This window comes from Pseudidiomarina donghaiensis, assembly GCF_900116895.1.
Lineage (GTDB): Bacteria > Pseudomonadota > Gammaproteobacteria > Enterobacterales > Alteromonadaceae > Pseudidiomarina > Pseudidiomarina donghaiensis.
This window is the reverse complement of sequence record NZ_FPCF01000005.1, coordinates 1-57,671: the sequence shown is the minus strand read 5'-3', so window position 1 is coordinate 57,671 and position 57,671 is coordinate 1. Positions and strand designations below refer to the sequence as shown.

General features: G+C 48.9%; 49 protein-coding genes and 1 pseudogene (1 of these 50 running past the window's edge). 14 read left to right on the top strand and 36 right to left on the bottom strand.

Going from position 1 to position 57,671, the window contains the following annotated elements; genetic code table 11:
• The 3 genes in view from ubiE to trmH are tightly spaced (at most 43 nt apart) and all read right to left on the bottom strand, a layout consistent with a single transcriptional unit that may run on beyond the window.
• On the bottom strand, window positions 1–360 hold the start of the coding sequence (gene ubiE / locus BM334_RS09310) for a bifunctional demethylmenaquinone methyltransferase/2-methoxy-6-polyprenyl-1,4-benzoquinol methylase UbiE (RefSeq protein WP_092841070.1). Its footprint begins 396 nt before the window's first position; the window shows 360 of its 756 coding nt (coding positions 1–360); it begins with the start codon at window positions 358–360; the stop codon falls past the left edge of the window.
• Between the two features lie 43 nt (window positions 361–403).
• Window positions 404–2,488, bottom strand: a complete 2,085-nt coding sequence (gene recG / locus BM334_RS09305; protein WP_092841067.1) for an ATP-dependent DNA helicase RecG — start codon at window positions 2,486–2,488, stop codon at window positions 404–406.
• Window positions 2,485–3,171 carry a tRNA (guanosine(18)-2'-O)-methyltransferase TrmH gene (gene trmH / locus BM334_RS09300; RefSeq protein ID WP_092841065.1) on the bottom strand — a complete coding sequence of 229 codons (687 nt, stop codon included), beginning with the start codon at window positions 3,169–3,171 and terminating at the stop codon, window positions 2,485–2,487. The genes recG and trmH overlap by 4 nt, the downstream gene beginning before the upstream one ends.
• Window positions 3,172–3,217: 46 nt before the next feature.
• Between trmH and BM334_RS09295 the strand changes: the two genes are divergently transcribed.
• Window positions 3,218–3,865: a TIGR01621 family pseudouridine synthase gene (locus BM334_RS09295; RefSeq protein ID WP_092841063.1), complete on the top strand. Its 648-nt coding sequence runs from the start codon at window positions 3,218–3,220 to the stop codon at window positions 3,863–3,865.
• A gap of 108 nt (window positions 3,866–3,973) precedes the next feature.
• Entirely contained in the window at window positions 3,974–5,266 is a 1,293-nt protein-coding gene (locus tag BM334_RS09290; RefSeq protein ID WP_092841061.1) for a M20 family metallopeptidase, read from the top strand.
• Between the two features lie 27 nt (window positions 5,267–5,293).
• On the opposite strand, the gene BM334_RS09285 is transcribed toward BM334_RS09290, so the two are convergent.
• The 4 genes from BM334_RS09285 to BM334_RS09270 form a co-directional block, all read right to left on the bottom strand.
• On the bottom strand, window positions 5,294–5,581 hold the full coding sequence (locus BM334_RS09285) for a type II toxin-antitoxin system RelE/ParE family toxin (RefSeq protein ID WP_241970929.1): 288 nt from the start codon (window positions 5,579–5,581) through the stop codon (window positions 5,294–5,296).
• Window positions 5,578–5,850, bottom strand: coding sequence for a CopG family ribbon-helix-helix protein (locus BM334_RS09280; RefSeq protein ID WP_092841059.1), 273 nt, complete (start codon window positions 5,848–5,850; stop codon window positions 5,578–5,580). The genes BM334_RS09285 and BM334_RS09280 overlap by 4 nt, the downstream gene beginning before the upstream one ends.
• An 86-nt stretch (window positions 5,851–5,936) precedes the next feature.
• Window positions 5,937–7,589 (bottom strand): fatty acid--CoA ligase, encoded by a 1,653-nt coding sequence (locus tag BM334_RS09275; RefSeq protein ID WP_241970928.1) that lies wholly within the window; start codon window positions 7,587–7,589, stop codon window positions 5,937–5,939.
• Window positions 7,590–7,625: 36 nt separating this feature from the next.
• A complete protein-coding gene (locus BM334_RS09270) occupies window positions 7,626–9,149 on the bottom strand; it encodes a carbon-nitrogen hydrolase family protein (protein ID WP_092841056.1) in 1,524 nt (507 codons plus the stop codon).
• A 134-nt stretch (window positions 9,150–9,283) separates the two neighbouring features.
• Between BM334_RS09270 and BM334_RS09265 the strand changes: the two genes are divergently transcribed.
• A complete protein-coding gene (locus tag BM334_RS09265; protein WP_092841054.1) occupies window positions 9,284–10,609 on the top strand; it encodes a Na+/H+ antiporter NhaC family protein in 1,326 nt (441 codons plus the stop codon).
• Here BM334_RS09265 and ridA read toward each other — a convergent pair.
• Genes ridA through gmk form a run of 4 tightly spaced genes read right to left on the bottom strand, consistent with a single transcriptional unit; the run spans window position 10,606 to window position 14,096 of the window.
• Entirely contained in the window at window positions 10,606–10,998 is a 393-nt protein-coding gene (gene ridA / locus BM334_RS09260; protein WP_055438960.1) for a RidA family protein, read from the bottom strand. The genes BM334_RS09265 and ridA overlap by 4 nt on opposite strands.
• Window positions 10,999–11,014: 16 nt before the next feature.
• Window positions 11,015–13,129, bottom strand: a complete 2,115-nt coding sequence (gene spoT, locus BM334_RS09255) for a bifunctional GTP diphosphokinase/guanosine-3',5'-bis pyrophosphate 3'-pyrophosphohydrolase (RefSeq protein WP_092841052.1) — start codon at window positions 13,127–13,129, stop codon at window positions 11,015–11,017.
• A gap of 5 nt (window positions 13,130–13,134) precedes the next feature.
• Window positions 13,135–13,410 carry a DNA-directed RNA polymerase subunit omega gene (rpoZ, locus tag BM334_RS09250; RefSeq protein WP_055438962.1) on the bottom strand — a complete coding sequence of 92 codons (276 nt, stop codon included), beginning with the start codon at window positions 13,408–13,410 and terminating at the stop codon, window positions 13,135–13,137.
• A 44-nt stretch (window positions 13,411–13,454) separates the two neighbouring features.
• Window positions 13,455–14,096: a guanylate kinase gene (gene gmk / locus BM334_RS09245; RefSeq protein ID WP_092841050.1), complete on the bottom strand. Its 642-nt coding sequence runs from the start codon at window positions 14,094–14,096 to the stop codon at window positions 13,455–13,457.
• 127 nt (window positions 14,097–14,223) lie between these two features.
• Here gmk and BM334_RS09240 point away from each other — a divergent pair, with 127 nt between their 5' ends.
• From BM334_RS09240 to BM334_RS09225, 4 genes are read left to right on the top strand one after another with little or no spacing between them, the layout of a single operon-like run.
• Window positions 14,224–14,817 (top strand): LemA family protein, encoded by a 594-nt coding sequence (locus BM334_RS09240; protein WP_055438964.1) that lies wholly within the window; start codon window positions 14,224–14,226, stop codon window positions 14,815–14,817.
• Between the two features lie 15 nt (window positions 14,818–14,832).
• Window positions 14,833–16,479: a M48 family metallopeptidase gene (locus BM334_RS09235; protein WP_092841048.1), complete on the top strand. Its 1,647-nt coding sequence runs from the start codon at window positions 14,833–14,835 to the stop codon at window positions 16,477–16,479.
• Between the two features lie 9 nt (window positions 16,480–16,488).
• The gene (locus BM334_RS09230) at window positions 16,489–17,595 is read left to right on the top strand and encodes an NADH:flavin oxidoreductase (RefSeq protein WP_092841046.1); all 1,107 of its coding nucleotides are present in this window, start codon (window positions 16,489–16,491) and stop codon (window positions 17,593–17,595) included.
• Between the two features lie 3 nt (window positions 17,596–17,598).
• A complete protein-coding gene (locus tag BM334_RS09225; RefSeq protein WP_092841044.1) occupies window positions 17,599–18,930 on the top strand; it encodes a DASH family cryptochrome in 1,332 nt (443 codons plus the stop codon).
• A gap of 1 nt (window position 18,931) precedes the next feature.
• Here the strand turns inward: BM334_RS09225 and BM334_RS09220 are convergent, their stop codons facing one another.
• The 6 genes from BM334_RS09220 to BM334_RS09195 form a co-directional block, all read right to left on the bottom strand.
• Complete coding sequence (locus tag BM334_RS09220; RefSeq protein WP_157981872.1) at window positions 18,932–19,900, bottom strand: alpha/beta hydrolase; 969 nt, start codon at window positions 19,898–19,900, stop codon at window positions 18,932–18,934.
• A gap of 123 nt (window positions 19,901–20,023) precedes the next feature.
• Window positions 20,024–21,313 (bottom strand): O-acetylhomoserine aminocarboxypropyltransferase/cysteine synthase family protein, encoded by a 1,290-nt coding sequence (locus BM334_RS09215; RefSeq protein WP_092841040.1) that lies wholly within the window; start codon window positions 21,311–21,313, stop codon window positions 20,024–20,026.
• 102 nt (window positions 21,314–21,415) lie between these two features.
• Window positions 21,416–22,459 (bottom strand): hypothetical protein, encoded by a 1,044-nt coding sequence (locus BM334_RS09210; protein ID WP_092841038.1) that lies wholly within the window; start codon window positions 22,457–22,459, stop codon window positions 21,416–21,418.
• The gene (locus BM334_RS09205; protein WP_157981871.1) at window positions 22,450–23,361 is read right to left on the bottom strand and encodes an alpha/beta fold hydrolase; all 912 of its coding nucleotides are present in this window, start codon (window positions 23,359–23,361) and stop codon (window positions 22,450–22,452) included. The genes BM334_RS09210 and BM334_RS09205 overlap by 10 nt, the downstream gene beginning before the upstream one ends.
• Before the next feature lie 88 nt (window positions 23,362–23,449).
• Window positions 23,450–24,898: a GAF domain-containing protein gene (locus BM334_RS09200; protein WP_092841034.1), complete on the bottom strand. Its 1,449-nt coding sequence runs from the start codon at window positions 24,896–24,898 to the stop codon at window positions 23,450–23,452.
• A complete protein-coding gene (locus BM334_RS09195; RefSeq protein WP_092841032.1) occupies window positions 24,888–29,405 on the bottom strand; it encodes an EAL domain-containing protein in 4,518 nt (1,505 codons plus the stop codon). The genes BM334_RS09200 and BM334_RS09195 overlap by 11 nt, the downstream gene beginning before the upstream one ends.
• Window positions 29,406–29,515: 110 nt before the next feature.
• Between BM334_RS09195 and BM334_RS09190 the strand changes: the two genes are divergently transcribed.
• Genes BM334_RS09190 through BM334_RS09180 form a run of 3 tightly spaced genes read left to right on the top strand, consistent with a single transcriptional unit; the run spans window position 29,516 to window position 31,975 of the window.
• Window positions 29,516–30,001: a YajQ family cyclic di-GMP-binding protein gene (locus tag BM334_RS09190; protein WP_092841030.1), complete on the top strand. Its 486-nt coding sequence runs from the start codon at window positions 29,516–29,518 to the stop codon at window positions 29,999–30,001.
• 3 nt (window positions 30,002–30,004) lie between these two features.
• Window positions 30,005–30,670, top strand: coding sequence for a class I SAM-dependent methyltransferase (locus tag BM334_RS09185; RefSeq protein ID WP_198677354.1), 666 nt, complete (start codon window positions 30,005–30,007; stop codon window positions 30,668–30,670).
• A gap of 15 nt (window positions 30,671–30,685) precedes the next feature.
• On the top strand, window positions 30,686–31,975 hold the full coding sequence (locus BM334_RS09180) for an anti-phage deoxyguanosine triphosphatase (RefSeq protein WP_092841027.1): 1,290 nt from the start codon (window positions 30,686–30,688) through the stop codon (window positions 31,973–31,975).
• On the opposite strand, the gene BM334_RS09175 is transcribed toward BM334_RS09180, so the two are convergent.
• From BM334_RS09175 to BM334_RS09165, 3 genes are read right to left on the bottom strand one after another with little or no spacing between them, the layout of a single operon-like run.
• A complete protein-coding gene (locus BM334_RS09175; protein WP_092841024.1) occupies window positions 31,961–34,609 on the bottom strand; it encodes a sensor domain-containing phosphodiesterase in 2,649 nt (882 codons plus the stop codon). The genes BM334_RS09180 and BM334_RS09175 overlap by 15 nt on opposite strands.
• A complete protein-coding gene (locus BM334_RS09170; RefSeq protein ID WP_157981870.1) occupies window positions 34,582–35,187 on the bottom strand; it encodes a biliverdin-producing heme oxygenase in 606 nt (201 codons plus the stop codon). Before BM334_RS09170 ends, BM334_RS09175 begins: the two co-directional genes overlap by 28 nt.
• Window positions 35,177–36,184, bottom strand: coding sequence for an LLM class flavin-dependent oxidoreductase (locus tag BM334_RS09165; RefSeq protein WP_369678468.1), 1,008 nt, complete (start codon window positions 36,182–36,184; stop codon window positions 35,177–35,179). The genes BM334_RS09170 and BM334_RS09165 overlap by 11 nt, the downstream gene beginning before the upstream one ends.
• Before the next feature lie 128 nt (window positions 36,185–36,312).
• Between BM334_RS09165 and BM334_RS09160 the strand changes: the two genes are divergently transcribed.
• Both BM334_RS09160 and BM334_RS09155 read left to right on the top strand, forming a co-directional pair.
• Window positions 36,313–36,768, top strand: a complete 456-nt coding sequence (locus BM334_RS09160; RefSeq protein WP_092841020.1) for an EVE domain-containing protein — start codon at window positions 36,313–36,315, stop codon at window positions 36,766–36,768.
• 78 nt (window positions 36,769–36,846) lie between these two features.
• Complete coding sequence (locus BM334_RS09155; RefSeq protein WP_092841018.1) at window positions 36,847–38,997, top strand: TonB-dependent receptor family protein; 2,151 nt, start codon at window positions 36,847–36,849, stop codon at window positions 38,995–38,997.
• A gap of 21 nt (window positions 38,998–39,018) precedes the next feature.
• Here the strand turns inward: BM334_RS09155 and BM334_RS09150 are convergent, their stop codons facing one another.
• The 11 genes from BM334_RS09150 to BM334_RS09100 all read right to left on the bottom strand — a co-directional run bounded on the left by BM334_RS09150 (window position 39,019) and on the right by BM334_RS09100 (window position 52,216).
• A complete protein-coding gene (locus tag BM334_RS09150) occupies window positions 39,019–40,314 on the bottom strand; it encodes an NAD(P)/FAD-dependent oxidoreductase (RefSeq protein WP_092841016.1) in 1,296 nt (431 codons plus the stop codon).
• 41 nt (window positions 40,315–40,355) lie between these two features.
• Window positions 40,356–40,913 (bottom strand): GGDEF domain-containing protein, encoded by a 558-nt coding sequence (locus BM334_RS12915; protein ID WP_126801832.1) that lies wholly within the window; start codon window positions 40,911–40,913, stop codon window positions 40,356–40,358.
• A 283-nt stretch (window positions 40,914–41,196) separates the two neighbouring features.
• Window positions 41,197–42,120, bottom strand: a complete 924-nt coding sequence (locus BM334_RS09140; RefSeq protein ID WP_092841013.1) for an alpha/beta fold hydrolase — start codon at window positions 42,118–42,120, stop codon at window positions 41,197–41,199.
• Entirely contained in the window at window positions 42,117–43,598 is a 1,482-nt protein-coding gene (locus BM334_RS09135; protein ID WP_092841010.1) for a flavin-containing monooxygenase, read from the bottom strand. Before BM334_RS09135 ends, BM334_RS09140 begins: the two co-directional genes overlap by 4 nt.
• On the bottom strand, window positions 43,599–44,216 hold the full coding sequence (locus tag BM334_RS09130) for a glutathione S-transferase family protein (protein WP_092841008.1): 618 nt from the start codon (window positions 44,214–44,216) through the stop codon (window positions 43,599–43,601).
• Between the two features lie 106 nt (window positions 44,217–44,322).
• Complete coding sequence (locus tag BM334_RS09125) at window positions 44,323–45,429, bottom strand: PepSY-associated TM helix domain-containing protein (RefSeq protein WP_092841006.1); 1,107 nt, start codon at window positions 45,427–45,429, stop codon at window positions 44,323–44,325.
• 13 nt (window positions 45,430–45,442) lie between these two features.
• Window positions 45,443–47,599 carry a TonB-dependent siderophore receptor gene (locus tag BM334_RS09120; RefSeq protein ID WP_092841003.1) on the bottom strand — a complete coding sequence of 719 codons (2,157 nt, stop codon included), beginning with the start codon at window positions 47,597–47,599 and terminating at the stop codon, window positions 45,443–45,445.
• Between the two features lie 80 nt (window positions 47,600–47,679).
• A complete protein-coding gene (locus BM334_RS09115; RefSeq protein ID WP_092841001.1) occupies window positions 47,680–48,555 on the bottom strand; it encodes a LysR family transcriptional regulator in 876 nt (291 codons plus the stop codon).
• 60 nt (window positions 48,556–48,615) lie between these two features.
• Window positions 48,616–50,778: a catalase/peroxidase HPI gene (gene katG / locus BM334_RS09110; RefSeq protein WP_420849441.1), complete on the bottom strand. Its 2,163-nt coding sequence runs from the start codon at window positions 50,776–50,778 to the stop codon at window positions 48,616–48,618.
• Between the two features lie 237 nt (window positions 50,779–51,015).
• On the bottom strand, window positions 51,016–51,489 hold the full coding sequence (locus BM334_RS09105; RefSeq protein ID WP_157981869.1) for a c-type cytochrome: 474 nt from the start codon (window positions 51,487–51,489) through the stop codon (window positions 51,016–51,018).
• Window positions 51,452–52,216: a nuclease-related domain-containing protein gene (locus BM334_RS09100; protein ID WP_092840995.1), complete on the bottom strand. Its 765-nt coding sequence runs from the start codon at window positions 52,214–52,216 to the stop codon at window positions 51,452–51,454. The genes BM334_RS09105 and BM334_RS09100 overlap by 38 nt, the downstream gene beginning before the upstream one ends.
• Before the next feature lie 179 nt (window positions 52,217–52,395).
• On the opposite strand from BM334_RS09100, the gene upp reads away from it, so the two are divergent.
• A complete protein-coding gene (gene upp / locus BM334_RS09095; protein WP_055438990.1) occupies window positions 52,396–53,025 on the top strand; it encodes a uracil phosphoribosyltransferase in 630 nt (209 codons plus the stop codon).
• Here the strand turns inward: upp and BM334_RS09090 are convergent.
• Entirely contained in the window at window positions 53,022–54,077 is a 1,056-nt protein-coding gene (locus BM334_RS09090; RefSeq protein ID WP_092840993.1) for a GGDEF domain-containing protein, read from the bottom strand. The two genes, upp and BM334_RS09090, sit on opposite strands and share 4 nt — an antisense overlap.
• Before the next feature lie 121 nt (window positions 54,078–54,198).
• Here BM334_RS09090 and mscL point away from each other — a divergent pair, with 121 nt between their 5' ends.
• Entirely contained in the window at window positions 54,199–54,645 is a 447-nt protein-coding gene (gene mscL, locus BM334_RS09085) for a large-conductance mechanosensitive channel protein MscL (protein WP_092840991.1), read from the top strand.
• Between the two features lie 24 nt (window positions 54,646–54,669).
• Here the strand turns inward: mscL and BM334_RS09080 are convergent, their stop codons facing one another.
• The 4 genes and pseudogenes from BM334_RS09080 to BM334_RS09060 form a co-directional block, all read right to left on the bottom strand.
• On the bottom strand, window positions 54,670–55,800 hold the full coding sequence (locus tag BM334_RS09080; protein ID WP_241970926.1) for an alkaline phosphatase family protein: 1,131 nt from the start codon (window positions 55,798–55,800) through the stop codon (window positions 54,670–54,672).
• A gap of 256 nt (window positions 55,801–56,056) precedes the next feature.
• Window positions 56,057–56,260 (bottom strand): annotated as a pseudogene (locus BM334_RS09070) (ISL3 family transposase); the annotation flags it as partial.
• A gap of 80 nt (window positions 56,261–56,340) precedes the next feature.
• The gene (lspA, locus tag BM334_RS09065) at window positions 56,341–56,853 is read right to left on the bottom strand and encodes a signal peptidase II (RefSeq protein ID WP_092840987.1); all 513 of its coding nucleotides are present in this window, start codon (window positions 56,851–56,853) and stop codon (window positions 56,341–56,343) included.
• A 3-nt stretch (window positions 56,854–56,856) separates the two neighbouring features.
• Window positions 56,857–57,671: cation efflux transmembrane domain-containing protein (locus tag BM334_RS09060; protein WP_177215072.1), on the bottom strand; the 815-nt coding region annotated here is incomplete at its 5' end.

The window sequence follows — 57,671 nt, the reverse complement described above, 5'->3', positions numbered from 1 at the left end:
CACATAACGCACGTTGCCCACAATGCCACGATTACGCAGCTTGTCGCGGCCAACTTCCAGCATGGCGTCGTTAATATCCGCCAAAACCACTTCGCCGGTTGGCCCCACGCGTTTTGAAAACTGCGCGGTTAAGTCACCGGTGCCGCCGGCAATATCGAGTACCTTCATGCCTGTACGCACACCACTGCAATCAATGGTGTAACGCTTCCACAAACGGTGAATGCCAAATGACATTAAGTCGTTCATGACGTCGTATTTTTGCGCCACTGAGTTAAAAACATTGGCAACGAGGTTTTGCTTTTCGTTTTTAGCAACCTGCTTGTAGCCAAAATCAATGGTGTCTTGGTTGTTATCTTTCATGGTTAAGCCTTTTTGCGCATGTGCGCGCTAGTGTACTACGAAATCATGCTTGGGCGTAGTGGTCTCGCCGCGGCAGCCAACGTTGAATGAGTGCGTCCGTGGTTTGCGGATAACGCTGCCACAATACCTGTGCCATATGCTGTACTTGGTCAACAAGGTGGGCGTGTTTGACTAAATCGGCCACTTTCATTTCTGTTAGCCCGGTTTGTTTTTGACCCAGTAATTCACCCGGCCCGCGCAGCTCCAAATCACGCTGCGCAATGACAAAGCCGTCACTGCTGTCGCGCAGCACCGCCAAGCGTTGCGTGGCCGTTTTCGACAGCGGCGAATGGTACAACAACACACAATGGCTTGCTGCAGCACCGCGACCAACCCGACCTCGCAGCTGGTGCAATTGGGCTAAGCCAAGGCGCTCGGGGTTTTCAATAATCATCAGGCTAGCATTAGGTACGTCAACACCCACCTCTATAACCGTGGTTGCCACTAATAAATCAAGTTGGTGCGCTTTGAAGGCGCTCATCACCGCTTCTTTTTCTTGGCTTTTCAAACGCCCATGCACCAAGCCAATGCGTAAATTCGGCAGAGCCTCTTGTAACTGTGTGGCGGTGTCTTCTGCCGCTTGGCACTGCAGTGCTTCTGACTCTTCAATCAAGGTACACACCCAATACGCTTGCAAACCCTGTTTGGTGCACACTTCATGAACCCGCTCAATGACTTGATCACGGCGCGTATCTGGAATCGCCACCGTGGTTACTGGCGTTCGCCCAGGGGGTAATTCGTCAATAATTGACGTAGCTAAGTCGGCATAAGCGGTCATCGCCAAGGTTCGTGGAATTGGCGTTGCAGTCATAATCAACTGATGCGGCTGAAAGCCTTGGTCAATGCCTTTCTGCCGCAATTCTAAGCGCTGATGCACACCAAAACGATGTTGTTCATCAATGATCACTAAAACTAAGTTTTTATAAGTCACTTCGGCCTGAAACAACGCGTGCGTGCCAACCACTAGCTGCACTTGCCCGGCGGCGATTGCTGCTAAATTCTCCGCCCGCTCTTTGGCTTTTTGCTTGCCTGCTAACCACCCCACCTGAATACCTAGCGGCTCGAGCCATTGACGAAAGGTTAAGGCGTGCTGTTCGGCCAAAATTTCGGTGGGGGCCATCAGCGCAACTTGGTACCCCTGCCCGATGGCTGTGAGCGCCGAAAGGGCTGCTACTAATGTCTTTCCTGAGCCCACGTCGCCTTGTACCAAGCGCATCATAGGCATAGATTGCGCAAGGTCATGCTGTATTTCAGCCACCACCCGCTGCTGTGCGCCCGTCGGCTGAAACGGCAATTGCGCTAAAAACGTTTGCTGCAATTCGCTGTTCACAGTTAAAGCGCGCGCTTGGTGGGCCTGCTTCAATGCACGTAACTTCAACAAGCTGAGTTGATGCGCCAGCAGCTCTTCTGCGGCTAAGCGCGTTTGTGCTGGGTGCGAACCTTCCATCAGCTGCTGCAAACTGACATCAAGCGGCGGCCGGTGTAAGGTACGAATAGCTTGCGCTAGGCTAATACCACCGGGCTGTAATTCAGCGGGCAGAAGCTCTGGCAACGCTTGCTCATTCAAGTAGGTAAGTGCTTGCTCACTTAGCTTTCTCAGTAGGGCTTGCTGAACCCCCTCAGTGGCAGGGTAAACTGGGGTGAGCGCCTCTTCGCCTAACACCGGCGCCTCGCCCTCAATAATTTTGTATTCGGGGTGAATCATGTCGGGGCCACTTAGCCCGCGACGTGCTTCACCGAATAGTTGCAGCCGTGTACCTTGCGCAAATTGCTTTAACTGCGCTGCAGAAAACTGAAAAAACACCAAATTAAGCACGCCACTGGCATCGCGCACGCGTACTTTGAGCATACGCCTGCGCCCATAGGCAACTTCAGCTTTCAGCACTTCGGCAATCACAGTCGCACTGGTGCCCGGTTGCAACGCGGCAATAGGGTAAATACGCGAACGGTCTTCATAACGCAGGGGCAGGTGTAGCAATACATCTTGCACATTCGCCAAACCGAGCTTTTCTTCAAGCTTGGTTTGTAGCTTTGGCCCAACGCCTTTCAGGGCGCTTAGCGGAATGCGATGAAGACCGTCCGTTGTCATCTTTTGGCGCTCCGAATTTGCTGCCACCAAGTGTCATCAGCAGCAATTTGCCCATCGCTATCTAAGCTGGGGTAAGGAATGTTGTTTAAGCGGCATAAGCGCGCAAAAATAGGGTGACCACCTTCAAATAGCACGCGTTCGCGTTCTTGCGCACTTAACGTCGGTTGTTGATACATTCCCGCCGCATCGCGCTGACGCTGGGCTTCATACAAAATGACCGCCGCCGCAACAGAAACATTCAACGACTCGGCCATACCTACCATGGGAATAATAATTTCGTGATCAGCAGCGGCAATGGCTTCAGGTGTAACCCCTCGGCGTTCTTGCCCCATGATGATTGCCGTCGGTTTGGTGTAATCAATAGCGCGAAAATCGACAGCTTGGTCAGATAAGTTGGTGACTAAAATCTGTTTACCTTCGCTACGCAATTGCTCAATGCACGGGGTTAAGCCATCGTGATGATGCACCTTAACCCATTTTTCACTACCCACGGCGGCACCTCGGGTGAGACGAAAATGGCGCTCATACCAAATGGCATGCACATCGTGAATACCCACCGCATCGGCAGTGCGTACCAAAGCAGCAAGATTATGATTTTTGTGGACACTCTCTAAACACAACGTAAGATCGCTCTGGCGCTGGTCCAGAAGTTTAGAGATACGTGCGAAGCGTTCCGGCGACATGTACTATTCCAATTTAATATCTATCACTTAAGGCAAGTATAACGGCATGCGAGAGTTATCCATAGTGTTTAGCCACCCCGATTTTTATGTGCTGAATAAACCGGCCGGCGCCCCCATGCACGCTAACGATAACGAGCTTGGTGTGGTTCAGCAACTTAGCGAACAATTGCATGAACCGCTTTGGCCAATACATCGGCTAGACACACCAACCTCGGGCGCTTTGCTTATTGGCCGCAATCAGCAAGCCGCGGCCGCCCTAAGTGGCTTGTTTGCGCACCGGACTATCCACAAAACCTACCTTGCCATTTGTGCCGGTAAGCCGAAGAAAAAACAAGGCCTTATTAGCGGCGACATGCAAAAAGTTCGACGCGGCAATTGGCGCCTACTGCACAGCCAAGAAAACCCCGCACAAACACGCTTTACCAGTTTCTCATTAAAGCCAGGCTACCGTTACTATGTGCTCAAGCCGACCACTGGGCGCACCCATCAGCTACGGGTTGCTTTAAAAAGCATTGGCGTACCGATTTGTGGCGACACCCGCTACGGCGGCGAAAGCGCTGAACATCTGCACTTGCATGCTTGGAAGCTACAGTTTGAATACGCCGGTGACGTGTTCGATATCACCGTACCTTGGCCAGCGTACGAACACTTCGCCGATTTACCCTCGGTTCCCGAAATAACGACTGACGAATAACGACCTTGGTCTAGCTTGGCAAATGGCCGAAAAAAACGGCATACTCAGGCAACAGTCATTACGTTGTTTATCTATTCACGCAAATATTCACGCAAAAAGGTAATCGCCATGAAATATTCTTTGATTAGCTTGGCTCTTCTCACCGCAACGAGTTTTACCGCTGGCGTTGCCAAGGCCGAATCAACCGTTCGAATTAACGCCGAGCTAGAACAGAAAGTTATTGAATGGCGCCGCGACTTACACCAACACCCCGAGTTAAGTAACCGTGAGTTTCGCACCGCAAAAGTTGTTGCTGAGCACCTTGAAGCGCTTGGCTTAGAAGTTCAAACTGGCGTGGCGCATACCGGTGTGGTTGGCCTACTTAAAGGCGCTAAACCGGGCCCCACCATTGCCTTGCGCGCTGATATGGATGCCCTGCCGGTCACCGAACTTACCGATGTGCCTTTTGCCTCAAAAGCCGTTTCAGAGTACCGCGGCAAAGAAGTTGGCGTCATGCACGCCTGCGGTCATGACTTGCACGTGGCGATGCTGATGGGCGCAGCCGAACAACTCACCGCCATGCGTGATCAACTAGCTGGTAACGTGGTATTTATCTTTCAACCAGCCGAAGAAGGTGCGCCTGCCGATGAAGAAGGCGGTGCTGAACTCATGCTCAAAGAAGGCATGTTCAAGCAATACCAACCTGAAGCGGTATTTGGTATTCACGTGTGGTCAGCTGGCAATACTGGACAAATTGGCTACCGCGAAGGCCCGCTCATGGCCTCGTCTGATCGCTTTGAAATAAATGTCAAAGGCCGCCAAACTCACGGCTCGCGCCCATGGGGCGGAGTTGACCCAATTGTGGCCGCAGGCCAAATTATTAGCAACACGCAAAGCATTGTCTCGCGCCAAGTAGATATTACCAAAGCGCCCGCTGTGGTTAGCTTCGGTATTGTTGAAGGCGGCGTGCGTAACAACATTATTCCCGATGAAGTGTACTTAGAAGGCACCATTCGTAACTTCGACATGGGCAACCGCGCACAAATTTTTGAGAACCTAAAAACCACCGCAGAAATGACCGCCAAAGCCAGTGGCGCCGAAGCCCACGTGCACATTGACGAAGGCTACCCAGTGACCATTAACAACCCCGAGCTAACACGCCAAATGCTACCCACCATGCAGCGCGTAGCAGGTGCCGACAACGTGAAAGTAAACGCGCTAGTAACCGGTGCCGAAGACTTCTCGTTTTATGCGCTTGAAGTACCGGGCTTGTTCGTCTTCTTAGGCATAACACCTGAAGGCCAAAACCCAGCCGAAGCACCAAGCAACCATTCGCCGTACTTTTATGCCGACGAAGATGCCTTAAAAACCGGTACTGAGCTTTATGTGAATTGGGTGTTTGATTACGCGGCAACTAAATAGCCAACACTTTTGGGCAACTGCCGTGAGTTACATGCGTTGCTCGAGGTTGTGCCATAACTTAAGAATAATAATGGTTTGGCTATGCACGGAATACCGCACAATGTAATTGTCAAAAATAATATCTCGCACCGTACCATTTTCCGGCGCTTGGGTTACAGAAACCCCAAGCGTTGGGAAACTTCTCAATAAATTTATCTTTTCAATTAATCGAGCAGCAATCTGGGCTGCGGCCTGCGGGTTATTAATTTCAATAAATGCTCGTAAGCGCTTTAAATCCTGAATGGCCACATCCGTGTAAACCAGATTCAATGTCATTCTAGCTGCCCTTTTTTGACATGCTCTTGTTCAGTTCCCCAGCTCGCTAGCCACTCATGCACCGTGTCGCCATCGACCACCTTGCCTGTCACTGCAGACTCCATAGCCTGAAGCGTTTCATGCCAACGTTGCTGCTCTAGTTTTTGCTTCTCGATGTATTCTGCTAACGCCTGCTTAATCACCCAGCCTTTAGAGCGACTAAGCTTGTCAGCAATAGCTTGAAGCTCTCGTTCAATATCGTCTTGCAAACGAACCGTGGTTACACTCATGATATTCACCCACTTTTGACTACCTTGTATTACATTGTAGCCGATTATTCTCTATTCACCAGTGTAACTTTAGGACAAGAGTCGCGTTAGCCGTTCGACTTCAGCATCTCACGAATCACTTTCTTATCTATTTTGCCAACGCTGGTGCGTGGAATTTCATCCACAACTTTTACGGTGTCTGGCAAGTACCATTTTTCGATAAGGCCTTCGTCAATGTATTGCTGCATGTGCGCGGCCACGGCATCGCGGTCTACTGACGCGCCAGCACGGGCGGTGACGATAGCATGCGGGCGCTCGCCCCACTCGTCGTCGGGCAGACCAATAACAGCGGCAAGCTCAATGTCGGGGTGTTTGCTGATTAAGTTTTCAATGTCGAGTGACGATACCCACTCGCCGCCAGTTTTAATCACGTCTTTAATACGGTCGCGAATTTGCAGCGTGTAAGTGCTATCAATGGTGCCCACGTCGCCGGTGTGCATCCAACCGTTGGCCCATAGCTCTTCGCTTTTTTCAGGTTCGTTTAAGTAACCCTGCGTTAACCATGGTGTGCGAACCACCACTTCGCCCATCGCCTCGCCGTCATGCGGTAAGAAACGGCCGTTACTGTCAATAATGCGCATGTTCACAAACGGCACTGGGCGACCGGTTTTAATGCGTTTCGCTACTTGTTGGTCGTGCGTGAATTCATCAGCGTTTAACGGCATCCAGGTCGTGCTTAGCAGCGGACAAGTTTCCGACATGCCGTAGCCGGTGTAAATTTGAATGCCACGTTCAAGCGCTGCGCTGGCAAGGCCTGCCGTTAAAGCGCTACCGCCAATAAGCACCTGCCAACCACTAAAATCAATGGCTTTGGCTTTTTCACTGCTGAGCACCATTTGCAAAATTGTGGGTACGCAGTGCGAGAAAGTCACTTTCTCGGTCATAAACAACTTAAGCAAAGTGGCGGGCTCGTAACGACCTGGGTACACCTGTTTTAAGCCCATCATGGTGGCCACATAAGGCACCCCCCATGCATGCACGTGGAACATTGGCGTAATGGGCATGTACACACTGGAGACTTGCATTAGCTGCATGTTGTCATTCATTGACGTGGTCGCGGCCAGTGTCATGGTGTGTAGCACTAATTGGCGGTGTGAGAAGTACACGCCTTTTGGGTTGCCCGTGGTGCCGGTGGTGTAGAAGGTGGTAGCAATCGCGTTTTCATCAAAATCAGGGAAATCAAACTCTGGCAGCGCGCCTTTTAACAACGATTCATATTCGCCCATAGTTTTTAACGGCGCTTCTGCTGGCGTGTCGCTATCGCTCAATTGCATGTATTTTTCGACGGTAACCAGTTCATGTTTAACTTGGGCTAATAACGGTAGAAAATCGTCATGGGCCAATACCAATTTGTCTTCGGCATGGTTCATGGTGTAGACAATTTGCTCTGGTGCTAAACGCACGTTCACGGTGTGCAGCACGGCCCCAATCATAGGTATGGCGAAAAAACATTCCAGATAACGAGGGGTGTCCCAATCCAGCACAGCCACCACGTCGCCTGCTTTCACGCCGGCCTCGGTGAGCACGTTAGCAAGCCGGCAAACTCGCTCATTAAACTCTTGGTAGCTATAACGTTTTCCGTTGTTACCTCCAACAATTTCGTTATCGCCTGCGTAGCGCTGGCTTGATAGCAATAATTGTTTAATTAACAGCGGATATTGGTACGCCTCTTCGGTTGGTTTAAGTAGTTTTACCGGCATAATAAATCCTTGTTGTTCTGTATTTTTATTTGTTGGTTACCACTTACGGGCAACTTCATAAATATCGGTACGACGGTCTTTCAAGTTCGTTACCGAGCCTTCATGATGTAAATAACGTAGCTCGTCCAAGTTTAGATCGGAGAAAATAAGTTGTTCGGTATTTGGCGTGGTTTCGGCCAAAATCGCATCATATGGGAAAGCGAAGTCCGACGGGGAAAATACCGCTGACTGCGCATATTGCACATCTAAGCTTTCCACTTGCGGTAAGTTACCCACGCTGCCACAGGTGACCACATAACATTCGTTTTCAACCGCACGGGCTTGAGCACAGTGACGCACGCGCAAATAGGCGTTGCGCGTGTCGGTCCAAAACGGTACGAACAAGATCTCGAGGCCCTCGTCAGCCATGAGTCGGCCCAGCTCTGGAAACTCGACGTCATAACAAATCAAAATACCCACTTTGCCCGCGTCGGTGTCAAACACCTGTACGTGGTCGCCGCCTTCAATAACCCAGTCGCGCTTTTCGTGCGGCGTGACATGAATTTTACGCTGTTCTTCAATGGTACCGTCGCGGCGGCACAAGTACGACACGTTATAAATCACATCGTCTTCGTTCAATGGCATAGAGCCGGTAATAATATTGATGTTGTAGCTAACCGCCATTTGTGACATTTCGCGCTTAAAGCGCTCAGTAAAACCGGCCAAAAAGCGAATCGCGTCTTTTTGTTGGCTTTGGTCGGTTAAGCCCATTAATGGCGCATTGAAAAATTCGGGAAATACCGCAAAGTCGCTTTGATAGTTCGACATAGCGTCGACAAAGTACTCCACTTGGCGCAGCATTTCTTCTACCGAGTCAATTTCGCGCATTTGCCACTGCACCGCACCAATACGTACGTTACGAATGCGCGAGCCAAGAATGTTATCTGAAGGCTCATACAAAAAGTTATCCCACTCTAACAACGTGGCAAAGCCAACCGAACGCCTGTCTTCAGGCAGGTATTTACCTAGCAAACGCTTCACGGTGAAGTCATTCGCTAACTGAAAGGTTAGAATGGGGTCGTATATTTCACGGCGGTGTACCGCTTCAATATATTGGCCGGGGGTCATTTCGTCGGCGTATTTGTGAAAGTTCACAATACGCCCACCGGCTAAAATAGCCTTCAAGTTCGACTGTCGGCATAGTTCCTTGCGGGCATCATATAAACGACGGCCTAGGCGAAAGCCTCGGTAGTCTGGGTGAATCAATACATCTAGCCCATAAATGGCATCACCCTTGCGGTCATTCAAAATATTCTCGCGGGCATCCATTAAGTCGTCATAGGTATGCGGGTTACTAAAGCGGGCGTATTTCACTTTCACCGTCAGCGCCACGCCAACCAACTGGCCATTGTCTTCTAAACAAATTTGGCCCTCTGGAAATTCTTTAATTAATTTTTGAATGGTGTGCTCGCCCCAAGCCCCGCCAATATCGGGGTAAACTTTGTCCATCAAGGCTTTTAATTGCGGGTAATCGTCGGTGCGAAGATTACGTAACTGTAAATGCAGATCATCCGGGCTCATAGACATCCTTTGTGCTTCTGTGTACAACTTGAGTTAAGGGCTTTATTTAAAGTAAGCGTTCTGCGCGGCGCTTGCAACGTCAACATAAGACATATAAACTTCTGGACGTCTAAATATAACAAGCAAGGAATTTTATGACTCAATCAGCCAGTGCCAAGGCGTTATTGCCGCTTGGTTTGTTTCTTACGCTGTTTCTAGGAACCGGGATCTACTTTCAGCTAGCCGGTGTCGATTACGCGTTTTATCAGCTTGCCAGCCCTGTGGCTATTTTGCCGGCCATTATTCTGGGCGTGTTGTTAAGCAAACAGGCCTTTGAAGAACGTATTGATACCTTTGTGGCCGGCGTTGGCGAGCGCAATATTGTCACCATGTGCATGATTTACTTGCTGGCTGGGGCGTTCTCGACAGTTGCCGCGGCAACGGGCGGCGTTGATGCCATGGTCGCATTGGGTTTGAATGTCATACCCCCGCAGTTTTTACTGCCAGGCTTGTTTATTATCGCCGCAGTGGTATCCACCGCCATGGGCACGTCAATGGGCACCTTGGCTGCATTAGCGCCGGTGGCACTAGGTTTAGGCGAAGCGGCTGAAATTGACCTCGCCCTGCTGGCTGGTGTACTGGTTAGTGGCGCCATGTTTGGTGACAACTTGTCATTTATTTCAGATACCACCATTGCCGCAACGCGCACGCAGGGCTGCGAAATGAGCGACAAATTCAAAGCCAACTTGAAAATTGCCCTGCCCGCTGCGGCGATTACATTAATTTGGCTATTTACTTACGACACCGGCGCGGTACCGCCTAAAGTTCCTGAAGCGAACCTATGGCTAAGCCTGCCGTACTTTTTCATTATTGTGTTGGCGGTTATGGGCTTAAACGTATTCGCGGTACTCACGCTGGGTATTATTTTAGCCGCAGCCTTTGGCATGTTTACCGTAGGTTATGAGTGGGTGGCGTTTAGCAAAGACATCTACGAAGGCTTTACCAGCATGCAAGAAATTTTCTTGCTGTCGTTGCTTATTGGTGGCTTGTCGGCGTTGATTCGCCAGCAAGGTGGCTTGGCGTTCTTGGCCAATACCGTTGCTGGGGCAACCAAGCGTTTATTTAAGCACAAGCAACAACGTGCGGCATTTGGTGTGGCGGCCCTAACCGGCTTAACCAACTTCGCCGTGGCTAACAACACGGTCACAATTTTGCTCTCGGGCGAAGTGAGCAAACAACTGGCTGAAGACGGTAACCTGGCGCCGCGTCAAAGCGCGAGCCTACTCGATATTTTTGCCTGTGTGGTGCAAGGGGCGCTGCCTTACGGGGCGCAAGCGCTACTCATGGGGGCTAGCTTCGGCTTATCGCCGCTAGATGTCAGTATTCACACGGGCTACTGTTTTATTTTGGCAGGGGTGGCCATTGCCATGATCATCTGGCGCAAGCCGCTAGAGGCTCGCACCAGCGAAGCAACAGCTTAGTTGGTGCTTGGCAGCTCCATCACACCATCAATTTCAATTTGCGCGCCCTTTGGCAAGGCCTTCACGCCAATAGCGGCGCGCGCTGGGTATGGCGTACGGAAAAACTCCGCCATCACTTCGTTCACCACAGGGAAGTTACCCAAATCAGTGAGGTAAATTTGCACTTTGATCATGTCTTGCAGTTCGCCGCCTGCAGCTTCACATACCGCGCTTAAGTTTTTAAATACTTGCACGGCTTGCGCACGAAACTCTTCGCTTACAAATTCCATAGTTTCTGGTACCAACGGAATTTGGCCAGACAAATAAACCGTGGTGCCAATTTTCACCGCTTGTGAATAGGTGCCAATAGCGGCTGGAGCTTTTTCTGTGCTAATGATGACTTTTGACATAATGAATTCCTAGAAATTACTTCCTTAGTCGCCAAACGCGCTGCACATTCGGCATTTTACGAATGTGACGAATAACATCGGCGAGTTGTTTCCTGTCACGCACACTCAGTGCGATATCAATGTAATAAATACTGGCGTCAATCTCTTCGGTTTTCAGGCCATGAATATTACAGCCGGTTGAAGAAATTGAAGCCGTTAATTTCGCCAAAGCGCCTTGATGGTTTTCAATTTCAACCCGCACTTCGGTGGTAAATTCTGCGTCGGTGTTGGCTTCCCATTGTACAGGGAAATAACGGCCGGGTTCGTCTTCGTAACCACGCACGTTCTTACACTCTTTGCGGTGCACCACTAAGCCTTTACCGGGGCTAACGTGGGCAATAATATCGTCGCCAGGAATTGGCCGGCAACATTTGGCAAAGCTCACCAACAAACCTTCGGCGCCACGAATAGCTAGCGTGGTTTTCGGCGCGTTTAACGCTTGTTCATCTTTAATTTGTGCAAGCTCGCCTAATAGCCGTTTGGCAATAGCTATCGACATTAAGTTACCCAGGCCAATTTCACGCAATAGCGTGGGTACGTCTTCTACTTTGACTTCTTTCAGCACGCGCTTAAAGTCAGCCGCTGGTATATCGTCGTAATTAATCGGCCCTAAAGCCGCGCGCAATAAACGCTCACCTAAATGTTCCGCTTCGCGCGTTTCTTGGCCCTTTAAGTACTGGCGTATTTTCGCGCGTGCTTTACCGGTTACCGCAAAATTCAGCCAAGCGATATTCGGGCGTGAGCCCGGTGCGGTTTTAATTTCAACGGTTTGCCCCGTTTCTAATGGCTTCGACAACGACGACACGCGGTGATTGACTCGCGCGCCAATACAGGTGTTGCCAATATCCGTATGCACGGCGTAGGCAAAATCAACCGGCGTTGCACCTTGCGGCAATTCAATAATGCGCCCTTCTGGGGTGAACACGTAAATTTCTTCTGGGAACAGTTCTGACTTCACGTTTTCAATGAATTCAAAGGCGTTACCGGTACTTTGCTGTAGTTCAAGCAAACTTTGCATCCAGCGACGGGCGCGCACCTGCGCAGTAGTGCCGGAACTGTCATCGGCTTTATACAGCCAATGCGCCGCCACCCCGCGGTCGGCCATCAAGTTCATTTCTTCGGTACGAATTTGCACTTCAACGGGTATGCCATGCGGCCCTTTCAGCGAGGTATGCAATGACTGGTAACCGTTAGATTTCGGAATTGCAACATAGTCTTTGAAGCGGGTTTCAATGGGCTTGTACAAATTGTGCAAGGCGCCAAGCACGCGGTAGCAGGTATCTAATTCATCCACGATCACCCGAAACGCATAAATATCCATCACCTGTTCGAAGCGCAATTCTTTGTGCTTCATTTTTTGGTAAATACTGTACAGGTGCTTTTCGCGCCCAAGTACACGGGCTTTAATGCCAACATCGTGCAAACGCTTTTCAATTTCTTGCTGTACCCGCTCAACCAACTCGCGACGATTGCCGCGCGCGCGCTTTACTTCAGATTCAAGTAACTTCGCACGCCACGGATGCAGAGCATGGAAACCAAGCAGTTCTAGCTCGTTCTTTATGTCGTGAATACCTAGGCGGTGCGCCAGTGGTGCATAAATTTCCAGCGTCTCGCGCGCAATGCGGCGCTTTTTGTCTGGCCGCAAATGGCTAATAGTGCGCATATTATGCGTACGGTCGGCCAATTTAATTAGAATAACGCGAATGTCCTGCACCATCGCCATGATCATTTTGCGATAGTTTTCGGTTTGCAGTTCTTCTTTGGAATTAAATTGCAGTTTGTCGAGTTTCGACACACCTTCCACCAATTCGGCTACGGTAGAGCCAAATTGTTCAGCGAGATCTTCTTGGGTGTATTCGGTGTCTTCAATCACATCATGCAGCAAGGCTGCCATGATGGTTTCATGATCAAGGCGCATGTCGGCCAGCAAGCCGGCAACAGCGACAGGGTGGGTAATATAGGGTTCGCCACTATGGCGTTTTTGGTGTTTGTGGCCATCGGCGGCCAATTTGAAGGCCGCAGCAGCTCGCTCCACCTGTTCGGGTGGCAAATACTCAGCTAGCTGTTGCCGAAGGCCTTCAAACAAATACACCCGATTTACTCAAGCCCACGAATTGCGTCAACAGCCGCCATTTCTTCAGCGTCTCTTTGCGCCATTTCAGTACGCTCTTCAGCGTCAAGACGCTTCGCATCAATGTGGCCACCTTCAATTTCGCGTAAAGCGACAACGGTTGCCTTCTCATTGTTTTTCCAAGGCACCAATGAATCTTTACCTTGCGTGGCCAATTGACGAGCACGACGTGCTGCAACAAGCACTAAATCAAAACGGTTGCCGATACGATCAACAGCATCTTCTACGGTTACGCGAGCCATGTTTACTCCAACTATGTGCAAAACGGGTCAGGAATTATACGGATTTACCCGTCATTCGCCAAGAGATCTTTGATTTTTGCGGCGTGCCGCACTTGTTGTAATCCTACCTTAAGGCGCTGGGCAAACACAATATGCTCTAATTGTGCCAAGGTTTGCTCAAATTTATCGTTCACCAGCAGGTAGTTAAATTCATGATAATGCGACATTTCGGCTTGCGCTTTAGCCATGCGGCTAGCAATAACTTCTTCGCTGTCTTGCCCGCGCGCACGCAAACGCTGCTCTAAAGCCTCAAGGCTTGGCGGTACAATAAATATCGACTGAGTTTGCGGGTTCGCTTCGCGTACTTGCCGCGCACCTTGCCAATCAATGTCTAAAAATACGTCAATACCCTGCGCCAGTGTTTGCTCAATGTATACCCGTGAGGTGCCATAATAGTTACCAAACACGTGAGCCCACTCATAAAACTCGTTGTTTTCAATTTTTGCTTTAAATTCAGCTTCACTTAAAAAGTGATAATGCACACCATCAACTTCACCTGGGCGCGGGGCACGGGTGGTACAAGAAACCGACACTTGCATGCTGTCATTACTATGGCGCTCAAGCAAAGCTCGGATTAAACTGGATTTACCGGCCCCACTGGGCGCGGCCAAAATAAATAAATTGCCACTGGCGATTGGTGCTGTCATGAATGCTTACATTGATTGGCTTGCTAATAACGGGCAAGCATAGCATGTTGAACAACTAAATAACTAGATCGAATACGCCATACCGGCCGTCAGCACACTATAAACAGAACACACATGGAGAAACGCGATGACTACCAGCTGGATTATTATCATTGTTATTGCCGTACTGTTGGTTTACTTAATCAGTATTTACAACAAACTGGTGCGTTTACGGAATCAATTTCAAAATGCTTTTGCGCAAATTGAGGTTCAGCTGAAACGCCGCTATGACCTCATTCCCAACTTAGTGGAAACTGCCAAAGCCTATTTAAAACACGAACGCGAAACCCTTGAGGCCGTTATTGCAGCGCGTAACCAAGCTGCCGCAGCGTTACCCGCAGCCGCCCAAGACCCAACCAACGCCGGCGCCATGCAACAGCTAGGCGGTGCCGAGTCTGCTTTAGGTAGCGCGCTGGGCCGCTTAAACGTGGTCATGGAAGCCTACCCAGACTTAAAAGGTAATCAGAACATGATGCAGGTAAGCGAAGAGCTCACCAGCACCGAAAACCGCGTGGCGTTTTCACGCCAAGCATTTAACGACGCGGTCATGACTTACAACACCTATAAACAGTCGTTCCCGCCGGTTATGTTTGCAAGCTTTTTTGGCCACAGCAAAGACGCATCGCTGCTGGAATTTGCCGACAGCGCTGAAATTCAGGCAGCTCCGAAAGTTAATTTTTAATGCAGGTTAACAACCATGGTTAACTTTTTTGAACACCAACAGCAGGCCAAGCGCAATACCGGCCTGTTGGTGGTGCTATTTAGCATCGCCTTTTTGCTCATTGTCGGGTTGGTTGGCGGCATCGCAGCCGCGGTGTTTGGCGGCATTTCGGTGAGTCAAAACGGCAGCTATGTGTTTAGCTGGCAGCCTATTCTATGGGTGGCTACTTGTGTTGGCGGCGGTATTCTCATCGCCATGTTGGTTAAATGGCTGAGCCTTAAGCCCGGTGGTCATGTCGTGGCCGAAAGCTTGGGTGGCGTGCGCATTGCACCCGACTCAACCGACCCATTAGAACGCCGTATTTTGAACGTGGTAGAAGAAATGGCCATTGCCGCCAATATGCCAGTACCCGCGGTTTATTTGTTACCAAACGAGGGCAACATTAACGCTTTTGCGGCTGGTTACGAAAGCAAAGACGCGGTAATCGGGCTAACGCGTGGCGCCGTAGAAGCGTTTTCACGTGAGCAATTACAAGCCGTGGTCGCCCATGAATTTAGCCATATTCTGAATGGCGACATGCGCTTAAACATTCGATTAATTGCGGCATTAGCCGGTATTTTACTGATTGCGCATGTGGGTCGCATGTTCTTGCACTCTGCACGCTTTAGCAGCTCGCGCCGCAAGGGTAATGGCAATGCGCTGCCGTTAGTGGGGCTAGGATTAATCATCGTCGGCTACATTGGGGTGTTTTTCGGCAACATCATTAAAGCTGCGGTAAGCCGCCAACGGGAATATCTTGCTGACGCCGCCGCCGTGCAGTTTACCCGCAACCCGGAAGCTTTGTCTGGCGCCCTGCAGCAAATTGGCGCGCGCCAACATGGTAGCCGCGTACAACATGCCAACGCTGACGAAACTGCTCATTTGTTTTTTGGCCAGGCGTTAAGTTCTTGGTTTACCTTATTAGCCACGCATCCGCCGTTGGAAAAACGCATTAAGCGCATTCAACCGAGTTGGAATGGTCGCTACCCACGGCCCCAAGAGGCTCGGGTGCAGTCGCAACAAGAGCAGCAAGCCAACCAGCCACAGCCTAATGCGTTAAACCGCTTGGCCATGCTAGCGCTGCCAGCCCTGCTGCTAGACAGAGTGCGTTCGCCGCAACAAGCGCCACAGTTTATTCGTGATCTTGTGGTAGGCCAATTAGTCGGTGAAAAACACCCCGAGTTAACGGCCTTATCGCCGGCTCAGCAGCTAGCATTGGTGGAGCTAGCCATTCCAGCCCTGCGCGTTGCCAAAGACTCTGCCCGCTTAGCATTGATTAACGACCTTGAGCAACTGAGCCAAAGTGACGACTTATTTCATTGGTGTTTGTATCAGTTGCTTGCACGTCAACTAACTGACAGCAAACGCTTTTTAACCAAACTCGACAATGCCGAAGCATTTGCCGTTACCGTAGTGGCTTTGAAACGCTCTGAAGCCGGCGAAAAGGTAGATTTGTTGCAGTTGGAAAAAGCGCTGAACACCTGCAAAAAATGGTCGCCGCGCGCAAAGGAACCTTTGATCCAAAAGTGGGTTGAAACCGTTACCGAAGATGACCATATATCTGATAACGAACGTAAACTGGTTGCTACTTTATGCGCTTGCATTGAAGAGCCGCTGCCAGACGACATGCTACAAAATAGTTAAGGAGTCATTTTGTCTACCGATTTAAGTCCATTATTAAAGCCTTTTGAATGTAAATCATTGAAGTTACGCAACCGCGTTGCTATGGCGCCCATGACCCGCAGCTTCTCACCAGGCAACGTGCCGAACGAAGCCGTGGTGAGGTATTATCAACGCCGTGCTGAGGGCGAGATTGGGCTGATTATTACCGAAGGTGTCGAAATTAATCATGCCGGCGCAAGTGGTTTCCCGAATGTCCCGAAAATTTTTGGTGAAACCGCTATGGCCGGCTGGAAACGTGTGGTTGACGCCGTGCATGCAGCCGGTGGACAAATTATTCCACAGCTATGGCACGTTGGTGCCGTTCGTCAACCAGAAGACGAGAATGCGGCCCCAGCTTACAGCCCCTCTGGCTTGTTTGCGCCAGGCAAAGCCAGCGGTGTAGCCATGACCAAAGCTGACATTGATGAAGTTATAGCCGCTTTTGCTGAATCTGCGCGACAGTCAAGAGAGGCTGGCTTTGATGGCGTTGAAATTCACGGTGCTCACGGCTATTTAATTGACCAGTTTTTATGGGAAGGCACCAATATTCGTGATGACGAATATGGCGGATCATTAGAAAATCGTGCGCGCTTTGCCTGCGAAGTTGTTAAAGCGGTACGCGCTGCGGTTGGCGAAGACTTTGCCATTGTGTTCCGTTTTTCACAGTGGAAGCAGCAAGCTTATGAAGCCAAGTTGGCTGAAACACCAGAGCAGCTGAAACAACTACTCGATTTATTAGTTGAAGCTGGCGTTGATATTTTCCATGCCTCAACACGTCGCTTCTGGGAACCAGAGTTTGAAGGCTCTCACTTAAACCTGGCAGGCTGGACACAGCAACTAACTGGCAAGCCGGCCATTTCAGTAGGCAGTGTCGGGTTAACCGAAGATTTTATAAGCGGCACTTTTGCTTCCGATAAACCGGCCGTAGAAAAATCAGGTATTGATGAATTGGTGCAACGCATGGCCAACAATGAATTTGACCTCATTGCCGTAGGCCGTGCTTTGTTGCAAGACCCACAATGGCTGCAAAAAATGCGCGATGGTAACGAAGCTGACATTCAAGCGTTTAGCAAGGCATCATTAAAAGAGCTGGTATAAACCATGCATCAGCATCGGGTGGGGTTGGTCTGGTTTGAGAATGACTTGCGAATTGACGACCACCCGCTGCTGTGTCGTGCGGCGGCGGAATGCCAACAGCTAATTCTGCTGTACTGTGTAAACCCAAAGTGGTTTAAACCAAACCGCTATGGTTTGCTCAGCATGGGCCAAGCTCGACAGCAATTTCTTGAACAAAGCTTACACCAGTTAGATACGCAGCTAGCAACCTATGGCCAGCGACTTGTTGTTAGTTACCAGCCGCCGCTTGAAACCATCGCACGTTTAATTGCCCAATATGGCATTGATGCAATTTATCGATCAGCAAACAGCGGCTTTTACGAACGCCAGTATCTTTCAATTGTGCGCCAACGTTATCCGTTTTTGCAGTATGTAGAAATGGAGACGCAAACACTGTTTAATGCGCAGCAGCTAGAGCACGTGCTGACCCCTTTCCCTGCTAGTTTTTCAAAGTTTCGTCAATTAGCTGAGCCAATAACCATGCTTGATAGTTGTGAGCGCCCCTTACAATTACCGCCTGCTCCAACACAATTTCCGCCCAGCTATTGCCGGTATCCCCAGCCAGTTTCAGAACCGCAACTCAGCCAATTCGAGGGGGGCTGCTCGGCCGGCATAGCGCATGTGAAGCGCTATTTTGAAAGCGCTCAAGCCCAACATTACAAGCAAACTCGCAACGCCCTAGACGAATGGACACACTCCACAAAATTTTCACCGTGGTTAGCTTTGGGCTGTGTTTCACCACGACAAATTATCTCGTTACTTGACCAACATGAACAAGCTTTTGGCGCAAATGACAGTACCTATTGGATTTACTTTGAACTTCTCTGGCGCGAATATTTTCAGCATTACGCAAGGCACTATGGCGCACTGTTGTTCAACGCTGCGGGTATTAGGGATCAACGCCAAACAACAAGCTTTTATGCAACGCGGTTTAAGAAATGGTGCCAGGGCAACACACCGTATCCAATCGTTAATGCGTGTATGAAGCAGTTGAATTCTACGGGCTATATGTCGAATCGCGGCCGCCAGCTTGTTGCTAGCTGTTTTGTGCACGAGTTACAACTCGACTGGCGCTACGGAGCCGCCTATTTTGAACAGCAACTTATTGATTACGACGTTGCTGCCAATTGGGGAAATTGGCAGTACTTAGCTGGGGTGGGTGCAGACCCAAGAGGACATCGGTGGTTTGACTTAGCTAAACAAACCAGCATTTATGACCCACAGCACAGCTTCATCAAAAAGTGGCAAGGCGACGTTTTTGACGGCCACCTAGACCATGTCGACATGGTCGATTGGCCAATAGCCAAAAAACCTTAAATTACCGGCGGCGCTGCAGCCACGGATACAAATATTCATGCATTTTAGGGTCCATAATCGCCATCAAAAAGTGGTGACGATCAGGAATCTCCTTGACCTCAACATAGCGCGACCCGAGTGGTTGAAAATAACTAAACGGTGCAACGCTATCACGCTCACTGGCAAGCACTAAGGTTGGAACCTTAAGCGGCGGCAATATTTGGTGCAGATCAAGCGCTTCGGCTTCTATATCATTTTTCAACAGCGTATTGCGCGCACCTTCACGAATTGAGTCTTCGGATATAATCTTAACCGCTGTTTTGTTCGTCATTTTAGTAACTTCGTACACCGCGTCTTCAAACTGACGCATAGGTGCTAACAACACTAACCCGCTTATATCATTGCGTTGCCGCGCAACGTGCACCGCAGCAACAGCGCCCATGGAATATCCCGTAATGAACAATGGGTGTGGCCGCTCGCGGCCAGGAAGCGAGTTAATCAGGTTGTGAATCATTTCAACGTCGTTCACCGCAAGCCCTGGTTGTTCATGAGATGACTCACCATGCCCTTTTAAGTCGGGAATGATTACGTGAAAGCCAATAAAGCGATAATACTCAGCCAAGAAATACATGGTTTCTTTGTTGCCGCCATAACCATGCAACATAATCATAGTGCCGCGACGAACTTCGGGAATCTGCTGGCGGTTTAGATCAAGAACGTACTCTTTGGTGGCGTCTTCAAAAACCGCGGTAAATTTAAAGCTTTGCTCTTGCCGCTCAGTAGTTGACGGCGCATAAATGTATTTTGTGCAACCGCCTAAATGTGGCAAGCAAAATTCACGAAATTGGCCACCGGTGTCAGTGATTATTTCGGGCATATTAGCCGGCATACCCATAGGTTCAACGCGGCTAGAAAGCCTGTGCTCTACGTACGTTGCACAGCCTTGCAATAACACAGCGGCAATAACTAGCAAACCTAACTTGCGATACATCGGACAACTCCATTGCATTCATCTGACAATTGACATAGTTGCCCGATAATATCACTTCTTTACCAAACACCAACAGTCTTTACGTTGCATCAAGACCTTATGCGACAACCTGAAGTAAGCACCTCAACAGCTATGTGCTAATGCTTGATCAAGGTCAGCTAAAATATCATCAATATGTTCAATGCCCACGCACAACCGAATGGCTTCGGGCTTAACCCCAACGCTAGCTTGCTCTTCGGTGCTTAGTTGCCGGTGGGTGGTTGAAGCTGGGTGGCACGCCAGTGACTTGGTATCACCAATGTTAACAAGACGCTTGAACAGCTGCAGTTGGTCATAAAACTTCACGCCGGCTTGGTAGCCCCCCTTAATGCCAAAGGTTAGCAACGAGGCTGGTAGCCCACCGTCAATAAGCTGCTGCGCCAAGGCATAATGCGGATGATTATCGGTGCCTGCATAATTGACCCAATCAACGTTCGGGTGTTGCTGCAAATAATTCACCACTTTGGCGGTATTCTCGCAGTGGCGCTCAATGCGCAGCGGCAATGTTTCAAGCCCCTGCAAAATCAAGAACGCATTAAAGGGCGATAATGCCGCTCCGGTATTGCGCAGCGCCACCGTACGCACACGCGCAATAAAGGCTGCAGCCTCAAAAGCTTCGGTGTATACCACGCCATGATACGCGGGCTCTGGCTGGCTAAATTGCGGAAACTTAGCGGCGTGTTTGTTCCAGTCGAATTTGCCGCTATCGACAATAATACCGCCAATAGTGGTGCCATGGCCGCCAATATATTTCGTCAGCGAATGCACCACAATATGGGCACCGTGCTCAATGGGTCGGCACAAAACAGGCGTCGCCACGGTATTGTCCACCACCAACGGAATCCCGGCTTGCTCAGCCACGGCTGCAAGCCCCTTAATATCCGCAATATTGCCCGCGGGGTTGCCAATGGTTTCGCAGTACAGCGCTTTGGTATTGGCGTCGACTAATTTGGCGAGATCTTCAGGTTTGTCACTTTGAGCAAAGCGCACATCGATGCCCAAAGCCGGTAATTGATGCGCAAACAAGGTATAAGTGCCGCCATAAATTTGCGGCGTGGTGACAATGTTGTCGCCGCTGTTGGCCAGAGTAATGAGTGCATAGTGAATAGCAGCCATACCCGAGGCCACCGCTAAACTTGCCACCCCGCCCTCAAGTGCTGCAAGACGTTGCTCAAGCACGTCGTTGGTGGGGTTCATAATGCGCGAATAAATATTCCCAGGTACAGCGAGATCAAATAAGTCAGCGCCGTGTTGGGCGTTATCAAAGGCAAACGCTGCGGTTTGATAAATGGGTACGGCCACCGACTTGGTGGTGGGGTCAGCATCATAGCCGTGATGAATGGCTAATGTGGCTGGGTGCTTCGCTACTGTCATGAAAACCTCACTTGCGTCTGAGCTTATAAATTTTAGATTTAAAAACGTATAGATGTTTAGACGTCCATAATAATTAAACCAATCCATGACGCAAGTGTTTTTTTACAGTTGCTTTAATAATTCCAAAATATCACTGTGCACGCCCGTAGCTGTTACCTCCGGCCCAGCGCCAGGCCCTTGTATAACCAATGGGTTGGTGTGATATTGCTGGCTACGAATAATAAAATTAGCATTGCCCGGAGGTAAGTGTGCATAGGCTGACTGCTGATCGATAGGCTGCAGTCGCGCCTTGGCGATTATTTTCCCTTCAGCTGATTTGTGTACCGAACCGATATAACAAAACTGCGTTGCGTGCGGGTGCTCACGCAAGCGCCATTGCTCAAAGTCTGCGTCAAAAGCTTCTGCTTCACGCCAAAAGTGACTAACTGAACAGTCACGCAAACTAGCGGGAACTAAATTGTGTAGCTGAATATCTGCTAATTGTAACTCCCAACCCGCATCGCGCGCCAAAATGAGTAACTTCCGCGCCACATCCATGCCGCTCAAATCAAGCCGTGGGTCTGGCTCTGTTAAGTGCTGTTCAGCGGCTTTTCGCAGCCAATCCGAAAGCTTATCACCAGGTCTATACTGCTGAAAAACCCATGACAATGACCCAGAAAAGTTACCCTCCATGACTTCAATCGTGTCATGACAGTCTAGGCGTTCGCGTACCGCCTTTTGTATCGGTAGCCCTGCGCCCACAGTGGTATTGTAAAGCCAATAGCGCTGATGTTCGGTTAAGGCGTTGCGCACCTGCCGGTAAAAATTTGGGTGGCTAGAGCCTGCATATTTGTTGGCGCTAATTAAATGGGCGCCAGCCGCTATCCACTGCGGGTAAGCTCGGCTAACGTCTTTTGAGGCCGTCAGGTCAAGCACGACGAGGTTAGAAAACTCCCGCCCCCCCGCCTGAGTGGCTGTGGTAACTGCCGCAATAACGTCTTGCGTGTCGCGCACATCGCGCCAATTGTTTGGTAACGGCCAGCGCCAAAACTGCTTCGAATTTGCTGCGCCAAAAATTTGTACGCCCGCCGGCAAGCGCTTGGCATAATCGCGCAACCAAGTTCCACCAATGTTGCCAAGACCAACCACAATAATTCCTAGTGACATGACTGCTCCAAAAAATAACTTAAAGTGGTGGCATAGTCTGCGGTGTTTTTTATGAAGCCATCATGACCGTACAACGACCTAAAAATATGACAACCGTGACAATCGGGGAGCCTATCAGCAAATTCCTCAAGCACGCTTGGCGGCACTAGTTGATCGCTATCAAAGCCAATCAATAACGTCGGCTGCTCAATATTGCTCGGCTCAATACGGTAGTTATCAAGTGCGGGGCCAAACACTTCAAACAGCTGTCGGGCGCGCGGCAATGAGCGCTGCACAGTGCGTAACCCACGACTTTCAATATAAGCAACCGCGTCTTGTGGGTCGGGGTAGAAGCTGTCCATACCCTCAGCGCTGCGATAGCTCATCATGGCTAAAGCACGTGCCAACTGCACACCACGCTCAGGTTGCTGGGCGGCTTCACCTAGGCGCACAAATTCACGCTGCAGAGCACGCAGCATAACGGCCTGCGCAGTCGGCCGGTGCGCCGCACCAATAATAGCCAAACGCTTAATAGTCAGGGCCTTGTGCTGGGCTAATTCCAGTGCCACTAAGCCACCATAGGAGCCGCCCACCACGGCATGAAACTCAAGCAGGCTATGTTGCTGTAGCGCTGATGAAATAAGCGCGGCTTGCTCGGCAATACTGGTTGGTAATGAGCTAACTTCAGACTCACCGGTGCCGCCAGCGTAGTCCACCTGAACAACCCGGTAGCTGTTTGGATTTACCGCTTCCGCCAAACCTTGCCACCAACCAGTATCGTGCTGGTTAATGGCATTGCGGTCGCCCGAAATACCGCCTAGCACTAATACCAACGGCGCTGACGGGTTAGCGTCACTGGCTCCCCCTAACACCGACAGAACAAGCTCACCACCAGCAACCTTGCTGCGTAATACTTGGCTCATAAAAAAGCCCTCATGGCTAAACATGAGGGCTAATGTAGCGAGTTTATCCGCAAATATCAATATAGACGTTTAGATGTCTATATAAAAATTAAAACTCATTGAGTAGTAAACGCATTTTCATTAATTTTATGCGGGTGTTTTCATCCCACGGGGCACTAAACGAGTGACGTGTTTCAATCCATTTTTCAAATGACCGACGCGGTGAAATGGGCATATCTGGGTTATCCGTCTCTAACGGCTTGTCTGGGCGCCCACCCCACGCCACTTGATACAACTCGGCATTGCGACACAAAAATAGTTGGGCGTGGTGTTCTGCTTGATTACTACTTCGTAACGCTGCAACACCGGCCACTTGACTAAGTTCAACCGCTGGCAGGTCTTCTAAAAAATTATCAGTTACCCACACCAAGTCGTCTTGCGTTTTCATAAAGCGAACCAAAATATCAACGGCGTGATCTTCTAATGCAGCCCCAAAACGGAGTCGTTGCAGCGGCGTTTGCAACACCACGCCATCCGCATTAAATTCGTCCATCAACCAAGTGGCGAGCTCTTCCCACAAATTTTCAGCGTCGCTTAAATTGCCAAATCTATCGGCAAAATAGTTAAATTGAGACTGTAATCGGTCGTGCAAATTCATCCGCTGCTGAGTGCGATACTCGCGCAGTAAAAAGTTATACCGCTCAACAAGTTCGTTAATGTGATCGAGCAGGCTAAACGGTAATTGTTTAGCTTGGCTGTCGTGTATCGAAAGCAGCGCCAGCAAGTCGTCTTTGCCCGCAATAGACCAAGATACCGAAGAGCGAACCCCCATATTGTTCATGTAGTGAATATGCACCGGCGATACACTGCGCAATACCGCATGGGTTAAGTCAGGCACGCTATCGTCACGACTCACTAAAGACACCGATTCAGTCTTGGCGTCAAAAATACAGCGCCACGGGTTTTTTAAATACAGTGAACGGGCAATTTGTGGAATATCGTTGGCCGGAAAGCGCAACTGCAAGTAACTACCTAAATGAGAACGTGAGCATGACTCGGCCAACACTTCGCCATCACCTGACGGCAAAAAGTGATAGTAAATTGTGCGCTCAAAACCAGTCAATTCAGCAATATAATCAACTAATTTTTGTCGGCATGCTTTTAAGCCCTCGTTATCCATTATGGATTTCGGCAATACACTGAGTGCTGAGCGCAAATTTGGCGACGGGTGGCTCGGCAGCAGCTCGATAGCAACCTGCTCCTGTCCAACCGGGTTTAACACCACATCAAGCTCACCCTGTGCGCCCAAAATCTCGTCTGAAAACCATAATGTTTGGCCTTCAAATTGGCGAAACAAATTCCACAATTCATCAGGTAGCCCATGGCCGACACTTTTAATGCTTATCTCAGGGTAAAACTCACCGACCTGTTCTGACACATGGGTTATTTGACCATGTTGGTTGGCAATAATCATAGCGCCGTAGGCTTGTATAGCCCCGCTTAAATGCAACTGTTCTCGTTCACAGGCTGCAATAAATCCACGTTGACTAGTGTTCATTTTTACGTCCTTGTTGTAGGCGAATGATAAAGTCTTCAGTGCTTAACGGCCGGGCCAAATAATAGCCTTGGGCGTAATCGCAGCCCTCTTGCTGTAACCATTGAAGTTGCTGCTTGGTTTCCACACCTTCGGCTACAGTGCGAATATCCAGTGCTTTTGCCATAGCCAAAATAGCACGCGAAATGGCTTCATCGTTGTTTTCTAGGCCAAGGCCATCAACAAAAGACTTATCAATTTTCAACTCCGCTAGCGGCAAGCGCTTCAAATAGCTCATGGACGAATAGCCCGTGCCAAAATCATCAATACTCAATTGAATACCGGCATTACGCAGTCGCTCAATATTGCCAAGTTCAGAGTTTCGCTGCGACACTAAAGTGCGTTCAGTTAGTTCCAGCTGAATCATGAGCGACTTCACCTGATATTGGTCAAGCAAGCGCAGAATAAGATCGACATAGCTTTCGTGCTGAAAGCTTTTTGGCGACACGTTAAGTGCCATAACTGGGTAGTCCACACCGTCTTTTTGCCAACGCGCCAATTGTCGTATCAACGCTGTTGCCACATAAAAATCCACGTCGACAATTAAGTTACTTTGCTCGGCCACGGCAATAAAATCGGCCGGGCTTACTTGCCCTAGCTTCGGGTCTTTCCAACGCAATAAAGCTTCCGCTCCAATAATTTCGTCAGGGTTCTTCACTGAAAACTTTGGTTGAAACTCTAAATACAGCTGCTCTTTTTGTAGCGCTTCTCGCAATGCGTTTTCCATGCTTGCATGGCGCATCAGCTGCGACTGCAACTCTTCTTTGTAAACTTCGTAACGATTACGACCGTTTTCTTTGGCTCGATACATGGCCGTATCTGCAGCCTTAACTAGCGTGGTGGTATCCAGGCCGTCGGTTGGGAAAAACGCAATACCAATACTTGCACTCATAAAGTGCTTGCGCCGACCAATAATAAACGGTTGGCTCATCACATCGAGCGTTTGTCGGGCAATACGCTCGGCCGCGGCCATGGTGCTATCGGCAATGACTACGGTGAACTCGTCACCACCAAGGCGCGCAACAGTGTCGGTTTCACGCGCTACCGTTTTTAACCGCTCTGCCGCTTGAATAAGCAAATCATCGCCAGCGTCATGCCCTAGTGTGTCGTTCAAAGTTTTAAAGTTGTCTAAATCAATGAATAACAAGCCAACTTCAGATTGATTGCGCTTGCCAATCTCTATTGCGTGCTCTAGTCGATCATGAAACAACGTACGGTTAGGCAGCCCTGTTAAACTATCGTGCGTAGCTAAATATTCGGCCTTTCGCTGTGACTCTTTTAAGTTCGAAATATCGGCAAACACCGCAACAAACGCAGATTTTTCCGAGTCAGCGGCTTGAATACGGTTCACTGTTAACCACACCGATAAGGTATCGTTGTTGCCTCGCCCAATCGTTACTTCGCCTTGCCAAAAGCCTTCGGCATCTAGCGTGTTACGTAGGTTATTAGGCCCTTCGCTTTCACGTCCAAGCCGTAACAGGCTCCAAAAACAGGTGTCTTTTGCCTGCTCTTCGTCGCGCCCGGTAAGTTTTTCAAAGGCACTATTCACGGTTTGAATCAACGCGTTTTCGTCCATGACGACAATAGCCTCGCCAGCTTGTTCATAAACACGCGCTGCAATTTGTAATTGCTGCTCTGCCTTTTTGCGCTGGGTAATGTCTTCAGCTTCGTTAATAAGTGCGTAGGCCTTGCCTTTATCATCGGTTAACGCTTGATGTACCATGCGGTAAATACGGGTGTTCCCCTCACTATCACTGTAACTGTGCTCACATATTTGCGGCTGACGCGTTCGCACGGCACGCAAATCGTGTTCCCACACCGAACTGGCAAAGTCATGGGCAAATACATCAAAGTCGGTTTGTGCCAAAACAGCTTCTTCGTCGCGCTGAAAAGCCTCAATAAAGCGCGGGTTTACATACGAGTATGTACCCGATAAATCTTTCATCGCCAAAATAATGGTCGTGTTCGACATAATCTGGCTGAGTTGCTGTTGCGACTGCCGCAGCTGTTCTTGAGCACGGGTAATATCGCTCACGTCAATCAACGTCACCAACACCGCATAAACGTCACCAGCGTTATTTAAACCGGGCGTTACCGTTACCTGTATAACGTTTTCGCCGTCACGCACCATCACACTTTGGGTATCAGCCTCGGTAAAGACTTTTTCAAACAATGCTGTGCTGTCATTCCGCAAATAATTCGGTAGCTTTAGTGTTGCAAAGTCGCGACCTATCGAATGACCGCGTAAATTTAATAACCGCTGCGCTTGGGCATTAAAACGTAGCAACTTTCCCTGCGCATCAAGTACCAGTAACGGAAACTCTAAAGCATCGTATACATGCTCATATTCATCGTTTAACGCCACTAATTCGGCCGTTTTAACGTTCAATTCTTGGTTTAAACTTATCAGTTCTTCGTTGGTAGCTTGTAGCTCTTCGTTGGCCGCCTCAAGCTCTTCATTGGTGGCTTGTAATTCTTCATTCGACGCTTGGGTTTCTTCGTTTAATGACTGCATCTCTTCATTCGATGTCGCCATTTCTTCCAGCATGGTTTGCAGTTGCTCACGGGTCGCATTGAGCTCGTCGCGTAATACGCTGTCATGATCGTTATCACTGCTTAATAAGGCTTCGGCTTGCGCTTTTGCAGAGGGTAAAAAAGCCGGTAGAATAACCACAGCCAAATGCAAATCGCTTTTCTCACGCACCGGCATAAGCAATAACTGCCAATACTCACCCTTAATGACCTGCACAGTGCCAAATACTCGGCTACCGTTCCAGTCCAGCTGGTTCATAAGTGAAATCAACTCGTCTTTAAATGGCTTGATAATCGCGTTGGTAACCCCCGCGCCAATGTCACTAGGTTCACTCGCCCCAATCTTTTTCTCATTAAAAAACCGTGCAACATCACCCATGCTGCGAATTACCGAACCGTCACGGCGGCAAACAACCATGGCGGAACGTATGTCCAGCAACAACTGATGCAACAATGCAAAATTGTCCTTAGTCGGAATGTCTTCAACGGTTTGCTCAGGTGCTTTACGACTCACTTTCGCGTTTATAACTGAGGCAGCCGCTTGCTCAGACTTCCCGTATAGACGGTCACGGCGGTTCACCACATAAAACAACTCTTCGGCTTGGGTAATACTTTCTGAACGCCCAAGAAACAACATGCCGTGGGGCGCCAAAGCAAAGTGAAACCGCTGTAACACTTTGCGCTGTAGCTTCGGTTCAAAATAAATGAGCACATTACGGCAGGTGACAAAGTCAACGCGCATAAAAGGTGGGTCAGTAACTAAATTATGGCGCGCAAACACCACCATATCGCGAATTTTTTTACTCACCTCAAGGTGCTGGCTGGTTTGCTTAAAATACTTATCAATCATGTAGTTTGGAACTTCGGCCAACGCCCCAATGGAATACACACCACGACGAGCCAACTGCAAGGCTTCTTCGTCTAAATCGGTGGCAAATACTTGCACCTGCAATGGGCTATCATGGCCTGCCGTCGCCTCGGCAATCAGCATCGCAACTGAGTAAGCTTCTTCGCCGGTTGCACAGCCTGCCACCCACACCCGTAAATCATTTTTTTCTGGGTGCTCTTGCAGGTGCTGCAACAATGCTTGGTTAAAACTTTCAAAAGCATCTTTGTCACGAAAAAACGCGGTCACTGATATTAAAATCTCACTGGCGAGCGCTGATATTTCGTCAGGCCGTTCGCTCAACAGTTTTATATAATCACCCACACGCCCAGCACCACTGGACACAACCCGCCGTCGAATACGCCGCTGCATAGTACCCGACTTGTAGCCACTAAAATCCATACTCATGCTGTCACTCAGCATGGCAACAATTTGCTTCATCTGGTTTTCCGCAATGCTTTCGTTGCTGTCGGTATGCATAGTGACAATGCTAGGCATGTGCTTGGCGATATCTTTGGGGCTCAAAACCATATCTGCGCAACCAGCATCAATCGCTGACTGTGGCATGCCTGGGTACTTCGCGGTATCTGGTTTTTGTACAATAGCAACGCCGCCTTCGGCCTGAATAGCACGCAGCCCAGCCGTGCCATCGCTACCCGTGCCCGACAGCACAACGCCAATGGCCAAGTCATGCATTTCTTTTGCCAGCGTCGTGAAGAACTTATTAATGGAAGGTTTTGGCGAAACCTCAGGAACAGCTGGGGTTAACTCGATGCGGCCGTCTTTAAAAATCGCATTGCTGTTGGCGGGAACCACATAAATAGTCCCTTGGCGTGGTTTGGTTGCACGTTGCAGGCCAATCACTGGCAAATCTGTTTCACGTGATAATATTTCAGGCATCATGCTTTTGTGGTTGGGCGACAAATGCTGCAACACCACAAAACATGCAGGAATACGTGTATCCAAATGGCGAATAAGCTCGCTAACAGCTTCTAGCCCACCGGCTGATGCCCCAATACCAACCACCAAAGTGTGATTTGCTTGCGCACTCATGCGTTGTCCTTAATTGCTTCGTTATTATATTTACGTGCATTCCATTCGTTTAGCCTACACTGATTTTAGTATAAGCTATGCTGAAAATTAACACGGAGTGACTCGCAACCATGCCTAGTTTCGATATTGTTTCTGAAATCGATAAAGTTGAACTAAAAAATGCGGTGGACAATGCAACTCGCGAATTGACCACTCGCTTCGATTTTCGTGGCGTTGAGGCCACCATAGAACTCAACGATTTAACTGTGACACTAACTTCTGAGTCTGACTTTCAAGTGCGTCAGCTGCAAGACATTTTCAATAACCATTGTGCCAAGCGAAATATTAGCCTGGCCGGTATTGATATGCCGGAAGAGCCAACACACAGCGGTAAACTGTATAGTCTTGCTTTAACCTTTAAGCAAGGCATTGATCAGCCGCTAGCCAAAGAAATCACCAAGAAAATAAAAGAAAGCAAAATCAAAGTGCAATCGTCTATTCAGGGCGACAAAGTACGGGTAACTGGCAAAAAACGTGACGACTTGCAGCAAACCATTGCGCTGCTGCGTAATTCGGACATTGAGCTACCGTTGCAGTTTGAGAACTTCCGCGACTAGGCTATGTCGGCGTCTGTATGCCCGTTATGCCAAAGCACGAACACCTCGCTGCTCGATACCATGCAGCGAGGCCCGTTAGCCGGCCGCGAATATTGGTATTGCCCAAACTGCCAACTTATTCACGTACCGCAGCGTTTTTTACTCGATGCAGTGGCTGAAAAAGCCATTTATGACTTGCATGAAAACAACCCAGGCGACCCGGGTTATAGAGCCTTCTTATCGCGCTTGTTTACGCCATTAAGTGCGCTATTGCCGGCGGGCAGCCAAGGCTTAGATTTTGGTTGCGGCCCAACTCCGGTGTTAGCTGAAATGTTCCGCGAGATAGGGGTTCGCTGCACAACGTTCGATATTTATTACGACAATGAGCCGACCAGGCTTCAACAGCAATATGACTTTATTGTTTCGACCGAAGTTGTTGAGCACCTTGCAACACCAGCAAAGGTTTTTAACCAATTGCTTGCCTGTTTAAAACCCAACGCCCTCATGGGCATTATGACGCAACGCTGGGACAGTATTGAGCGCTTTAAACAATGGACGTATCGCAACGACCCAACCCATATTTGCTTTTTTCATGAACAAACGTTTCAGTGGTTGGCGCAAAAGTTTGGCTTACAGCTGACTATTTACCCCCGAGATGTGGTAATTTTTCAACAATCTATTTCAGGTTAATACAGGAACCAACACATGACGGAACATTGGCACCAACGCCGCTCGGGTGGCCCTTCAAATCGGCCAGGTGATTTACGTACGCCATGGCAACGAGATCGCGCGCGGGTGCTGCACTCTGCGGCCTTTCGTCGATTACAGTCGAAAACCCAGATCATGAACGTTGGTGAAAATGATTTCTACCGCACGCGTTTAACGCACAGTTTAGAAGCCGCGCAAATTGGTGCGTCACTAATAAATCAGTTACAACACGTGAGCAGTGCCGCGCACGCCGAATTATTGCCCGACTTAAACCTCATGGAAACACTCTGTTTAGCGCATGACATTGGCCATCCACCGTTTGGCCATGGCGGCGAAGCTGCGTTGCATTTCAAAATGCTCAGCTCTGGCGGCTTTGAAGGCAACGGTCAGACATTTCGTATTGTCGGTAAACTTGAGGCGTATCATCCCGAGCATGGCATGGACCTAACCCGTCGCTCGCTGCTGGGGCTACTCAAATACCCAGTACTGATGCCCGAATTAACCGCCCCTGATCATCTGACTAAACCCGGAAGCTTGGCAAAGTGGAAGCCAGCCAAAGCGCTATTTGCTTGCGATGCCGACCTCTTAGACTGGGTGTTGCAGCCGTTAAACGACAGCGACCGCGAATTGTTCCAGCAGGTTGACACACTCAGCCAAGCCCCTTGGCAAAAATCAAAGTACAAAGCGCTTGATGCGTCACTGATGGAACTAGCGGACGACATTGCTTACGGCGTGCATGATTTAGAAGACGCGGTCGTTACCGGTACCTTAAGCGAAAGCCAATGGCATGCGCATGTCGACTCTGTCATTGATGCTCTGCCAAGCGGCCTAGCCGAGCTGATGCAAAAGCTGGGGCAACAGTTGTTTGGACGCGAGCACCATCAGCGTAAAAACGCAATTGGTGCGCTCGTGAACATTTTTGTGACCGCGGTACGCCTTGAAGAAGTATTGCCGCAAGCACAAGAGCCGTTAATTCGCTTTAATGCAACCTTGCCAACCGACGAAGCGTTTTTGTTAAAAAGCCTAAAAGACGTGGTGTTTGAGCATGTCATCAATGAGCCGTCTATTCAGCAGTTACGCTACCGCAGCCAAAATATGCTACTCGATTTATTCACCGCGCTGCATACCGAGCCGCTGCGTTTGCTGCCACGCAATACCCGTGAACGCTGGCAAAAAGCTCAGCACGAACAAGGTCAAGCAGCTGCCGACCGTATTCTGTGTGACTACGTGGCTGGCATGACAGATGACTATGCTGAGCGCATGTACCGTAACTTATTTGTGGTTTAACCAATCAATCAGCTCAGCTATAGGCAATGGCTTACAGAACAAGTAACCCTGCATAAAGTCACAGGCATAATTGTTCAGGTAGTCGCGCTCGTCTGAGGTTTCCACCCCTTCGGCAACAACCGTCATACCCAACTCAGCAGCCATGGTTAACACGCCGCGGGTTATGGCGGCGTTGCGACTGTTGATGTGAATGTCTTGTACGAAAATACGGTCTATTTTGAGTTTCTGGGCCGGAATCATATTCAAGTAACTCAAACTGGCAAACCCAGTACCAAAGTCATCTAAAGCAATTTCAATACCTAAGTCACGTAACTTATGCATCATTGCCAAAGAGGCGGTGGTATCGCGCAGCAATACGTTCTCAGTAATCTCCGCTACCAATTGCCCCGGTTTTACGCCATACGCACGAACTGCCTGCTCAACCGACGATAGAAAATCGTCACGGTAAAATTGCATGGGCGAAAAGTTGACGCTCACTTGACCAACACCGTGCTCACGCAACTGCGACAAATCACGACAAGCTTGCTCTAACACCCAACGGCCTATCGTCACAATTTGCCCTGTGCGTTCAGCTAACGGAATAAATTCAACCGGCGAAATATAGCCTTGTTCTGGGTGTTTCCAGCGCACCAAGGCCTCGGCCGCCACCACTGCACCAACATTGTTAACTATCGGCTGATAAAACACCTCAAATTGTTGTTTCGTTATGGCTTCTTGCAACTGTGTGCGCAGGGTTAATTGTTGCTGTGTACCTAAATCAAGCTCTGGCGAGAACCACTGATAAGTACCACTACCCAGGCGTTTCGCTTCATACATGGCCACATCAGCAAACTGAATCAGCTCATTGGGGTGGCTTGTCGGTACATCACTGCTAGCAATACCGATAGCTGCCGACAGCGTTACCTCGGCGTCTTCGTACACAAAAGGCGCGTCAAACTGCGCCAAAATGGTTTTCACCAAAGCCACGACATCGCTCGGTTCAGTGATGCTTTGCACCACCGCAACAAATTCATCGCCACCAAAGCGCGCAAGCATGTCTTGCTCAGGAATCGCTGCGCGCAGACGCTGTGCCGTTTGCTGTAAAATATGGTCACCACATTCGTGGCCTAAACTGTCGTTAACTGGCTTAAAGCCATCAAGATCAATAAATAACACATAAACCAGCTTGGTTTCATGCAGGCTTGACTCATACAAATAAGTTTCTAACGACGACCGATTCGCAAGCCCTGTTAATACGTCATGCGTTGCTTGGTAGGCCAATTTTTCTTCGTGCGCAATACGCGCTGATATGTCGCTTTGTAAGCCAACATAGTGAGTCACTTCACCATGACTATCGCGCACTGGCGAAAGGATTAGTTCGTTCCAAAACGGTGTCCCGTCTTTGCGGTAATTACGAATAGTGCAACGCACTTCACGCTTTTCGCGCAGCGCATCGGCAATTTTTTTCGTGGCGTTGAGGCTAGTTCCCGGCCCTTGTAACATGGAGCAACTGCGCCCCAGCATTTCTTCGGCTTGGTACCCTGTAATGGCACTAAATGCAGGGTTTACATAAATAACCGGAAATCCCTTTTTGCGAGCATCGCTTATCACGACACCGTTCGTACTCGCCTCGACACTACGGTCCAAAATTTGTAACCGTTCCTCGTATTCGCGTTGCTGAGTCACGTTTTTGGCAATGCCATGAACACCGGTAATTTCGCCATTAATAATTATCGGCATATTGGTAATTTCAATGCGTTGTAGCTGCCCGCGTTGATTCAGCACGCCAATTTCATAATGTTGAGGTTCCCCACGCTTGGTCGCTTCAAAGTGCTCTCGCGTCCGCTGTTTGTCTTCCTCAAGCACTACCAAATCATAAGGCTGCCCAACCATTTGTTCGGCTTTAAATTCAATTAAGCGTTCGGCGGCCGCATTTAAGCTCATAAAATGCCCTTCAAGATCAAGGGTAAATACGGCCTCTGGGTTGTAATCAAACAACGACAACGTATGTTGCTCACTGCGCTCGCGCTCAACCCGATCGCGATGCTGTGTAATTACCAAAGAAATGAGCTCGCGGCTGCGGTCTATTAACTTCATGTCTGAAATGCTAGGCGTTCTAGCAAGTTTGGAATATAAAGCAAAGGTACCGAGCAATTGTTTTTCTGCAGAAAATATTGGAAATGACCATGCGGCGCGCAGGTTGTATTGCGTTATCAGTGGTACGAATGAGTCAAAGCGTTCATCACAGTACATGTCAGCGACAATAACCGGTTCACCCAATGCAGCTGCGGTACCACAGGCACCAACGCCATCGGCTATGGATAGGTTCTGTAAAGCCAGCCTAAAAGCCTGAGGTAATCCGCCTACAGCTTCAGCATTTAAAACAGTTAATGAGCTATCGGCAATCATGACCGACGCAAAACTGTCTTGAACTTGGTGCTCTACGAGCTCACAAATATCACTTAGCTTTTCTGACAACGGTCGGTTTTGGGCTAGTGCCCGCAAGGTATCATATTCAGCATCAATAAAGTCGTGCAGAAAATTTCGCTGCGCCCTAACTTTCAACCGTAAACGCCACACCAACGCAAACGCCACAGCAACGCTTAGCGCTAATACAGCAATTATTACTATGTATACCCACACACCGTTTGACATACAGCGTCCTGTTGAGCGCTATTCATTACTTTGATGTACCACCGAAAAACTGCTTCAGCAGCAGATGTACAATCACTATATTCGTAATTTTCTAAATGATCGATCAGTTTTAAGGTGTACGGCCAATGAATTTCACCGTTTGCCTCAGCAAAGTATCGGCTGGGTAAATCAGGGCTTGTATACTGTAGGCGTCGCGCTATGTGCGCTGAGCCTAGGCGCGCCCCATTTAAAACATAAAGCATACCGGCTACGGTGCCTAACGACGGCGTTAGAGTTCGTTGAATTTCTAACTGAATATCGTCCGGCAACTGGTATGGCTGAGTATTGAGCCGCTCTAAATCATCGTTTAAGGCGGCCACGCGAGAAGCTAACTCAAGGTGGCTAGCATAAGTTGAGAGCAACTTCGCAAGGTGCCCTTCAAGCACTGTTTGTAGGGGGTGTAACCAGGCTAAGGTATTGGCATAAGTCGTGGCGGTTAACTCTGGTTGTAACAGCCGTGCCATCATCGGGTGATGATCTAACGCTTGATGCATTGCGTGAGTATTTTCACGCAATGCGGTTAGTAATTCATGACTCAAATTGCACTCCTTGTGCCAATTCGAAGCTGCGCAAGCGCGCTTGGTGGTCATAAGCATGGCAAGTCAACATAACTTCGTTAACGCCAGTAGCGGCGACAAAGTCGCGCAGGTATTGATGCACCTGTTCAGCGGTGCCGCTAGCGGTATACTTTAACGCATGATTTGCAGCAGCTAAAGCCATGGGATCAACCTGCTGCTCAATATCATCTAGAGGTGCAGGTAATGGCCCTGGGGTACCTTGGCGTAATGCAATAAATTGCTGCTGCATGGAGCTCTTCAAGCGCTTTGCGGCTTGCTCTGAGTCCGCTGCAAATACGTTTACCGCCGCCACGGCATACGGCTTGTCGAGATACTTGGACGGTTGAAAGTTGTTACGGTAAGCCTCAAGTGCTAACTGCAAATAATCGGGTGCAAAGTGCGAAGCGAACGCATAAGGCAGGCCCAAACGAGCGGCTAGCTGAGCACCAAACAAACTTGAACCCAATATCCAAACTGGCACCTGTGACCCCATGCCAGGTACGGCTTTAATTGTTTGCTCAGGTTTGGGGTCATCTAAATACATGAGTAACTCTTGCACGTCAGCTGGAAAACCGTCCGCGCTGTCGTAAGTGCGACGCAAAGCACGCAAGGTGGCACCATCGGTTCCCGGTGCGCGGCCCAAGCCCAAGTCAACCCGATTTGGGTATAACGCCGCCAAGGTACCAAATTGCTCAGCAGCGATTAGCGGCGCATGATTGGGCAGCATAATACCGCCAGCGCCAATGCGAATGTGTTGGGTTTGACTACCAATATAAGCTAAGGCAACAGCGGTCGCGGCACTTGCGATGCCTGTCATGTTGTGGTGCTCAGCCATCCAAAAGCGGTGATAACCCCAGTTTTCAACATGCCGAGCCAAGTCAGCCGAATTCAATAATGACTGCCGAGCGTCACTGCCTTCGGTTATCGGCGCTAGATCAAGTACCGATAGTTTCACTTTATTCGCAGGTTGTAACATCATGACTCCTTAAATACTGCCAAACGCAAACAGTCGTCAACTGCGCGTAATTTGCGTACCATGCTACCAAATTATCAGCCTGTTTACTTAAGAGACATGACTTACCCGAAAAATATAAGAGGACAGCAGCTATGCAGTATTGGCTTATGAAAACCGAACCCGACGAGTGCAGCATTGATGATTTTGCCGCAACACCGGATCAAGTCATTCGCTGGGACGGTGTCCGCAATTACCAAGCACGCAATTTCATGCGAGATATGGCCATTGGCGATGAGGTTTTTATATATCATTCAAGCTGCGCAAAAATTGGCATTGCCGGTATTGTTCGCGTCACTCGTACAGCTTACTCAGACCCGACTCAATTCAATCCCGAATCAGCCTACTTTGACAAGCGCAGCAAGCCAGACAACCCACGATGGGATGCCGTCGACTTAAAGTTTATGCGTAAATTTGCGCGAATTCTCACCCTTGATGAGCTTAAGAACGTGGCCGAATTAGCCGACAGCCCACTGATACAAAAAGGCAATCGTTTAAGTGTCATACCTTTTTCAAAAGTTGAGCGAGATAGTGTTTTAGTTAAAGTTTGATCGAATAGCTTGTAAATGCGAATAATTTGCATTTATACTCCACCCCCTAAATTTTGTTCGACTTTTGGGGGAAATTCGATGCAACGTTCTATCTTAGCAACCGCACTGCTCACGGCACTGGGGTTGCAACTGTCTGTCGCGCATGCTGAAACTGCAGCAACAAATAGCAGCGACGATAATATTGACGAAGTTATGCAAATTATTGGTAGCAAGCAAGATGCGCAAAAGCTACCAGGCTCTAGTGCTGTCGTTGACGCAGAACAAATTACCATTGAAGCCAACACCGATATTAACCAGTTATTGAAAACCGTACCTGGCGTTTATATCCGCGAAGAGGACGGCCAAGGCTTGCGCCCTAACATTGGTATTCGTGCTGCCTCTGGCGGTCGCAGCAGCAAAGTCACCCTCATGGAAGACGGCGTTTTAATTGCGCCATTACCGTACGTTGACCCAGCCGCATACTATTTCCCAGAAGCTTACCGCATGCACACCATTGAAGTACTCAAAGGTGCACCGCTTCTGCGTTACGGCCCGCAAACAACGGGCGGCGTGATTAACATGATCACCACCCCAATTCCGCAACAAAACCGCGGCAAAATCACCACCAAGTTTGGTGAGCACAACACTCAAGATATTCACGCATACTACGGTGGCCGCGCCGGTGATTTCGGCTTCTTGATTGACACTGTGCAGCGCAGCAGCGATGGCTTTAAAGACATTGACCGCAGCAGCCGTGATGCTGGCTTCGATATTGAAGACTATTTAGTAAAACTTAGCTGGACTGGCGAGCGCCAAAGCTTATTGGCCAAAATGCAGTATTCAGAGCAGGTGTCTAACGAAACCTACGCGGGTTTAACTGACAAAGACTTTGCTGAGAACCCAAACCGTCGTTATGGCTTGTCCGAAATTGACCAAATGGACAACCAGCACAAAAGCTTTTCATTAACCTACAGCTTAGACTTAACCGATGCGTCGCGTTTAAGCGCCATTGCCTATCGCAATGAGTACCATCGTGACTGGTTCAAAACCAGTACCAGCTCATTCATTAATGCAGCGAACGCAGGCGACGCCCAGGCCCAAGCTATTTTAGACGGGACTCTTGACGTTCAAGACCTAACTTATACTCACGGCGACCGCACATATGAGTCATATGGCGTTGAATTGAATGTCACCACCTTGTTGGCAGACCACACCCTAAATGTCGGTGTGCGTGATCACAACGACTCATTAGACCGTTATCAGCCAAAAGAAGTGTACGACCAAATTAACGGTAGCCTAGTGTTTGACCGTATAATTGAACCCACCGGCGGTGACAACCGCTTGGAAGGCGGCGATGCTCTTAGCTTGTGGGTAACCGACGCTTGGCAAGTTACCGATGCTTTATTAGTGAACCTAGCGTTACGCTATGAAGACGTCGACACCTACCGTCAGCAGTTCGCAACGCCAGAACGCGCGGACACTCCAAGCTACCGCTCGAACAACACTCAAGAATGGCTGCCGGGCGCGTCATTTACCTATGACCTAAACAACAACTGGCAGGTACTTGCCGGTGTGCATCGCGGCTTCTCACCCATTGGTGGCGGCGCAACAGAAACTGACGAACCAGAAACCAGCACGAACTACGAAGCGGGTGTGCGTTACAGCAACGACTGGTTTGTTGAAGCCCTCGCGTTTCGTAGCGACTTTAACAACCAAGCCGAAGTGTGCTCGTTAGCAAGCCCATGCAGCAACGGCGCTACCTCAGGTACATTTGTGACCGGCGAAGCCGTAGTACAAGGCTTAGAGTTCCAGGCGGGCTACGAATGGCAAGCCGGTGAGTTTAACTTGCCAGTGAACTTTAACTACACCTTTAGCGACGCTGAAATTAGTGCCACCAACCCAGTGACTGGCGTGCAAAAAGGCGACCGTTTGGCCGATATTCCAGAGCACACCATGAGCTTACGTGTCGGTGTTGAGCATGACTCAGGCTGGAACCAGTACGTGGTTGCAAAATACATGGACGAAACTTGTGTAAGCGTTGGCTGCAACAACAACACCAATGCCTTTAGCTACACCGACTCAGTATTTGTGGTGGACTTGATTAGCCGCTACCCACTGAGCAACCAGGCCACTGTATTTGTGAAAGTAGACAACCTATTTGACCAACAACGCATTGTTTCACGCACACCACATGGCGCGCGCCCGAACAAGCCACAAACCGTGTCATTAGGTTTAGAATACAGCTTCTAATATAAGCCGTAACAGCCACGCTTAATGTAATTTTAAGCGTGGCTTTAAACGGCGATTCAATTTCTGTACCAAAATAAACAAGATGGTTTTGAAATAGCCATGAACCGCCACTTGATGCATTCGATACAAGCTTTTATACATAACTCGTGCTAACCAACCTTCAACCATCATGGCGCCACGCGTTAAATTTCCCATTAAGCTGCCCACTGCTGAATAACTTGAAAGCGATACTAATGAGCCATGATCACGGTATACAAAATGACGCAATGGTTGTTGTTTCAGCATGGCAACAATATTTAGATAGGCACATTCAGCCATTTGATGCGCAGCCTGCGCACGCGGTGGCACCCGAGAGCCGTCAGCTTGCTCTACCGCCGCACAATCGCCAATGACAAATATTTGGCTATGAGTTGTACTTTGCAACGTTGGCCTAACCACAATTTGATTTGCACGGTTTGTTTCAAAACAACCAAGTTGAGCCAAAAACTCCGGCGCCTTTACACCCGCTGCCCATACTTTAATGGTTGCTTCAATAAGCTCTCCAGACTGCGTCACTAGCCCCTGTTCAGTGGCTTCAACTACGGGAGTTTGCACACGCACTTTCACACCTAAGTTAATTAACTCTTGCTGGGCTGCCGCGGCAATTCGTTCAGGTAACGCAGGTAAAATACGTGGCCCAGCCTCAACTAAGGTAATTTTCAACTGACTTAACTGAAAGTCAGAAAAACCGTAAGAGCGAATCAGTTCTGCCGATTTATATAGCTCAGCAGAAAGCTCAACTCCCGTCGCGCCACCACCTACAATCGCTACATTAAGGGGACGAGGGTATTTTTCTGCCTGCAACGACAAAAATGTGTTCATCAGTTGATGATGAAAGCGGGTCGCTTGCTTAACACTATCAAGAAAAAAACAATGTTGTTGCGCACCCTTGGTGCCAAAGTCGTTGGTCACTGACCCAATTGCCAGTACTAAGTAGGTAAAGGGAATGTTTCGCGCGGCGACAATTTGTCGGCCCTGATCATCGTTTATAGCTGCAAGATTAATCACACGCTTTTCATGATCAATACCACAGAGCACACCAGGAAGAAAATTGAAATGCGCGTGCGCTGCCTGAACACGGTAATCCACACCATCAATATCTGCATCAAGAGCGCCAGCAGCTACTTCGTGTAACAAAGGTTTCCAAACGTGAGTCAAATTTCTGTCGATTAAAGTTACCGAAACATGCGCATCATGCTTATATTTTCGGCCCAGCTTTGTGACTAACTCTAATCCGCCTGCCCCACCACCCACTACGACAATGTGTTGCGTTTCCATAATTTGAACTGTTGACCAACTTGAAACAAAAGGAGGCCAAATTATACGCGCCCATCGGCGAGTACACTAGCATTCCGGCCACATTTCTTCCTGCGGTACAAGGCATCGTCGGCTAATTTCAGCAAGTCATCCGCGCGACTGGCGTGCTTCGATAAAACTTTCGCAATGCGTTGTAAGCATTTGTCGCCCGCACTATGACCGTAGGTGTCGTTAAAGTCTTTAAAGTGGTCAATATCGAAATAAATTAAAGCTAACACATGACTGGCACGCTGCGCGCGTCGCACTTCCTTTTTCAGCGCTTGGTCAAAATAGCGCCGATTGGATAACTGAGTCAGTTCATCAGTAATAGATAACTTTTCGAGTTTCGCCATAGCCTGATTTAACTGTGCTGTGCGCTCTTGCACTTTTGCGTCAAGCAGTTGGTTTAATGCCAGCAGTTCACGTTGTGGGTCAAGAAAGTCGGTTAAATTGTGGGCCGTACCCCAAATGTGAGTCACCTCATTTTGTTCATTCAAAATGGGCACAAGAAACGTACGAAACACAAATTCTTTGTTGTCGTGCAGTACACGCTGTTCAAATTCAATGGGTGATTTTGACATTAAACAGTCGTAATAACCACTTAGCAGTTCAATAGAATAGCCCGGCCCACGCACTAAATCAGAAAACCGCGTACCGGCAACCTAGCGTGGGTCAAGAGCCAGTGCCGAGGGGTTCGCAGTAATCATTTCAAAGTCGTTGCCGCAAGGTTTACACACCCAAAACGGATTCAATGACTTACTCCATAACTGACGAAAAAACCAATTAATTCGTCGTTATTAAAAGGCGCGTGTGTCAATGCCATGCTTCCATTTTTGATAATCTATTATGTCTAGCACAATCAAACTAAAAGACAAACTCTGACACTAACGCGGCTGACGCCTCGGGGACCTCAACCATAGGCATATGGCCTATACCCTCAAACACCACCAATTTACTACCGGCAATACCGTCGTGCCACACCGTCGCAGCCGTAGGGCTCAAAATTTGGTCTTTGTCACCCCAAACTATCAGCGTCGGTACCTTAATTAAGCCCAAGCGATTGTCCAACTGATCGTTAAAGCGAAAGTCATTGGCAATATGCTGATAAGCTGGTTTGCGCTGCATATAGCGCTCGGCCATACCGCGTAAAACAAACTCAGGCGCAAACGGCGGTTGCTCCATAGTTAGCGCATAAAATGCAAGAAAATCCGCGGTGTTATCTATTTCAAATGGCGAGTTGCCCTCGGCAAACATGGCTTCTGTAACACTTGGCGTTGGCGGGGTAACACCGGCTGGGTTAAACAACCCAATGGCTTGGGTTTGCATGGGGTACATAATGGCAAAATTGGCAGCAATCATACCGCCCATCGAATTGCCCACAATAGCAGCTTGCTGCACCCCAAGCACATCCATCAATTGCTTTACACGTTCAGCCTGTGCTGCCGCAGTGTACGACCAACCACTAAAATAGCCCGTTTCGCCATGCCCTGCTAAGTCGGGAATAACCACGTGAATGTTTTCATCTAAATGCTTGGCAAAACGCAGCCACAGTTCTTTCGATGCGGTGTAGCCATGCAACAGAATAACTGTGTTACCACCTTTTGGCGTGCCTCGCTGGTAAGTGGCCATTGGCATTTCATCAAGCTCTACCCATACTTTGTCGAAACCGTACAGCTTCGCTTCCGTAACCGCAGCAACGTCATACACTGCCAACCCAAAACGCGGGTGCATACTCGCCAACCAAAATGCACACGCTAAAGCCAATAAAGTAAATATAAACTTTTTCATGAGTTGTCGTCCTTGCCGCCAATGAGCACATGATGCTGTGGCTTAAATCGGCTCGCCATTATGCGGTACACAAAACTAAACCCTGGGTACATGGCAATAACGTGGCCGCTTTTGCTTTTATACCAGCTGTTACACCCGCCGCTATGCCATACAGTTTTGCGCATTTCGCGGTGTATCATATCGGTATAGTCAGCCTCTGCTTGCGCCGTTACCTCAATAGACTTGCTTTGGTCACGCGCATAGCGAATAGCCTGCATGATGTATTTCATTTGCGACTCAATGACAAATATAGCCGAAGTATGGCCAATACCCGTATTGGGCCCTGTGACTAAAAACAAATTGGGAAACTGCGGTAACGCGGTGCCTAAGTATGCCCGCGGAAACTCATGCCAGGCCTCCTGCAGATGCTTACCACCGCGACCTATCAGCTCATAGCCTACGGCGCCATCCGTTGCGTCAAAGCCAGTAGAATAAACAATCAAGTCCAAATCAATTTGCTGCCCTTGAGTGGTTTGAATACCCCGTTCATTTATTTCAGCAATACCGTCTTCACGGCTATGCAAGGTTACGTGCGGTTGGCTTAGCGCAGGGTAAAGCGTATTGGACACAATAATTCGCTTACAGCCAATGGTGTAGTCTGGCGTTAGCTTCGCCCGCAGTTCAGCATTGGGAACTTGGTCTCGTAAGTGCTTAAGTGCCGGACGCTGAGCAAAAAAGCGCATTAACCCATGCGTATACTTAAAAGCAAACACTCGCCACTCTAACGCCCAATAAATAGTCTTGCGCAGCGTTTGATATACCCAACGTTTGCCAAGCCAGCGCCGTACGCGCGGCGAAAATACGCGGTCAGGGCGCGGCAGCACCCAATGGGGTGAACGCTGAAACACATGTAACTGGGCAACATCGGGCGTTATGGTTGGTATCACCTGTGCCGCACTGGCACCGCTGCCAATCACCGCAACACGCTTACCGCGATAGTCGAAGTCATGGTTCCAATGATTGGTATGAAAGCTCTCGCCTTGAAAGCGTTCGCGCCCCGGAAAATCAGGAATAACCGGATTGCTTAGCGGCCCTTGCGCACTCACCACAAAGCGCGCCTGCACCTGCTCGCCGCTGTCGCTGGTTATCAACCAATGCAATGTCTCACCACACCAACGCACTTGCTGCACGTTAAAATTCAACCGTGCTTTATCGCGCAACCCGTACTTATCAATCACCTTATTAGTATAGGCCTCAAGCTCAGGTTGGGTGGTAAACATTTGTGACCAGGGATAAGGCTCTTGCGCCAATGAATACAACGGCGACTGCACATCAACCTGTGCCCCTGGGTAACTATTTTGGCACCAAGTGCCGCCCATAAAGGCGCGGCGCTCAAGCATGACAAAGTCGGTGATGCCTTGTTTTAATAGGTTAATCGCCGTGCTTTGGCCGCCAAAACCCGTGCCAATAATGGCAACTTCAACTATCTGCTGTGCCATTTATACCTTCGCCGAAGGCCGTTCATTAATACGGTCAAACCAAGCTTGTAAGTGCGGCTGATCATCATCAATACGTAACTTCACCACGCGGGCAAAACTGACGGTGCAAAACGCGTTGATATCGGCTGCGGTAAACTTGTCACCTAATAAGTAGGGCTTGTCAGCTAGCTGCTCGTTTAAAAACGCAAAGAACTTTTCAGCAGCGCCATAACAGTCTTGGCCATAGTCAGGAAAACAATTCATACGGTCTTTGAAGTAGCCAGAAGTGTGCTGAAAACACATGCCAACCGGAGTCATTAAGTAAAAATCTATCCACCGTAGCCATTGTTCAATCAGGGCTTTTTCTTTGGCGCTGTCGCCTAATAACGCGGGGGTATTGGGATGAGACTCTTCCACATAACGGCAAATAGCCATGGTTTCAGCCAGCGCGGTGCCGTCATCAAGTACCGCCACCGGTACTTTTTTCATGGGGTTCATGGCGACAAATTCAGGCGTTAAGTTTTCGCCCTTGGCAATGTCAATTTGCACAAACTCAACCTGATCAAGCAGGCCTTTTTCCGCTAAAAACATGCGCACACGGCGAGGGTTTGGCGCCGTTGCAGTTTCGTAAATTTTCATGGTGTCTCCTGTGTGTTCTATACGTTCTTATTAACCTGTGAAGTTGTATAGAACACAATGAAACAAGTTGTTAGCGAACGCAAGTACTAACCTTGCGCCGCGCTAACTATCGGCGCCGACGACGCTTTTTTCGACGCTGCCACCAAATGTAGGTACCGGTTATAGAAAGCAGCAACGGCAACACCCCAACCAAGCTCCAAATCACCTTCACCGGCAAGCCGCCGAAGGTACCAAAGTGCAAACGACGAAAGCTGTCTAAGGTTTTAGCGCCAGCGCCCTGCTCATTAAGGTTATAGGTGCTTAAGTAGGCCCCTGTTTTAGGATCATAGTTCGACACGCTGCCATAGTTGCTTAACAACGGATTCGCCGTTGGCGCGCGGCCAAATACAGTAAACGGCAACTCAGGTTCATACGGGAACAATAAATACGTTGGCTTGAATCCATCTATCTGCTTGGTGCTATCGGCTACCAATGCATCAATATTTAAATCCGTGGCATACAAGCGCTCGGTCATCACGTGGTGCTCGGCACCGTCGGCATGCTCAACCCACTCTTCATAGAAAATAAGAATGTTGTAATACCCACCGGTAATGGCAAGCACCAGCAATACTGGTGAGGCAAACGTGCCAGCCATTTTATGCAAGTCACTAAACACAGCAAGCATGCGCTGGTTCCAACGCAGGGTAAATAAGCGCGCCCAAAAGCGGCGGTAAATAATCAGCCCCGAAATACCCATAAACAGCAAAAACACAGACAAGATCAGGCCAATAATTAGGCCTAAATGCTCCGGCAAGTACTGTAAGTCGTTCAGCATGAGCGTGTAATGCAATTCAACCAACCAGTCGGTTAGGTAATGGCCCGACTCGGTGGGTTGGCTTAACAGTTCACCGGTATACGGGTTCAAGTGTGCTTTGAACCACTCATCAGTGCCTTTTTTGATCATGAAAATACGATCAGCTTCGTCATGCCCGGCTGGGAATATTTCCCAACTACCAAACTCATAGCCGGGCAGTTGCTGCTGCACGCTGGTGGTGAGTTCGTTCAGTGATTTTCGGGGTTGTTCAGCAGGCTCAAGGGCCGCCACACCGGCGAGCAATAAGCTATCAATTTCCTTTTTGAACACCAAAATACTACCGGTAAGGCAAATAACAAGAAAGGGGACCATACAAATGATCCCCGCCCAACCATGCCATTTATGGAGAGTCTTTCGCATTGTTGGTTAAACCTTAAAAGTTCCAGCGAACCGTTGCTGAATAGTTACGTGGCGCACCGTAATAACCTTGCGTTGGCCAAAGCAAACTATTGATGTATTTCTTGTCCAATACGTTGTTGGCATTCAGCGTTACGCTTACAGCGTCGGTAAACTGATAGCTCGCCATCAGGTTCAAGCGACCATAAGCTTCTTGCGTGGTGACAATGGTTTCACCGGCGTTGACATAGCTATCACCCACCACGCCTTGCACGCGTGAAATGGTGTCTTGCCAGTTAAAACTAGCCCCTACTTTTAACTGCTCTAGCGCTGCTGGGCGGTAGGTTAATGAAGCCCGGAATAAATTCTCTGGCGTGTAGTCTTCCACCGTTGCGTCGCCATCCACCTCAAACGAAGTTGCGGCAATGCTACCTTGCAAACCTTCGGCTAGCTCGCCCGACAACTCCACCTCAATACCTTGGCTAGAAACACCCTCGGCGGCACGGTATACCGGCTCAGGGGCATTGGTATTGGGGTTCGTTACTGTACCGTCGCCGACCGCTAAGTTTTTCTGTTTCACATGAAAATAAGCAGCCGACAGCAGCGCACCACCGTTAGAAAGCTCGGTTTTAAAGCCAATTTCAGCGTTTTCACCGGTTAACGCCGGTAACCGCTCAAAATTACGGTCGCGCAAGTTTTGCGCTTGGAAGGTTTCAGTGTACGACGCATAAACCGTGGTGCTTGGTGTAACGTTATGAGTCACCCCAACATACGGAATAAATTGGCCTTCGTCCCGTGACTGGTCAACCCCGTATTGCAAGCCTTCAGTCGTGAATTCGTTGTAACGGCCGCCTAACAATAACTTGGTGTCTAACGACAAGCTGAAACGCGCTTGCGCGTAAATCGCTTTTTGCGTGTTTTCAATATCACTGCCGGCTAAGCCGTCGGTGAACTCTGGAAATGGAGTGTTACCGTTCCAGTCTTCCAGTGCCGGCATGGCTGGAAAGCCATTGCCGGTGTGAAAGTCGTACAACGACATCTCATCAAAATTCAGCGTTGCATAATTTGTACCAACCACCACTTCGTGCTCTAAGTTGCCGGCCATAAAACGACCACTGGCGTAAAGGTCGAAGCTATCTTGACTGTCGTCAAAATCGAATTCGCTGCCGTAGCCTAACAAGCCCAAACCGGTTTCAGGGTCTAAGCCAGTCGCTGGGTCGGGTAAATACGTGTAAAACAAGTAACTGTCTTCGTCGGTGCGCACGCGATTGTAGGCAAAACGCAAATTCCAATTGTCGGTCAGCACGGTTTCAACATCGACAAAACTGCGGCTTTCATTAACGTTCCACTGCGACCAGTTGGCAGCAATGTTAGTTGAACTGTCAAAGTTCGTTGGCGTACCGTCACCATAATGCAGGGTTAAAGCGCCCCACATGTTGCCATCAGAGTCACTGCGGTGCTCACTGTGGCCAAGGGTGATTAAAGTATTCGCGGTAGGCGCATAGTCCACCACACCATAAAAAAGCTGCGAGTTGTTTTGGTAGCGGTCTAAATACGATTCGCGGTCGTCGCCAACCAGCACCACGCGGCCACGAACCGAGTCAGTCAGTGCGCCAGTAAAGTCGCCTTCTAAACGCTTGCCCGACCATGAGCTTAACGACGCCACCACTGAACCTTTAGTTTCAGATTTCGGGCGCTTACGTACCATGTTTACCGTGGCAGAAGGGCTACCTACCCCAGTCATGACGCCATTAGCACCATGCACCACTTCAATGCGCTCGTATAACGCTGCGTCCATACGGCCGTGACTGTTGCTGTTTACTAGTGGCAAACCTAAACCGTCTACCTGAAAGTTGCTTAATTCAAAGCCCCGCGACGTATAGTAAGTTCGGTCCGTTTCTACTTGCTCAACATTAATAGTGGCTGAATTTTCTAAAGCGGTATTAATGTCGGTTAAGCCAAAATCACGGATACGTTCTTGGGTAATCACCGTAACCGTTTGCGGGGTTTCTTTAATAGAAATATCAAGCTTGGTCGCTGACTTTTGGTCACCTGCAAGGTAACCACTTTGCTGCTCGCCACGAATTTGCAGGCGTTCAATGGCTTCGGTTGTTTGCGGCTCTAGCGCAGCGGCTTGAGCAACCGGAACTCCTGCGGCAAGAAAAACGCAGGTAATCGCTGAAAATTTGTTCACGTTCGCACCCCTAAAAGATGAATTTTGCTTAGGGTGGCGATCCTAATGCAAATGCGAACAATTCTCAATACCGTTTTTGATTATTCTGTTAAATAGCGCACATGGCCAATAAAACTGCGGGCCACAGGCCCTAATGTTTGCGCATCACGAAAATTCAAAAACAAACTTAAGGTGCGCGTAGCGCCGCGCGTAAGCTGAATGGGCGTTAGCAAACCATATTGCAGTGAGTCAGCAATAGCGGTTTTGGGCAGCCAAGCGAAACCCAAGTTTTTCTGAATCAATTCAATAGACGTGGCCATATGGCTGACCGTCCAGCGCTGCTCTGAGCCAAGCCAACCCACATCAATTTGGCGCTCTTGCCCCGAGTCGCGCAACACTATTTGGCGATACTGCTTAAGGTCTTCCGGGCTTACATTTTGCTTTTGTGCTAACGGATGCTTAGCACCACACACCGCCATAAACTCCATTTGGCACAAGTCTTCGCTCAGTTCATTAGCGAGGGTAAACGGCGACAAAGCAATTTCGGCCACCCCTTTGTTAAGCAGCTCATTGGCGCCGTTTAAGATGGTTTCAATAACCTCAATGTGAACCAACGGAAACTCTTTTGATACTTCCGCAAGCGCTTGGTACAGCACGTCTTTCGGAAAGGCCTCATCAACCGCAATGGCTAAACGTGACTCTACCCCTTGCTTGAGGTTCTTCGCCACGTTTTCAAAGCGTTCGGTTTCGGCTAGCAAATACGTAATGCGGCGCAACAGCTGCTGACCGGCTGGGGTAATGGTGGTTTTACGACCCTGTACTTCAATCAGCTGCACACCAAGTTGTTCTTCAAGCTTATTGACCGCGTGGTGCACGGTCGACTGGCTTTTATGCACGTGATCGGCCGCCTGCTGAAAGCCGCCAAAATCAGCAACTGCCTTAAACATACGCCATTGTTCTATGGTTGAACGCGCCACCTGTGGTTTCTCCAAAAATAAAGGGAGCCTAAGCTCCCTTTATACTATCGATGTGATTAGTTACTCAAGGTCAAAGCGATCGAGGCGCATGACTTTCACCCACGCATCGACGAAGTCTTGAACGAATTTTTCGTCAGAATCGCTTTGTGCGTAGAATTCAGCAATAGCGCGAAGCTCTGAGTTAGAACCAAAGATCAAGTCAACCGGAGTGGCGGTGTACTTCAATTCGCCTGAACTACGGTCACGACCTTCGTACACGCCTTCTTGGTTTTTCGAAGGTGCCCACTCAGTGCTCATATCTAACAAGTTCACGAAGAAGTCGTTAGTCAACTGGCCAGGACGCTTCGTAAATACGCCGTGCTTGCCACCACCATAGTTAGCGTTTAAGGCACGCATACCACCCACTAACGCGGTCATTTCTGGCACCGTTAAGGTGAGTAAGTCAGCACGCTCAACAAGAGCTTCGGCCGGTGACATGTCAACGTCTTTGGTGTAGTAGTTGCGGAAGCCATCAGCTTTCGGCTCTAACACGTCAAACGAGTCATCAGTCCACTCTTGCGTGGTGTCATTACGACCAGCCACAAAAGGCACAGTCACAGTGTAACCTGCATCTTTTGCTGCTTTCTCAATCGCTGCAGCACCGCCAAGCACAATGGTGTCAGCCAATGACACGCGCTTGCCTTTTGGCAACGAACGATTGAAATCTTTCTGTACTTTTTCAAGCGTACGCAAGGTTTTTTGCAGTTCTTTCGGGTTATTCACCGCCCAGTCTTTTTGCGGCGCTAGCGCAATACGTGCACCGTTTGCGCCACCGCGCATATCGGTACCACGGAAACTTGCCGCAGAGGCCCAAGCGGTACGTACCAATTCAGATACAGACAAGCCTGAATCTAAGATCTTTTTCTTCAAGTTGGCCACATCGCGGTCATTAATCAGCGTGTAATCTACTTCAGGAATCGGATCTTGCCAAATTAACGGCTCTTTAGGTGACGTATCCACAATGTAACGAGCACGCGGGCCCATGTCACGGTGGGTCAACTTGAACCAAGCTTTCGCAAAAGCTAACTCAAACTCTTCCGGATTTTCATGGAAGCGTTTGGCAATTTTGCGATACTCAGGGTCAAACTTCAGTGATAAATCGGTCGTAAACATGATCGGTGCATGGCGTTTACCCGGAATATGCGCGTCCGGCACCAAGTTTGACGCTTGACCGTCTTTTGGAATCCACTGAATAGCACCCGCTGGGCTACGTGTTTGTTCCCACTCAAAACCAAATAAGTTATCTAAGTACTGGGTGGTCCAAGCAATTGGATTCACCGACCATGCGCCTTCTAAACCAGAAGTAATCGTGTCTTCTGAGTGGCCTTTACCGCATTTATTTTTCCAACCGAGGCCTTGCTCTTCAATTGGCGCCCCCGCAGGGTCAGCACCTAAACACTCGTCTGGCTTGTGCGCACCATGCGCCTTACCAAAGGTATGGCCACCAGCAATTAGCGCGACAGTTTCTTCATCGTTCATTGCCATACGACCAAAAGTGTCGCGAATATCTTTGGCAGCTAACAATGGGTCTGGATTACCGTTCGGGCCTTCAGGGTTCACGTAAATTAAACCCATTTGTACCGCCGCTAATGGGCGCTCAAGCTCACGGTCACCACTATAACGTTCATCGGCTAGCCACTCTTTTTCTGGGCCCCAATATACGGTATCTGGTTCCCAGTCATCTTCACGGCCAGCTGCATAGCCATAGGTTTTAAAGCCCATCGACTCTAGCGCCACGTTACCGGTAAGTACCATCAAGTCAGCCCACGACAAGCTATTGCCGTATTTTTGCTTAATTGGCCACAACAAACGGCGTGCTTTGTCTAAGCTAACGTTATCTGGCCAACTGTTTAGTGGCTCAAAACGTTGCTGACCGCCGCCTGCACCACCACGACCATCGTGAATACGGTAGGTGCCCGCACCGTGCCACGCCATACGAATAAAGAATGGGCCATAATGACCATAGTCAGCAGGCCACCAGTCTTGCGAGCTGGTCATCAAAGCTTCGATATCTTTCTTCACAGCGTCAAAATCGACTTTTTGAATCGCTTCAGCGTAGTCGAATTCAGCCATAGGGTTGGAACTTACATCGTGGTCACGAAGTGGGGTGAGATCGAGTTGATCTGGCCACCAAAACATTTTTGATTTAGCGTCTGTTGCCATCGCACCAGACGAGAAGGCCATCGTTACCGCAAGTGCAGCGGCCGACAGCACGGGAAGTGTGCGTTTTAACATGTGATATACCCTCTCCTGTGGACATACATCTGTCGTTGAGACCTATATAGGAATAGTCGATTCTGGAGAAAACGCATAACTAGAAAAACAGATTAAATTAATCGAAAAATCGATTAAAACAGGAGCTTATCTCTACATAGCACAGATTTTAAGGTCTACAAAAATGTAGCAAACAAGATGTATGTTCTATGGGGTTTTCATATATTCAATTAAAGCATGACGATCATCAGCTTTTGGCAAACCTAAAAACGGCATACACATGTCGGGTACCATTTGTTGTGGCCGTGTTAACCAGTCGTCCAACACCTGCTCGGTCCAAATAATATCTTCTTGCTGCACCGCTGCAGTAAAATTGTAGCCTTCAACGGTAGCAATTTTTCGCCCCACTAAGCCGGCCAAGTGCGGCCCAAAAAACTGGCTTTTATTGGGGTCCATACTGTGACACGCCGAACAGCGATACTTAAAAACCTCTGCGCCTTTGGCGATGACTTCGGGCGACGCCTGCACTTGCGATTTTACGTCACCAAAAGGCGACGGCGTTTCATGAAAAGCGCTACACCCAACCACAAAAAAAATAAACATAAACAACATATAACGCATGATCACCTCAATCACTTCTGCGCTAAGTAGTCCGAACATAGCGACTAAGATGATAAGCACACATATGCACCTCATCATCACGTAACTGTGATTTAGCCTTACCGATATAATTTGGTAAAACCAATGGATTTAGTACAGACACATTGGCCGTTCTTCCTAACTCGGTGGTTTTAACATACCAACCAGGAAACACAACAATTCCGCGCACATTAAATCGCTTACCTGTCGACTCAAAAAGTTGCTTATGTAGCCAGTTGCTTGCAGCTTTTACCTGGGTCAAAGCATCACTTTGAATAGGCTGTCCGCCGCGGAGAATTTGCTTTCCGTTATAAAACAATACTGACTTATGTTTATCACTTTTCGACATGGTTTTTGTTTCAATAACATAAACGCCAGAGCGGTGAATGACGACATGATCAAGATTAAATTTTTCACCTTCAATATCATGAAATACTTGCGCGCCATCTAAACGTAGTCGCTCCAAAAACTGACCAACAGCTTTTTCTCCTGCCAAACCTAGCTTAATATTTTTTGATTCATTCAAGCCTAGGTACATTTTATAAGCACTATACCCAACAACCGGCGCAGCAATGAACATAGCGACATAAGGGTTCAAGGGAGTTTGTTGCAGATGCGTAAGCCATGCAAGTAGCACGAAGACAAACATCACAGCAATCAGCATAAAATGAAAAAGCACCTTATCGAAAGCGATGCCTATTAATCGGCGTTCAAGTGACTCGCCGGGGTTTCGCAGTGGTTTCGCTTTCAATGGCGATAATTTAGCCATACTCTTGTTATCCTTATTATGATGCGTACAAGCAATTAATACCTTGAACCCTGATGAAAGTCTAATTCCCAAATTAGGTTACGCCCTGACAAGTCTCAACTTTCTGATAAACTACGAATAACGAACAGCGCAGCGCACCAACAGCGCAGCGCACGAATCACGAAACACGGAAGCCCCATATGCCACTACACGTTATCAAACACCCACTGGTACAACACAAACTTGGCCTGATGCGCGAAGCGGACATTTCCACCAAAAGCTTCCGTGAACTCACAAACGAGCTAGGTAATTTACTTACTTATGAGGCCACCAGCGACTTTGAACTTGAGCCAAATACCATTACCAGCTGGAGCGGCGATGCCATTGAAGTGCAAAAGCTTAAGGGTAAAAAAGTGACTGTGGTGCCTATCTTGCGGGCAGGCATTGGCATGCTAGACGGCGTATTAGACCTAATTCCGAGTGCGAAAGTGAGCGTGGTTGGCTTGTATCGCGACGAAGAAACGCTCGAGCCAGTTCCGTATTTTCAGAAGCTGGTGAAAGACATTGACCAACGCATTGCGCTGGTTATTGACCCCATGCTGGCCACCGGCGGCACTATGGTGGCCACCATTGATATGCTGAAGCAAAAAGGCTGTGAGCAAATTCGCGTATTAGTTCTGGTTGCCGCGCCCGAAGGTGTGGATAAAGTGCTAGAAGCCCACCCAGATGTGCACATTTATGCGGCCGCGCTCGACTCGCACTTGAATGAACACGGCTATATTGTGCCGGGCTTAGGTGACGCTGGGGATAAAATTTTCGGTACCCGTTAATTGGTTAATGACGCGACAAGCTGGTTACGACCAGCTTGTTTTGCCAAATACATATTATTGTCGGCAACGGATAACAACCGATCACCTGTTTCGTCATTAAATTGCTGAGCCGTTGCTACCCCAATACTTACCGTGACCGCTAATTCATTTTCAACACCCATAGCGCCCACCGCTTGACGAACTCGCTCTGCTAATTGAGCTGCTTCATCGGTTGTGGTGTTAGGGCATAGAATTAAAAACTCTTCCCCACCCCATCGCCCGACAATATCTGCTGCACGCACATTATCAGTAATTGTCTTTGCCACATTAACTAACACGTCATCGCCTTTTAAATGGCCATACTGATCATTAATTCGTTTAAAATAATCAACGTCTAACAATAGTACTGACACTGGCTGCAAAGTACGCGCAGAGCCTGCCAGTAGCGACTGAATAGCATTATCTAAATACAATCGGTTGAATACTTTCGTAAGTGGATCAGTAATCGCAATTTTCTGCATTTGTGCGTAAGCTTGGCGCCGTGAGCGCTCATAAAAACGAAATATAAATAACTGCGCGGTAGCCACTTCAATAAAGTTGAACAAGGCGCCTAAAGACATTGTTGTGCTAACAGTGCCGGCAGATAAGTTTCCATACAAATACCAACCGCTGTACGCAAATACCGCTGCGGTAAAAATAAAACCAGTGCGCGGGCCTAATAAAAAGAATGCAATGGGCGGTAAAATTGACAGCCAAATCAGCGAATAATTATTGCCTTTAGCAATGTGCATAAACGCCATTAAGACAAAAACTAAAGCGCAAGTAACCACCCAACAGGCAATATGAATGTTCCCACCGCGGCTAACATAAATAAGAATAATGCTTGCCAATACCAAACCAATGTAGTCATACAGCGCAATCTGCGGCGCATCGAATAAGGTAATATTCAATGTACCGATAAGCCCAAAATAAACCACCATAATCAGTAATATGCTGTAAATAAGCGATACCTGATGATATTGCGGATTTTCAACGCCAATGTGCGGGTGAAATTTTTTACGTACGTTCATCATGTTGCGGATTCACTACTTGCTGTGTTCTTGATAGTTAAAATATATCTATTTCAATTAATGAGCTATAACTTATTTTGCGACTGCCCACACGGGGTGAGCAGCGTAGCACGAGATAACGACTATGTTGAACGAATTCAAAAAGTTTGCCTTAAAAGGCAATGTCGTAGATATGGCTGTGGGTATTATTATTGGTAGTGCATTTGGTACCATCGTTAAAAGCTTTGTGGCCGACATAATCATGCCCCCTATTGGTTTATTATTGGGCGGCGTCGATTTTTCCGATATGTTTTTTGTGTTGCGCGCTGGTATTGAAAACCCCGGCCCATATGTAGCACTCGCCGATGCGCAAGGCGCTGGTGCGGTAACCATGAACTACGGCGTATTTATAACCAATACCATTAGCTTTATCATTGTTGCGTTTGCGGTGTTCTGGTTGGTTAAAGGCATGAACAGCTTACGCACCAAAGAAGAACCCGCGCCGGCTACCACCAAAGCATGCCCGCATTGCTGCACTAGCATCCCATTGGCGGCTACACGTTGCCCAGCCTGTACTTCAGAACTCGGTTAACACGACTTAGTTAACGCTATTTAGTTAACGAGCAATAAGCGGCGCCAGCACCTTGGCGTCGCCATCGATTGGAGTGAGTAACTCTAACCCCAACAACAGCGCCATAAATGGATAAATGTGAATATTGCTAAAGCGCTTCAACGGTGTTTTTGCTTTTATTGCCGGCCCAGCGGCGATAAAAATGCCATCCATGTCACGGCTTGAATGATAGCCGTGTGTGCCGCCATCTTTGCGGCTTTCTGGTGGGCGGCTAGTAAATATTGCTGGGGCTTTGGTGCCTAGCACGATTGCTGGCGTACGAGTCGTGGGAATCACACCAAGTTGCTGTAATTGCTGGTCAGTTTCCAACCAGTACTGGCCATTGTTGGCGGCTTGCAATTGCTGCTTCAGGCTATGAATTTGCTCTGGCGTGGTATGCTCATGAGCGTAAATCATCAAGCGCGTGGCACCGTTCACCACTTCAAATAATTCGTCGTCAATGGCAAAGGTCGTGTAATCAATCACCGCATCGGCTTTAATTTGCGACATGCCGTGATCAGACACCAAAATTAAATTTACTGGCTCATCCACTTCGCTTTGCAAGCGCTGCCATAACTCGCCAATGAGGTTGTCCACATGCTGTACCGCCTTACCTACTTGCGGTGCTTCGGGCCCAAAGCGATGCCCCATGGTGTCGAGCACCGAAAAATAGCCAGTGACCAAACGCGGCCGCGCCGCCTTCGGTAGCTTTAACCATTGCACAATTTGATCAATGCGCTGCCGGTTCGGCGTTGGCGTGCTGTATTTGTAGAAATAGCTTGCCGTGCGGCCGTTAATACGAGCCTCTGACTCTGGCCAGAAAAACGTCGCTGCTTTAACGCCCTGAAACTCAGCTAAGTTCCAGATTGGCAGGGTGGTTAACCAAGTACTGTCTTGAACACCATCGCCCATTTTGTAGTGTTGCTTGCGCTCAGTGTCATAAAAGTTATTGTCCACAATACCGTGATTTGATGGGTACTGGCCGGTCACAATCGATAAATGGTTAGGAAACGTCTTTGACGGGTAAACTGGAATAAGCCCTTCAGCGCGTATGCCTTGCTGGGCAATTTTCTCAATGTTCGGGGCGCCGTGCAGCTCAATGTAGTCGTGGCGAAAACCGTCAATTGAGATAAGCACAACCGTTTGCTCGCTGTTGGGTTGCGCTGTGTTTGCTGTCGCAACACCCGTTACAAAAAGCGTAAGGAAAATAACCCCAAAATACCGCATGTAAAATACTCTAACTGTGTAAATTTGTCAGCGATATTACCACAACATTGTGACCTGTTGGTTACCTTAAAATGGTCAATCTGCTAGCTCAAAATACGTCTTTTTAAGGGGTATACGGATTTAATGGTTGATGGGGCACCTTCACCCCATCAATCTGATACCACCCTCAGATGGTTGATAGATCGACTCCGTAGTTGAGTTCCTCTGCGAAGTCCGGCAGTCCGTAACCGATGGTTTTCTTGTAGAAAGGAGAGACCTTCGCAGTCGGTGCCTTCTTCTTGTGCTTCGTGGTGTAGAGCATTCGTGCCCGCATCACCTCGAAGGAGTAATCGCGCCCTTCACGGTTCTTGTCCTTGGCCAGTCGGTTGATTTGCAGCCCAGTACTTGGTATTGCGGCAGGTGAAGGATGTTGTCGGGAAGTTCGGTCATGGTGTTGTATAGGCGTAGGTGTCAGTCAGATCCATCCGACTCGGCATTGGTGTTTGCTTTTTTACCCAACAAGCTGCTGGAAACTAAAAGTAAGGCACCGAGGACAATTGCAATATCAGCCAGGTTGAAGGCCGGCCAATGCCAGTCTCGCCAATAGAAATCAAAGGAATCCACAACATAGCCGCGAAAGACCCGGTCAATTAGGTTGCCCATGGCGCCACCGAGGATAAGACTGTAAGCGATGGCTTCTCCTTTATGACGATTTTCAAGGATCAGCTTGATCAGAAAAATCGAGACCACTACCGCGATTCCGATAAAAAAGTAGCGCTGCCAGCCTCCACCATTCGCAAAAAGACTGAATGCGGCACCGGTATTCCATACGTGTACCCAGTTAAAGAATGAGGTCACTGAAATAGACTCGCCATATGCCATTGATTGTTGCACCAGCCATTTTATGGCCTGATCAGACGCTGCCAGCAGGCCCGATATGGACAATAGGGCATACGGCGAGAGCTTTTTGCCAATAATGAGCATTATTTAACCCTTCAACGCCAAAATGCGTCTGGCACCGTTAAGTACAATGCCCCCCGCGATGGTGCCGATAATCAGATCCGGATAATTGGAACCGGTCCACGCGACCAGGGCGCCGGCGGTGATGACCCCCAGGTTGATCACCACGTCGTTGGCCGAGAATATCCAGCTTGCCTTCATGTGCGCCCCGCCTTCCCGATGTTTGGATATGAGCAGCAGACAACTGGTATTGGCAATCAATGCGACGAATGCGATAGCCATCATCACCAGCGATTCAGGCTCACTACCGAATACAAAGCGTCTCACCACCTCTACGAGCACGCCCACAGCCAAGATCAGTTGCAGTACACCAGCAAGATGCGCGGCACGTACCTGCATTTTCACGCTATGTCCAACCGCATAAAGGGCAAGCCCGTACACCGCCGCATCGGCAAAATTGTCCAGGGATTCTCCAATCAGGCCGGTGGACCGGGCGATCAGACCGGCAGTCATTTCCACCACGAACAGAAGTGCATTGATGCCGAGCAACCAGCGCAGGGTCCCGGATTCTTGCTTAGCAGAAGCTGCCGAAAACTCGGCGGCCTTGATGGTCTCCGGATTTGCAGCGACGGTTTCCTGAAGCGAGGCGCCTAGCCCCAAGGTCTTCAGTTTCGAGGTGACGGGCTCGACCTCGCCGTCATGCACGACCTTCAGCCGGCGGTTCGACAAGTCGAAGGACAGCGCCCGAATCTCCTCAAAGCCGTTCAGGGCTAGGCGAATCATTCGTTCTTCTGATGGACAGTCCATCTTCGGCACGGCATAAACACTGACCCATCTCCCTG

Excerpts from the sequence above, each read along its gene's own strand:
- BM334_RS09135 (WP_092841010.1), bottom strand. The coding sequence starts at position 43,598 with ATGGCACAGCAGATAGTTGAAGTTGCCATTATTGGCACGGGTTTTGGC.
- BM334_RS09210 (WP_092841038.1), bottom strand. The coding sequence starts at position 22,459 with ATGTCACTAGGAATTATTGTGGTTGGTCTTGGCAACATTGGTGGAACT.
- BM334_RS09200 (WP_092841034.1), bottom strand. The coding sequence starts at position 24,898 with ATGAACACTAGTCAACGTGGATTTATTGCAGCCTGTGAACGAGAACAG.
- gmk (WP_092841050.1), bottom strand. The coding sequence starts at position 14,096 with ATGACAGCACCAATCGCCAGTGGCAATTTATTTATTTTGGCCGCGCCC.
- BM334_RS09190 (WP_092841030.1), top strand. The coding sequence starts at position 29,516 with ATGCCTAGTTTCGATATTGTTTCTGAAATCGATAAAGTTGAACTAAAA.
- BM334_RS09130 (WP_092841008.1), bottom strand. The coding sequence starts at position 44,216 with ATGAAAATTTACGAAACTGCAACGGCGCCAAACCCTCGCCGTGTGCGC.
- BM334_RS09140 (WP_092841013.1), bottom strand. The coding sequence starts at position 42,120 with ATGAAAAAGTTTATATTTACTTTATTGGCTTTAGCGTGTGCATTTTGG.
- BM334_RS09175 (WP_092841024.1), bottom strand. The coding sequence starts at position 34,609 with ATGTCAAACGGTGTGTGGGTATACATAGTAATAATTGCTGTATTAGCG.
- BM334_RS12915 (WP_126801832.1), bottom strand. The coding sequence starts at position 40,913 with ATGTCAAAATCACCCATTGAATTTGAACAGCGTGTACTGCACGACAAC.
- BM334_RS09180 (WP_092841027.1), top strand. The coding sequence starts at position 30,686 with ATGACGGAACATTGGCACCAACGCCGCTCGGGTGGCCCTTCAAATCGG.
- BM334_RS09205 (WP_157981871.1), bottom strand. The coding sequence starts at position 23,361 with ATGAGCCAAGTATTACGCAGCAAGGTTGCTGGTGGTGAGCTTGTTCTG.
- BM334_RS09295 (WP_092841063.1), top strand. The coding sequence starts at position 3,218 with ATGCGAGAGTTATCCATAGTGTTTAGCCACCCCGATTTTTATGTGCTG.
- BM334_RS09220 (WP_157981872.1), bottom strand. The coding sequence starts at position 19,900 with ATGTATCGCAAGTTAGGTTTGCTAGTTATTGCCGCTGTGTTATTGCAA.
- BM334_RS09225 (WP_092841044.1), top strand. The coding sequence starts at position 17,599 with ATGCATCAGCATCGGGTGGGGTTGGTCTGGTTTGAGAATGACTTGCGA.
- recG (WP_092841067.1), bottom strand. The coding sequence starts at position 2,488 with ATGACAACGGACGGTCTTCATCGCATTCCGCTAAGCGCCCTGAAAGGC.
- BM334_RS09160 (WP_092841020.1), top strand. The coding sequence starts at position 36,313 with ATGCAGTATTGGCTTATGAAAACCGAACCCGACGAGTGCAGCATTGAT.
- BM334_RS09185 (WP_198677354.1), top strand. The coding sequence starts at position 30,005 with ATGTCGGCGTCTGTATGCCCGTTATGCCAAAGCACGAACACCTCGCTG.
- BM334_RS09090 (WP_092840993.1), bottom strand. The coding sequence starts at position 54,077 with ATGATGAACGTACGTAAAAAATTTCACCCGCACATTGGCGTTGAAAAT.
- BM334_RS09125 (WP_092841006.1), bottom strand. The coding sequence starts at position 45,429 with ATGCGAAAGACTCTCCATAAATGGCATGGTTGGGCGGGGATCATTTGT.
- BM334_RS09155 (WP_092841018.1), top strand. The coding sequence starts at position 36,847 with ATGCAACGTTCTATCTTAGCAACCGCACTGCTCACGGCACTGGGGTTG.
- BM334_RS09240 (WP_055438964.1), top strand. The coding sequence starts at position 14,224 with ATGACTACCAGCTGGATTATTATCATTGTTATTGCCGTACTGTTGGTT.
- BM334_RS09150 (WP_092841016.1), bottom strand. The coding sequence starts at position 40,314 with ATGGAAACGCAACACATTGTCGTAGTGGGTGGTGGGGCAGGCGGATTA.
- BM334_RS09100 (WP_092840995.1), bottom strand. The coding sequence starts at position 52,216 with ATGGCTAAATTATCGCCATTGAAAGCGAAACCACTGCGAAACCCCGGC.
- trmH (WP_092841065.1), bottom strand. The coding sequence starts at position 3,171 with ATGTCGCCGGAACGCTTCGCACGTATCTCTAAACTTCTGGACCAGCGC.
- mscL (WP_092840991.1), top strand. The coding sequence starts at position 54,199 with ATGTTGAACGAATTCAAAAAGTTTGCCTTAAAAGGCAATGTCGTAGAT.
- BM334_RS09195 (WP_092841032.1), bottom strand. The coding sequence starts at position 29,405 with ATGAGTGCGCAAGCAAATCACACTTTGGTGGTTGGTATTGGGGCATCA.
- BM334_RS09280 (WP_092841059.1), bottom strand. The coding sequence starts at position 5,850 with ATGAGTGTAACCACGGTTCGTTTGCAAGACGATATTGAACGAGAGCTT.
- rpoZ (WP_055438962.1), bottom strand. The coding sequence starts at position 13,410 with ATGGCTCGCGTAACCGTAGAAGATGCTGTTGATCGTATCGGCAACCGT.
- BM334_RS09285 (WP_241970929.1), bottom strand. The coding sequence starts at position 5,581 with ATGACATTGAATCTGGTTTACACGGATGTGGCCATTCAGGATTTAAAG.
- ridA (WP_055438960.1), bottom strand. The coding sequence starts at position 10,998 with ATGTCAAAAGTCATCATTAGCACAGAAAAAGCTCCAGCCGCTATTGGC.
- BM334_RS09275 (WP_241970928.1), bottom strand. The coding sequence starts at position 7,589 with ATGCCGGTAAAACTACTTAAACCAACCGAAGAGGCGTACCAATATCCG.
- katG (WP_420849441.1), bottom strand. The coding sequence starts at position 50,778 with ATGGCCTTCTCGTCTGGTGCGATGGCAACAGACGCTAAATCAAAAATG.
- lspA (WP_092840987.1), bottom strand. The coding sequence starts at position 56,853 with ATGCTCATTATTGGCAAAAAGCTCTCGCCGTATGCCCTATTGTCCATA.
- BM334_RS09290 (WP_092841061.1), top strand. The coding sequence starts at position 3,974 with ATGAAATATTCTTTGATTAGCTTGGCTCTTCTCACCGCAACGAGTTTT.
- BM334_RS09270 (WP_092841056.1), bottom strand. The coding sequence starts at position 9,149 with ATGAGCCCGGATGATCTGCATTTACAGTTACGTAATCTTCGCACCGAC.
- upp (WP_055438990.1), top strand. The coding sequence starts at position 52,396 with ATGCCACTACACGTTATCAAACACCCACTGGTACAACACAAACTTGGC.
- BM334_RS09165 (WP_369678468.1), bottom strand. The coding sequence starts at position 36,184 with ATGATGTTACAACCTGCGAATAAAGTGAAACTATCGGTACTTGATCTA.
- BM334_RS09215 (WP_092841040.1), bottom strand. The coding sequence starts at position 21,313 with ATGACAGTAGCGAAGCACCCAGCCACATTAGCCATTCATCACGGCTAT.
- BM334_RS09265 (WP_092841054.1), top strand. The coding sequence starts at position 9,284 with ATGACTCAATCAGCCAGTGCCAAGGCGTTATTGCCGCTTGGTTTGTTT.
- BM334_RS09235 (WP_092841048.1), top strand. The coding sequence starts at position 14,833 with ATGGTTAACTTTTTTGAACACCAACAGCAGGCCAAGCGCAATACCGGC.